This is a genomic window from Aurantiacibacter sp. KMU-128, assembly GCF_056933515.1.
On sequence record NZ_JBXORT010000001.1, the window covers coordinates 1,919,794 to 1,977,464 of the forward strand.

Below are 57,671 nucleotides of genomic sequence, written 5' to 3' on the forward strand. Positions count from 1 at the left end.
GAGGAAAAAGGCGCTGTCCTCGCCGCTGTCTTCCGGCGCGAACGGGATCAGGAAAGCGCCGCGCGGCGAAGCATCTTCGATGGCGCGGCTGTAATTCGGGCTGTCATTGTAGGGGATTCGGACAGTTTCCGCGCCTGCGACGGGCTCGCCCTGTTCGTCCAAAGGCTGGAATTCCACCCATGGCCGAGCAGCAAGGCCTTCGGGGCGCACGGAACGCTCGCCCGCCGCCAATGCAAGCAGAAAGCCCGCAATGACAGCGATCAGCACCAATCCGGCGCGAAGCGTGTTGCTCCCCAAACCTGCCCTCCGTAACGCGAGTCTAACACCCGACGCGTTTACCAGCCTATCCCACAACAAGGCGATAGCCCCGCACCCGCATTATTCCGGCACCGCGCGATAGGTCTGCAACCAATTGTTGGGCAGGATATCATGGCATGCGGGCATTTCGATGCTGTCGATCATTGCAAAGGCCTGCCCTGTCCACGCCCAGCGCCGCTGCCAGCCGCACATTCCGCCCGAATAGGTCACCAGCATCCCCGATTGCATATCGAAGCTGCTGTTGCGCAAGATTGGCGGATCAGCCTGCCTGCCGATATCGGGACGCGGCAAGGCGTGCAGCGACAATTCGCCCGCAGGCGTTTCCACCAGCCACAGGCTCGGCTCGACATATGGCCCAGCACCGCAGCCGATCGACCACAAGGCGTGCCCGTCTGCCAAAGCAAATCGCTCGACCGGAAGCACAGCATCATTTGCACCAGGCTCGCAAAGCCACTCCTGCCATTCTGCAAGGCGGGGAATGTCCGCTAGCACGAATTCTTCCCGTCCCACGGCGCGCATGACCTGCGCCAGCGGGCGTTGCGGCGGAGGCGGGACAGTGCGCGCGGGCGCTTCGCCATAGACCAGCATCGCCGTCACCGTTCCCGCGCGGTGTTGCGCATCGTCGATCCAGCGCAAAGAGGCGGCGAGACCGGCAGTGGTGACAATCCCGTGCTCCTCCCCGCCGGGAAGCGTGGTGATGGCACGGTGGCCATAGCGGTTTTCGATCAGAAAGGATGCGGTGAAGTCAGCGGGCAATTCGTATAGCCCCGGCTCCAGCTGCACCAACGGGAAGGAACGGGTGATGCAGGCCGCATCGCACACGATGCGGATATCCAGCCGCTCCGTGCCATCGCTGGGCGCCTCTCCCCAAATCCTGGTGTCGAGAATGATCCGCAAGGGCGCATCGGGGGCCGCATCCCGCCGCAGCCACAGCTTGGGACTGGCAAGATCGCCCGGTTCGGCGCGCTCGGCCCGCGTGACAAAGGCGCGGCTGACGCTGACGGCAACGCATTGTCGGGCATTGTCGCAGGCGACCGACCAGTCGGAAAATTCGCGCACGGCCAAGTCGGTCGATTGGGCGCGCAGCGGGCTCGCCATCACGCCGCTGAAAGCCAAACAAAGTGCGGCCAATCCGATCAGGCGCACCGCCATCAGCCTAACCCTGCGCCCGCCGCTTGCGCCAGCCAAGCAGCGTCATCGCCGCGCCTAAGATAAAAAGGCCCGCCACCCCCATCCACCACAAAAAGCGATAGGAGGCAGAGCCTTCGTACCGCACCTGTTCAGCCAATTGCAAACTTGTGTAGTCATCGGGTAAGCGGACTACAAACGTCTCCGTCCCCACCGGCATGGCGGCAAGGTCGCTAGCCGACACATCGATTTGCGAGGTGGTGATCGCAGGATAGGCGGTCGGAGCCAGCGTTCCGTCAGCTGCCCATTGCGCATAAGGCGTGGCGGCGTTGAAATCATGTTCGACTTCCAGCACACTTACTGTTGAAGTCCGAATGCGCCCCCGCCGCCCGCTAGAGGTTTCGCTCCGCTCCGAATGGCCGACCACGGTTGCAGCGGAAACCACGCCGGTATCGCGCAAAAAAGCGTTCTGCGTATCGGCTTCCCCCTGCAACAGCAGCAGGAACGGGGCCACCAGCATACACACAATTCCGATGCACAGCAGCAATTCGCCGGGCTTGCCGGGATTGCGGCGGGGAAGCTGGTAAGTCTGGCTCATGGCGCACTCGTGGGCAGCGGCCCCGCTGTGATCGCTCCGCGCAGCGCCGAAGCGCGGCTTATGCGCCAGCCGATCACTCCGAAGATCAACGTCATGAGAAGCGAAATTACAATGCCGGGATAGTAGCTAGACGGTTCGAAATAGCGGATGTCGTCGATAAACAGCGGCCCGTCACCGCTGTAGATCGTGTCAACCACAACCAACTGCTCTCCGATCCGCCGCGCCTCGTACACATCGGCCGGAACCGATATGATCTCGGCACTGTCGCTATCGATCAGCGCATCGCCTGTTTCCTCGGGCGGCGAAGGCAAATCCCCCGCAAATCCGGCGGCGGCAAAGTCGGTATAGCGGACAGTCGATTCAGGATCGAAACGCACCCATAGCATCCGCCATTGCTCGGTTCTGCTACGTCCGCGACGGCCTTCATAGACAATCGTATCGGTGTCCTTGCCGGTGATGACCGCGTGGCTGACCGTCCCTTCGGTACGATAGCGGTCCACCAGCGATTGTTCTTCCTGCATCCGCATGAAGAATATGAAGGCAAAGATCAGCGCCAGAACCGCGAGCATCTTGAAACAGAGGCCGATCCACGGCCGGGCGACAGCGTTCATATCAGTGTTCCCCCGAAAGCAAGTGGCCGGATGATACTGCGCTCCCCACCTGCCACGCACCCCCTTCGTTTGTGGGGGTCAATCAAGGCGCTCTGCAATCCAGACGCGCGGCCAGTCTGCGGGTGGCAATCCGGCGCAGGCGCGCATAACCCGCGTTTCGAGCAGACGGAAGCCGCCAGTCGTCCATTGCCACCGGTGCCAGGTGCCGCAATCGCGCTCCTCACGCTGGAACACGATGGCTTCAAGAATGCCCGTTTGCGGATCGAAGCGGCTGTTTTCCTGATAGCTTGTCCCGCTATCCTCACGGCGCATATATGGGAGCGGAAAGGCGGCGGGGGTGATGCTGCCATCCTCTCCCATTAACAGCCATGCGCGCCCCGGATTGATCCCCGATAGCCCGCAATCAATCGCAGCAATGCGCGTACCATCCGCCATGATGAATACCGCCGCATCATCGTCCCGCCGCGCGACGGCGCTGCCGCAGACCAACTGCTGAAGGGAGTCCGCTTCCTCGCTGCCCACCGCCTCGCCGCGACCCGCCACGGGATGCACCACCGGCGCAGGCGGCGGCATAATCGCGGCGAGCGGCACCAGAATATCCCCGCGCGAATAGACGCCGGTCACCGTGCCGTTGCGGGTCTGGATACGGTCGACATGATCCATCGCGGCGTCCAGTCCGCGTAACGGCACATTGCCCAGCTCTGTTCCCGTAGCGCCGCTTATGCTGGCCGAACGGGCTGCCCGCGCGGCGTGAAAAAACGCTTCGGCATCGCCCGTCGCCAGCACGAATTCGCCCGGTGCTGAGCGGTGAAAACGGAACAGCGTCCGCCGCCGCCGCTCCGGATCACTGGCGGGATCGAACATGGCGAGCCGCAAGGTCAGCGGGCCAGCGACATCCTGTCGCAGGCGCAGGTGGATCGCGGGCGGGTCAGTCCAGTCACCGGTGCGATCAATCCGCAGAACGGGCGGTGCATCATCCAGCAGATCGGCGCTGATCGCGGTGCAGGTGGCGAGATTGTCGCAAGTAACGCTCCAATCCTCGAACACACTGACCGGATCACTGGCGGCAGCAGGCGCTGTGAGCAGCACCAGCGCGGCAAGCGCGCTCATCGCACTATCCAGCCTTGCAATGTGAACGTCTCCGGCCAGGTTTCGGGGCGTATCGCGCGGCAGATCGGCATTCTGGCAGAACTCAACAAAACGAACCCCTCGCCATCCACCCAGCCCCAGCGGGTGCGCACGCCGCAATCGGTGCGGCCTTCGGGATGGTCAAGCAGCGTCAGAATGCCGCCATCGGTGTCAAAGCTGGCCTGCGTCTGCCGCGCGCCGCGCTGGCGTTCGCGCTCCAGTTGCAGCCGCTCAGGCTCGCCCCCGCCGGATGGATACCACAGATAGGCCCGATCACGCCCGCCGCACTGCACCAGCACCAGCAAAGTCGGCACCGTGGTGTGATCGAGTGCGTATCCATGCGCCTCCATCTCGGGCGCGCGACGGCAAGGACGGGTGAGCCGAGCGGGTAGCGGAGGCAATTCAACCTCGTCGCGCGGGAACAGCTCGTAAGCGGGTGCGGCGCTGGTGAAGGCATCTGGCTCCTCACCTGAGCGCGCTTCCCGCGCGGCGGCTTGCACACGGTCCATCGTGCGGAGCAAGGCGCGCAGATCACCCACCGGCATCGCCGCGAATGCACCGAACCCCGAACGCACATAAGCGGGCGCGCGGTCGGCAATCGCCTCTGCCATGGCGACGGATTCCGCCTCGGAGAAATAGTCGAAATTGGGTGGGCTAGTGACGGTGCTATCGACCCGCAACGGATGCACCGGCGCGGTCATCGGCCCGACGCTCAGCGACAGGAGATCGAGCGTATGCGCATCGGGATGCGCTTCGCCCTGTGCGTCTGCGAGGAAGGTGCTGGCGCGCAAAACCGCGCTCGCCTCCGCCCCGCGACGGAAGCGCATTTCCACGCGAGGATAGCCGGGTAAAAGCCCGGGGTCCGGCGCACCAATAATGGTGCAGTCGGCCTCTTCCGTGCAGACGAGCACCCAGTCGCCACTATGCTCCACCACTTGCGCGCGCAGCGGCAGGGCGAGGCAAGCGAACGAACAGGCGAAAGCGGCGGCAAGGATGCGCCAGCGTGTCACTTCATCACCTCCCGCCGCCATGTCACAAGCCAGTCACTCGCCATAATGCCTTGGCAGGCCAAGCTCACCCGCCGCTCGATGGCGACGAACCCGGTTCCGGTCCATCCCCAGATCACTCGCGTGCCGCAATCCTCGTGGTCGGGCCAGGCGTTGCTTTGCGCGTGGAGCACGCCGAAATCGGCGTGGAAAGTGGCGTTGGCAAGCGCAAACCCCGCATCCTCGGCAGCAAAACCGGGCGGACGCTCAAAGCGGATCGGCTCTGCTTCGCCACCGGGCTGGAAAAGGAACCAGCGCGACCAACGATTGCGCCCGTCATCAACCGGGCAGGCGTGCTGCCAAACCTGCGTTCCCCCCGCCATCACAAAAGCCTGCAAGTCGGCCGCGTCAATCCCGCTGCCGCACCAGTCCATCTGCTCTCCCACCACAGGAGGATGGCCGGAAACGATGGCCGCCACGCCTCGTTCTAGCGTCACCGGGCTATCATCGGGCTGCACCATGCGCCGCCATTGCGCAATATCGCTCTGCCGCTGCGCAATCTCCGCCATTGCCTCGGCAAACCCGACGTAAGGTAAGCGGAGTCGCAAGGCCCCTGTTGCCCGGTCATTGCCGGTGAGTGGTGCGCCGCTGAGCAAATGCGTTATCACCGCGTCGCGTTCCGTGGGGCCCAACTCGCTGCGGTTGAATGGCACCGCCACCGGCCAGCCGCGCAGGATATCAATCGCAAGCGGGAACGGCCCCGCCCAGTCGATTTCCTCGCCGCCTTCGCGGATCACTTGCAAATCGGGGATCAGCTCAAGCCGGTCTGCCTGCCCGTCCGGCCCGATCTCGATCCGCATTGCCAGGCTTCGCGTGGTATTCGCGACGACCTGATTGGGGTCGGCCATCCCGGCGTGGCCTAGAAGCGTGCAGCGCGCGGTATTGTCGCATGCCAATTGCCAGTCGCCGATGATGGCGACTTCGAACGCCTGCTCCCCATGGAACACCGCCTGCGCATAGGGAGAAAGCTCCGCAATTGGCTCGGAGTCCAATTCGATCGCTTCCTGCGCGGTGGCAGGCACCGGCATTCCCGCTGACAGCAAAGCAAGGCAGGCCCGGAGTGGGACGCCGCTGTAGCGCCATCCTCCAGACCTGCCTGCCCGCGACCCGATGCAGCCTTTTGCGGGGGACGAAAGGCTGCCCGGACCGATCATCTTCAGAAGGCGAACCCGATGGTTGCCTGCACCATGTGATTGTCGCGGTTGCCGATTTCAGCGCGGTAACCAAGATCCACGGTGATGTTGTTGCGTGTAGTGTAGTTGAGAGACACCCCGCCCACGGCCTGCACTTCGTCGCGTGTGTCGCCTTGCAGCACGATGGCGGCATTGCTGGCGGCGAAGCTGACCGGGATCTCGCGGTCGCCCAGCAGGCCGAGATAGCGCCCGCCCAGATCGAACCCCAAGTCGAGCCGTTCGGGCGATTCTTCGGCGCCCCGATTGCCGTCGAACAGGTTGACCCGGGCAGACAGCGTGGCCTCGCTCTCCAAGGCAGACGTCGTCAGCTCTTCCACAGTCAGGCGTAGCGGGCTGGTGCCGGTTTCGGTGAAGCCGTCCTGCGTTTGCGTGACGTAGGAACCGCGCGCATTGGCGGCGAGCGACCAATTGCCGGTTTCGAGCAGCGGGACGCCGAGTTCGGCAAAGCCACCCCAGATGTCCGAAGACGTGCTGCCTTCCACGCTTGCGGCAAAGCCGTTGAAGCTGACATTGCGCACCGTATCCTGTTCAATCTGGCCATAGAGCAGGCCGCCGCCCAGCGTGACTCCCTCGCCAGTATAGCGCAGGGTCAAGCTGCCGAGCACGCTGTCCTGCTGCCCGCTGCCGCCATTATCGCCCAGTACGATTTCGCCCGAAGCCATCCCGATGCTCGCACCGAAGGTGAGGTCTTCTCCCGCAGCGAGATTGACCCCGGCGCTCACCCCTTGGACATTGTGGTCATAGGCCAGTGTTGCGCCTGCCGCGCTGCGATTGCCCCATGCGCCAAAGCCGCTCGCCCACAACCGGTTGCCGTCGCCGTGACGCTGATCGACCACGCCAAGGCTATCGATGAAGGAAAGTGCGCTATCCGCGCCCGCCAGCGATTGCGCATTAAACGTGCTGGGCCGCGCGGTCAGCACCGAGGGAGCCATGATGCCCGCAGTCGGCTGGTAAATCACCGCCAGCGGCAGCTGCGCGCCCACGGTTTCGACATTGGCGAAGGTGCCGGTCAGCGTGCCCCCCGTTTGCAGGAAGGTGCCGCCCTGCCCCTCGGCCCCGCCGATAGAGACAAAGCGCAATGTGCCGCCATTGATTGTCGCATTGCCGGTCACATCGAGCAGGTCGATATTGCCCGCACCGTCAAATTCGATCTCCAGCACCGAGCCTGTGTTGTGCGTGTAATTGCCCTGCACCGTCAACGTGCCGATACTGTTGCCCGGAGCAACCGTACCGCCACTATTGGTCAGATTGCCGACAATCCGGCCCGTGCCGTCCAGCGTCGCCCCGGCATTCACGGTGACATTGGTGGTCGCCACCGTGTTGATGCGCGTGCGGCCCGCTTGCAGGCTTAGCGCGCCGACGGTGAAATTGTTGGCAAAGGTCAGCTGGCCAGCGCCCAGCTTGTTGAAAGTGCCCGTGCCGGCCAGCCCGTTGCTGAACGTCGCCGCGCCCGCATTGGTGTAGCGCAGGTTCGCGCCGCTCTCGATGGTCACCGTACCCGTGCCGAGCGCAGCATTGCCCGTCACATCCAGAATGCCGCCCTGGATGTTCACTCCGCCGGTATGGGTGTTGGTGCCCGACAGCGAAGTCACGCCCGCCGAGGTCTTGATGATCGAACCCGCCCCGCTGGTGTTGTTGGCATAGGCCACATCACCAAGTGCCAGCGAAGCCCCCGTGCCGATTACCACATTGCCCGTACCCAGCCCGGTGCCGAAGTTCAGGCCGAGTTGGCCGCCGTTGATCGTCGTCCCGCCACTATAGCTGTTGGCGTTGTTGACCACGACCGTACCCGTCCCGTCCTTGATCAGCGCGCCCACGCCGCTGACCACATTGTTCAAGGCAGCGTTGCTCGCCCCGCTATAGTCAAGCGTCAGCGTGGTGTTCGCACCGCTCAGCACAACCCCGCCCGTGCCCAAAGCCGCGGGGCTGTTGACCACGATGCCGCCCTGTTGGATGTCGATGCCACCGGTATGGGTGTTGGTGCCCGTCAGGGTGGCGGTGTTGTTCGCGGTTTTGATAATCTGGCCTGCGCCCGAGACATTATTGGCAAAGCTGACCCCGCCAAGCCCCAGAACGGCGCCCTGCAACACGATCACATCGCCCGTGCCAAGACCCATGCCGTCGTTGAGGCCGATCCGGCCGGAATTGATGATCGTGCCGCCGGTGTAGCTGTTGGCATTGTTGATCACCAGCAAGCCGGAGCCGTCCATCGTCACCGCGCCCGCGCCGCTGATCGGCGTGTTGCTGACTTCCGTGGTGCTGTTGGTGAAGACCAGTTGCGTATCCGCCGCCGTGGTGACCGGGCCGCTGCCCAAAGCTGCCACCGAGCCGACGAGCACCCGCCCGCCAGTAATGTCGACCCCGCCGGTGATGCCGTTGCTAAGCAAGGTCAGATCGCCTGTATCCGATTTGCGCAGGATGCCCGCGCCCGAAATCGTCTGCGCCAGCGTCTGCTGCCCGGCAATCGACAGATCGAGCGCCGCACCCTGCTGCACCGTGATCGCGCCGGTCCCGAGGAAGCTGGTATCCGTCACCCGGATCGCGCCCTGCTGTATATCGGTGCCGCCCGCGTAGGTGTTGGCTCCGGTCATGAATACCGTGCCAGTGCCCGTCTTCACCACACTGCCGTTGCCGACGACATTATTCGAAAGAGTATTGAGAGAAGCCGTCGACAGGTCGAGGACAGAGCCTGATCCGGCCAGCACGATATCGGCCGTGCCGATGTTCTGATCGCCTTCGATCTGGAGCGTTCCGCCGCTGACGAAAACCGTCCCCGTGAGGCTGTTGCTTGCCGCGAGGGTCAGGCGGTCGCTACCCAGTTTTTCAAAGTCGCCTGCACCGGAGAGAATGGCCGCAATCACCGTATCGCCAACCGTGCTATCGACAACAAGCGAGGTGCCGCCGCCGATGCTGACCGTGCCCGAACCGGCAGAGCGTCCATCTTGAAGAACGACGCTTCCGTTCTGGATTTCGAGCACGCCGCTAAAGCCGCTGTTATCGCCGGAAAGCGTAGCGACATTGTTGGCGGTTTTGACTATGTTACCGATGCCGGTAATCGCGTTTGCAAGGTTGATGCCGCCGATGCCGAGCGTAGCACCGCCTTCAACTTGGATCGCACCGGTGCCCAGCGCGTCGCCATTGTTCAGCCCGATCCGCCCCTCCCGAATGATCGTGCCGCCGGTGTAGGTGCTGGTCTGGCTCATCACGACATCGCCGGTTCCCTCTTTGATGAAGCCGCCGCCGCCGGTCATGAAGGGCGTGGTCTGGAGCAGTTGTCCTGCGCCATTGTAATCGAGGATCAGGCTTCCGCCTGCATTGGACAGCACCGGGCCGGTGCCCAGCCGCGCGAAATCGTCCACCCGGATCGCTCCGCTGTTGATCAGCGTACCTCCAGCGTAGGAATTGGTGCCGGTCAGATCGAGGATGCCTCCTCCGGCCTTGACCAGGGCCAGATTGCCGGTGAGATCATTCGCCAGCACTTCATCAGCGGTGTTACCAACCGCCAGAACACCACCCGCTGTGCTCGATGTGACAAAGCCGCTGCCGAGTGAATTGACGCTGGCAACATCCAGAATGCCACCCTGAATATCCAGCCCACCAAGGAAGGTATTCACCCCGCTTAGGCGGCTGTTACCGTTGCCGGTAACAACCACCTGTCCGGCGCCGGTGATATTGTTCGCAAGATTGATTCCGCCGAACTGAACCGTTCCGTCGTTGATGAAACTTGCCAGACCAAGCGCGTCGCTCGTGCCAATGATCGCTGTGTTACCCGATCCGATTATGAAGTCGCCAATAAAGGTGCTGCCGGTACCGCCGAAGGTGTAAGCGGCCCCGCCGGAATTGAGCACGAGTGTGCCCGCACCGCTCAGCACATGATTGAAAGTGCCACTTGTCGGCTGGATCAGGTTCAGCAGCGCACCAGAATCGATAAGCACATTGCTGTTGGCCTGCCCAAGCGCGGCCAGATTGCCGATGTTCGCCGTGCCAGTGTTCAGATTGAACTGCGTCACATCGGCATTGGCACCATTGAGCGTGACGTTACCGGCCGAACCAGCCGCAATCGTCAGTGTTTCGATACCCGCTGTGTTGAAGTCGAAGGTGCCGCTGGCAAAAATTCCCAGCAGATCATTACCGAGCCCGCCGTCGATCAGGATGTTGTTGCCCGTCCCGCCGACGAAATTGCCGTTTTGCTGAATGAAAATCTCGTCATCGCCATCGCGCGTGTTCAGCGCCAGACCATCAGACTGTACCGTCACAAAATTGCGCACGAACACACGCTGCTGGCCGTCACCGCCCTGGATCAGATAGCTGCCGGTCGAAACACTGCCGGTAAGAGTTCCTGCCAGAATGATGTTGTTCGTGCCGCTTGGGCTGGAAAAAACTCTCAGGTTGCCGGGTGCCAGAGTGACCGTACCCAATATGTCGATAGCAAAGTGGGAGCTGTCGCCGTCCACGGTGAACCCCGATCCGGTCGACGAGCCGTTTATCCCGACTAACCCCGACTGCCCCTGAAGATAGACCGTCGAGGCATCGAACGCAGTGCCTGCACGAATCTCGACAATGTTCATGTTGCCGATTGCGAAGATATTGGATCCGCCGTTCACGACGGTGCCCGCGCCGGTCACATTCACTTCCACCTCATTGGCGGAGACACCGACGCCCTGCGAGGTAACTGTGCCCGAGCAGTTGACGATCGTACCATCAACGGTGACGTTCGTGGCTGGCTGGGCATTATTGGTAACACATTGCTGCGCCTGCGCCTCGCCTGTCATCATCAGCGACATCACCGAGGCCGAGACCAGCAGGCCCAGATTGCGAACCAGCTTGTGATTTTTGCGCCCGCCCAGAACGGATCCAACACCAGACATCATATTCCCCTTCATGGATTGTTTCACCCTGCCCCAATCCCACCCGGCGCGGCGGGGCGATATCCCCTCAGAGGAGGGGGGGGGCAGTCGGGGAAGGAGAAGGCCCTAGGGCCGGTCGATGCGGATCAGCTTCGCCTGGATCGCTTCAAACACCGCTTCGCCGCGCGACTTAACCTGCAGCTTGCGGTAAATGCCCTGCACATATTCGGCGACGGTATAGGGCGAGAGATTCATGATCCGCGCCGCTTCCTTGCGGCTGAAACCGCGTGCCAGATATTCCAGCAATTCGCGTTCGCGCGGGGACAGATGCGGCGCATCGGGCGCGGCCTCCTCTGACACCGGCTCATCGCGGACAAGGCTGAGCAAGTGACTTGCCGCGCGCGCACTGATCGGGGTTTCACCCGCCAACGTGGCGCGGACATAGGCAAGGATCATCTCTGCTGAAGTGTCTTTCAAAATATATCCGTCCGCTCCGGCGCGCAGCGTGTTGAGCACGCTCGCCTTGTCCTCGAACACGGTGAACACCAGCACCCGGCAGTCCGGCACCGTAGCGCGGATCGCCTCGATCACCTGAATACCACTTCCGTCGGGCAGACCGAGATCAAGCAGCGCCAGATCGGGCAGCAGCTCGACCAGCGGCAAGCCGCTTGCCAGATCGCCTGCATCGCCCACCACTGCCAGGTCTGGCACCCCGTCCAGCGCGCCGAGCGCGTAATTGCGCAGACGCGCATCGTCCTCGACAATAATGACTCGCGCAGGAGTGGGCTCGCCAGAGCAAGCGGGATCGGTGTCGCTCATAATAGTCGTGGTGCCTTCAGCACGCCGCAATGTCCATCCCGGCACATGCCCGCGACTAACGCGCACTCTAGCACTGCCCTGAACGCAGCTCCGATAACGTCATGTGTGCAAGAAGCCATAGGTTCGCTCTCCGGTTGATGCGGTCCTGTTTCATCGAGCTGTTCATTGACCAGAAAGGAAGCGCGCAGGCATTCCCGCCAGATGAGGGGGTGGGTTCGAAGAACCATCGCGGCGCTGTCATGCTAACTGACACTTGCTTCTGGTCGATGGCGAAACGGGTCACGCGAGAGTTCTCTGCCAACAATCTTTCCGAAAAAAAGGGCAAGTCCCTCTTTCCGGTCCAAGCAGCGCGGGGAGGTGGGGAAGCAATTCCGCTTGGACCAGTGCTTCGGCTAAATGGCGGAGCAGTCGGTCTGCTGCGAACCGCTCTCTGCGCGCATTCCCTGCATAACAGGGATTATACACGGAAAGTGCTCGATATTCGTCGATCACGCTTTCAAACTCTCTGGCAGAATTGGCGCAAAACTGCCATTTTGACTGCACAAATCCCTGACGCTGGATGCAGGAGCCTAACAGGAGCCGAACACGGAATGCCGCTGGCCAAAGCAGACAACCCGTTCCTTGCCACCGTACGGCCCGAGGCTGCCGATAGCCGCTTCGACATTCGCGTCGACGCCCGGATGATCGAGCGCCGTCTTCAGCGATCTGAACCCGCAGCAGACGAGATGCTGCTCGAGGCCGTAGGTTGGTTCGACCCTCCGATCTTGGCGACAGAGATGGAAGAGCTGCTAGCGCGTGAACTCGATGGACGGACAAACCGCGCCGGCAGACCGAGATCGAAAAAAACTTCACTCGATGATATTGCCTCCTGCATTGAGCAGCTCGATCGGGAAGACATTCCGCCACTCTTCAGAGCGATTCTCGTAAAGAGACTGCGCTCGCGCGAACGATTTACGAGCTTCAATCTGGCCAAACCGTGCCACAAGCTATTAAGAGCGCGCAAAAGAGATGGGCTGATTACATTCCTATACCGCGAGTTTCGTTCCCTGATAGGACCGGACACGAAGACTATAAACTACGAACCGTTCGGCGTTCTTGTCGTACCACTGCCTGATTTCGCGCCAGCGCACAGAGCGGCAGAGCTGGTCAGCCTGGTCATGCACGATAGACTGCATCTGGACCCGCCCGCTCGAAGGAGGATCAGGAACATCGCAGCGCAAAATTCGGTGCGTTTTTCGTGATCGCCAATCTTCAAACCCTGCTCTAGCTGGACTGCTCCCTGTTAAAGAGGAGCAAGACAGTGAAGAGTATAAATCGGTTCGAGGTCGAGTATCTCGCGACCTCCGCCCTCACCCCAAATCCGCGCAACCCCAAAGAGCATCCGGACCGGCAGGTGCGGACGCTGGCGAGCGCAATCCGCGAAAGCGGGACGATTTCGCCGATTTTCATCGATACAGAAAGAATGATCCTGGCTGGTCATGGCAGATGGCTTGCAGCAAAGCTCCTGAAAATCGCGGAAGTGCCCACGATCACCGTTTCCTTTAAGACAGAAGCGGCAAAGCGGGCCTTCATCCTGGCCGACAATCGCGTGGCCGAGCTCGGCAGGTGGAATGACACGCTCGTACAGGAGGAGCTCGAGGCGCTCTTTGCGATCGACTTTCCACTTGAGGCTGCCGGCTTCTCAGCAGCTGATCTGGACTTCCAGATCGTAGAGAAGCCGGCACCAGACGACGTCCCGTTGCCTGACCCAGCGACCGATGCTGTCACCCGGGTGGGCGACCTCTGGGTAATAGGCGAGCACCGCGCCATTTGTGGTGACGCAAGGGACGCGCTGGTCTGGGAGCGATTGCTCGAAGGCAGGCTGGCCAGCGTTGCGTTCTGCGATTTACCCTACAACGTACGTGTCGACGGCTTTATCTCGGGGAAGGGTCAGAACCGCCACCGGGAGTTCGCATTCGCGTCAGGCGAGATGAGTACGCCCGAGTTCATCGCATTCATGCGAGCGATATTCAGGAACTGTGTCAGGTTCTCAAAGGACGGCTCGATCCACTACCAGTGCATGGACTGGAGGCATGCTCGCGAGATTCTCGATGCAGCAGACGGGGTCTATACAGAGTTCAAGCAGCTCGTTGTCTGGGACAAGCAGGTGGGTGCGATGGGCACCTTTTACCGTAACCAGCATGAGCTCGTTTTCGTGTTCAAGTCGGGCCGCGCCCGCCACATAAACAATTTCGGGCTGGGGGATAAGGGCCGATATCGAACGAACGTCGTCTCCTATCCCGGCGCCAATGTCTTTCGAAAGGGTCGCGACGAGGACCTCGCTGCCCACGCCACCGTCAAGCCGACTGCGCTTGTCGTCGACTTCCTGCTCGACTGCTCACACCGCGGCGATCTGGTCATCGATGCCTGTCTCGGGTCGGGGACGACCCTGCTGGCGGCCGAGCATACCGGCCGGGTTGGCGCAGGCATTGAGATCGATCCGATCTACGTCGACACCCTGCTAAGGCGCCTGTCGGCAGTCTCGGGCGAGACCCCGATCCTTGCAGGCGACGGCCGCTCTTTCGACGAGGTCGCCGCCGAACGGCTATCCGGGAAGGAGGGCTGAGCAATGTCGGACGACAATGAAGTCGGCTACGGCAAGCCGCCGAAACACAGCCGCTGGCAGAAAGGTCAGTCGGGCAATCCGCGGGGGCGTCCGAAAGGCGCACGCGGTCTCAAGAACGATCTCGACCGCGTCCTACGCAAGGTCCTCACCATCGAGGGCCGCGGCAAGACGCTCAAGGGCACAACCCAGCTGCTTGCACTGGAGATGCTGGCGCGCCGCGCCGCGACCGGTGACGTACGCTCTATCAAAGCGCTGGTCGATCTCGTCCTGACCGTGTTCGGGCCAGGCGACCGCGGCGGCGAACGCGAGCAGCTGTCGGACAGCGACCAGGCCCTCCTCGACACTTTCCTTGCAGATCTCGCTTCAGGAAGTGGCAGCCCCGCGCTTGCGGACGACGAGGAACCCCAGACAAGCGCCCCTTCGACAAATCACGACAATGACGCGGGAGACTTAGCATGAGCCGCCGCATCGACAATCCGCGACTGCTTCTTCGACAGGTACTACGAAGCGATCTGGGCCTATTTGCGCGTAAGGCCTGGCCGGGCGGTGGAATGGAATGGAATTGGCATCACGATGCTATCGTCCATCAGCTCATGCGCGTGCTGAATGGCGAGTGCCGCCGGCTCATCATCAACCTGCACCCGCGAAGCGGCAAGTCGAACCTTGCCAATGTCATTTTTCCGGCCTTCGCAATGGGCAGACGTCCCGATCTGAAGTTCATCGGAGTGAGCTATGCGATGGAGCTGGCTGCAAAGCACGCCCGCGACTGCCGGGCCATTCTCGACGAACCCTGGTATCGCGAGGTGTTCCCCCAAACGATGCTTTCAAGAAGCCGCAGTGCGGCGCATGACTTCGAGACCACAAGGGGCGGCGGCCGCCTGTCCACATCCGTCGGCGGGGCGCTTACCGGTCGCGGGGGCAACATACTTATCCTTGATGACGTGATCAAACCCAGCGAGGTAAACTCGGAACTGGCGCGCGAAAACCTCAACGAATGGTACCGTTCGACGTTTTCATCGCGGCTCGACGACAAGCGCCGGGGCGCGATTATCCTGCTGATGCAGCGCCTCCACCAATTTGACCTCACCGGAATGCTCACGGAGAGGGGTGGCTGGGATATCCTGTCGCTCCCGGCCATCTCGCAAGAAGACCAGTTGGTGCAATTGACCAAGGGACGGCACCGGCTGTTCCGGGCGGGTGAATTGCTCCACGCGGAGCGTGAGCCGCTCGAGGTTCTGGAGCAGCTCAAGGCTGAAATGGGGTCGGCGGCCTATGCGGCCCAGTTCCTGCAGAAGCCATTTCCGGCCGAGGGCAACCTGTTCCGGGCAAGCTGGCTGCGGACCTATGCTAGCAATGCGGATAGTGGCTACGGCCAGATCGTCCAGTCCTGGGATACCGGCATCAAGGTCGGCGAGCGCAACTCGTATTCGGTATGCATAACCGCTCGTGTCCTGCGCAATGACATACAGATCATCGATGTCTGGCGGGGAAGGCTGGAATTTCCCGATCTTGAGCGCCAGGTAACAAACCTTGCGCGTAGTCATCGCGCGAGCGTGCTGTTGATCGAGGACCGTGCATCCGGACAGGAACTGATCCAGAACCTGCGCGCCAAGGCTCCACCCGGCGTTCCCGCACCCATTGCACAGCTGCCTCGAGGCGAGAAGGCCGAACGTGCCGCGGGCATCTCCAGTATGGTCGAGGCTGGACAGGTATATCTTCCCGAAGAGGCGCACTGGCTCAGCGACTTCCTTGCCGAGCTACTGGCATTTCCAAGCTGTCGCTTCGACGACCAGGTCGATGCGTTCACGCAGCTGCTGGGTTGGGTTCGCCAGCGCGCGATGATTCCCGTCATATCGAATGCTGGTCCGGAGGAGATGGATGCATACGGGGTAGCTGACAGCGCAGATGACTTCCTGCTGCCGGATGCAGAGTATGATCCATGGGGCGCCTGACAAATGCCTAGCGGTCAGTTGGCATTCAATCCGGTGGTCCGTGTGTGCAGCCGTGCCTTCCAGCTTGCCTCAAGAGCAACAACCTCGCTTGCCGGCAGGTCAGGCGAGGTTCGCTCAAGGATGCTGAAGACAAGATCGTCCGGCTGGCTGTCCCTCAGTTCCCTGTTGCCGCCATGTCCGCTGCGGGCATAATCCTGCCACCGCCCGAGGATGTTCTCCGCGCCGCTGGCCGATCCGACATAGCCTGCATTGCGGGCCCGGTCGTGAATGAAATACACCCCGCGCCACTGCGCAAGCGCCGTCTTCCACGAGGCTGGCATGCTACCAAGCTCGGCCCATGACAGGACAATGTCGCGCCAGTCGGGAACAGCAACGGTGAAGAGATTGTCGGTGGCGATCGAGGATACTGGAATGGCGCCCCGCCCTCCCCAGCGCCACCACTGCTGATAGGGCGGCGGCCAGGTAACCGAGAGCCTGCCAATCCAGTCATCATGGAAAGGCTTTGGTTGCAGATCAAATGCGAGGCAGTCGGGCATGTCTTCGCGGCGCCCCGTCATTCCCAGTTTTTCGAGCTCGGCATTGCCAGGAAAAGTCCGGTACCCCTCATAATCGAGCACCTCCCAATCGCCGATGGTATAGAAGCCTGCAAATGTGGCCGATGCAGCTTCAAGGCCAATGAACGAAGCGATATGGCTTGCCCGCGCCATTACCTTCTCGAAACTTGCCCACTGGATCCGCTGATACGCCAGCCAGAGATCAGGGCGCTCCATCACCAGCCATGGGAGCACACGCGCCAGATCCTTCTCAACGGGAGCATGGCGGACGATCAGCGTGGTAACGGGATCGTAGCCAGCCAGTTCGAGCAGGCTATTGAGGTCGAGCGACCGGGTTCGATCATGCGCATACACACTATAGTTGATAAATAAGACCGCGGCACATCGCCAATGGTTTCTGGCATGGATATGCGGAAACTTGTTGGCGAAAACTGTGCCCGGCTCCGCAAGGCAAAAGGGTGGACACAGGAACAGCTCGCCGAGCGCTCGGGGTTCTCCCAGCAATATCTCTCCGATCTGGAACGCGGCGAGCGCAACCCTACCATCGTAACCATCTACGAGATCGCGCAGGCACTGGACGTGTCACATATCGAGCTCGTGGCGCCGGCCGACGAACGGTAGCGCCGACACCGCCAATTTCCGCTTGCCGTTGACTTTTCGTCGCCGCACCTTGTGATCGCATCAGGTTGGGCTGTGAGCTCTCCTGTTGTCCTAGCAACGATCAGCTCTAGGTGGTTTCACCTTCTGGACACAGAACCGGGTTTACGAGCGCCTCGCGCGCCACGTCCATGAGCGACCATTGTCGCGAAGGCCGATGGCGTGTGTTCGGACCTACTGAGCATTGTGAGATGGCAAAGCGATGACTCCTGTGTGCGCTACTTACTCCGGCGGTCGGCGGCGCATGGAGGCTCTGGTGGTGTCGGCGTCCGCTTCGGGAAGTGGTGGGCGGGGTTGGGCTTCGTAGACTATCGTAGGCGCGGGATTGGGGCGGGCGGTGTCTGCGGGGGAGGCCCAGTCCATCATGGCGGCGGCGATGGCGGGGGCGGCGAGGAGGAGGGCGCAGCCGAGGATGACTTGTGCGCCGCGGCGTAAGGGGAGGCGTCCGGTGAGCATGGAAAAGCCGACCAGCGCGACGGCTATTATGCAGAGTGTGATGGCGACCTCGCTGAGGAGTGTGCCCTCTATCCATCTTAGCGAAGCTTGGACGGGTTGGCTGGTGGTTGGGGCGTTAAACATGGTAGGAGCCATACTGAGTAGATGATTGAAAAAGAGAGACTAATTGGTGATATCTCGCGTACCACCGTCAAAGTAAATTGGCTTGAATCTGAACCCTAGCGCGACCAATAATCATCAAATCAAACCAACCAGACTACACGCCCGACGCTCGCTCAGCCCGTGCTGTTCACGGGCATGGGCGACGGCTTCCCGCTTAGCGCCGGGCGTTACCATTTTTTTGATGCCAGATCCTTCAGCACGACATTGTCGAGCATCGCCTCGGCCAGCAGCTTCTTCAGCCGACTGTTCTCCTGTTCGAGCGTCCGCAGCCGACGGGCATCGGACACCTCCAGCCCGCCAAACTTCGACTTCCACTTATAGAAGGTCGCCGAGCTGATCCCGTGACGGCGGCACACCTCCGCCGTCGGCATACCAGCCTCCTGCTCCTTCAATACCGCGATGATCTGCTCTTCGCTGAACCTGCTTCGCTTCATTGTCGTCCGACTCCTTTGCGTCGGACTCTACCAAAAACCGGTCACATTCCAGGGGAGCACGTCATATACGCTGTCCCTGATATCTCCGAACAGCTTTGTCGAGAGCAAACTGTCAACTCTGTGAAGCTCTGGCATACTCGCAACACAAAATCTCACTCCGAGGTAGCGAATCCGGTAAAATGGTAGTGAGATAGACCGTTTTCTTGCAGGATTTATCTGCCCTCTGATACTTCTCATTGGACTGCGTTTTCTGCTTTATCCTCCGCGAAAGCTTCCAACTCAGGACAAATCACTTCGCCGTTTACGCGGGAAGGCCTGATATTAGAGACGAAAACGTGTATATATTCGCTATAATCCTCACTTGATAGATCCGACGAATAAGTTAGCTCTTTTGCATTGCAGATATCGATTTCGATAGAATACGGAGAATCCCAAGAGACTCGTGCACCGCTGCCGCCTTTCGCCTCGAAAAAACGCTGATTCAAACCATCAAAAATGCTGTCTTGGCCACCTGATATCTCGGCGTATGTTAATGATGTGCAACAGGCACCAAGATCATTGCCGTAGAGGGTAATAACGTAGTCTCCATTGGGAGAAGTCAACTCTTCAAGGGGTTGTTGCTTCGAACTACAGCCAAAGAGCAGCGCCGTAGAAAGTGCCACAAGTGTGATTGGTTTCATAAGATTCATTCTCTGAAGCATCCCGCGTTGTAGTAGTCATGTCCATTGTTAATCATTGCCATCTGGGACTCGAAGGTTCTGTTTTCCAATACGGAATAGCCGTGAGCCCCGACTGCCGCCTGAAACTCACTAAATCCGACGGCGAGCGAAGTGGCTCCAAACGCGAAGTTTCCAAAATCTTGGTTTCCGCGAGTGCCAGGCTGATTCTTAAAGTCCCAAGGCCCTCCGGTTCTAACTTGGTCAATATACCATGCTCTTCTCGCATCATGAATTCTCGCTATACGGAGATAGCGTTCCTCTCGGTCAAACACAGTACGTCTTATCTCTTGGACTTGTCGCATATCACTTGCGTATCTGGCGTGAGCCTCTGCTATCGCACGATCAAGCGTGTCGCGTGGTCCAGGTACATCACACGGATCATTTTTTTTGTCTGAACCGGGCCCTCCGCCGCCCGGTCTACCGTTGTCTCCGCCCGGCCCGTTAGGACTGACATCAGGTCCTGGGGGATCAATCAGAGTACATTCCCTACCAATCTTTCTTGGTATGCCGGGGACCTCTCGACTGCCATTCCAGTATATAGTCACACTATAGATGTCTTGGCAGATTTCGTTACCGACCAACCCAGTCGGATCCACGCCATTCACCGGATCATTCCCGACATAGGCATAAATGTTCATGCCATCGGCGTATCCGATGGGGTCTGTCTGCATGAACCTGCCGACATATGGTGAGTAGAACCGTGCTTTGTAATAGTAGAGATCAAGCTCGGGCACATATTGCTGTCCGGTATACTGGAACCTGCCGCCATTGGTGGCAGCGGGGGTGCCGAACTCGTCATAGGTGTTGGTCTGGATGGTGGTCCCGGCGCGGTTGTAGATAGCAGTGACCGAGCCGAGGCGGTCGGTGTAGAGGAACTGCGCAGCACCGATGGAAGTGCCACTGCCGACGTACTGCACCAGCGGATCATCGCCGCCTGACACGCCGTGTACATAACGGTGCATCATCGTGCCATTGCCGCCATATTCGAGGACGAGATCGTGGCCATCGTAATAGAGGCGCCGCAAGCTGCCTGCCACACCGTCGGTGGTATTGGCATCATAGGATACCTCGTACATCCGCCCCAACGGATCGTAGCGGATGATGGTCACCTCGGTGCCCGGGCCTGCGCCGCCCGAGACATTGGCGGCCTGTACCAGGCGGTTGCCATTGTCATAGGTCCACACCGTCTCGCTGTCCGAGGTGAGGTTGCCATTGGGATCGTAGCTGTAGGGATCGGTGCTCTGCGCGCCGGTATCGGTCACCTGCGTATACTGGTTCAGCCCGTTCGCCTGATAGGCGAGGCTGGCATCGGTCTGTTCGTTAAAGTCGAACAGCGCGTTGTTGCTGCTTTCCTGCGTTACCTGCCCTGCCGGGTTAAAGGTGAAGTCATGCGTGACGTCATAGGCGTTGTTGGTCGGGTGATCGATCAGCAGCTGGTCTAGCCGCCCTGCGTCATCGAACCCGTAGGTGATATCGGGCGCGCTGGCATTGGCGATGCTCGACGCCATCCGGCCTTCGGTGGTGTAGGTCCAGCTCCACAGATCGGCCTGCCCGCTGCGATTGATGCTGGTGAGGCGGCCCAGCGGATCGAAGTCGTAGATGAACTGGATATTATCGGGATGCGTGATGCTGGTGCGCCGACCCGCCGTGTCATAGCCGTAAGTCAGCGTGCGGCTTACCCCGTCCATATTGTTGGTGGTGGAGATAAGCTGACCGAGCGCGTTCCAGCTATTGGTGATGCCCTGCCCGCCATGGCTGTCGAACCGGGCATAGCTCAGATTGCCGAACAGGTCGTAGCCATAATAGATGTCGCGCGAGTGCGTGGCGGCGAGATCGGCGCGCCCGGTATCGTCTGCAAGAGTGATCCGGCCCAAATTGTCGCGGGTAAAATATGTCCAGCGGCCATTGCGCCCCTGATAGCCATCGACCCTGCCAAAGGCATCGAAGCGAACACGGTCTGTATCGTTCGGGTTGGCGGTATGCTCGGCGTTCGGGCCTGTCGCAGGATACTGTGTCTGATAATGCCGACCGAACGTATCATAGACATACTGCGTACGGTTACCCTCGGCATCCTCCACCCAGTCAAGCTGGCCGTTCTGGTTTGCACCCGTGCGATAGCTGAACCGCTGGGTTACCTGTTGCAGCGAGGTGCCTTCGGCCGAGCGGCGCTCGAGCACCCGTCCGTAATCGTCATACACCGTCCGGCTGATCCGGTCGGTGCCGTTGAGCCCCGCTGCTGAGACCACACAGGGCGATGGCAGACTGGTGGTGGTGAGCGGTGCGTCCATGCGCTGGGCGATGCATTCGACAAGGCCCATCGGATTGTAGCTGGCTTGCACCACGCTGTGCTGCGTTGTGCCCGTCACATCGCGGTGGCGCTGAACGATAGGGCGGCCCAGATCGTCATATTCGATATCCTGCCGCTGATCGGCAACAAAGCCGGAGAGGTCAGCGGTCGTCGTACTTGTTCCGCTTTCCTGGCGGGTGACCAGACCATTGACGATGGTGATGCGCGAGGCAAGCCGCGGCAGCGGTCCCGACCCGTCGGGATCGCCGCTGACCGAGCCGATCTGGCGGTTGAACGCGTCGTAGATCGCATAGGATGTGTCATCGGTGCCGGGCACCGGGCCATCGACGCTACGGGGTTGGCCGAGCGGTGTGTAGGTAAAGGTGCTGGTCGCGGCCAAAGTACCATCACCAAGGCTGGTAGTGACTGAGACAGGTTGCAGATTGTTGGGCGTGGTCGCGGACGGATAGGCCAGCGTTGTGCGCGCCTCGTTCACAGTGCCCTCGCAGGTCGCCGCCGTACGGCAGGCCCTGCTGCGAAGTGGTACCGTAATGGGGGCAGAGGTTGTCCAACTGCTCGGCCCGCTGCGGTAGTGCGCCTGCGCGGTAGTGTATTCGATGATCGTTGTCGGCCGGGGCTGTCCCGAGGCTGCCGCCGGAGCCTGCACGTGCGTCACCCCGCCATGGGTCTGGTCATAGGTGTAATTGGTGACCTGGCCTGCCGCATTGGTCGTCGTCAGCGGCAAATTGCAGGTGACAGGATTGGTGCAGGTGGCAGAGTATGTCGCACTGGTGACGATCGGGTTCGCGCCCCCGCTGTCGGTTGTGGTTACCCTGTAGAGATTGCCACGCGAGTTATACCGGTATTCGGTCGTCTGGCCCTCAGGCGTCACAAGCGTTTGCAGCAGCCCGTCGCGGCACACCAGATTGTTGGTCGTGCAATAGGTATAACTGGTCGTCTGACCGTCAACGGTACGGCTTGCCAGTTGATCTTCCGCATTGAAGTTTGCGACCGTTATCCCGCCTTCGGGATTGGTCGTCGTGGTCGATGTGGCAGTGTAAAGATAGTTCCAGGTTCCGCCGCCCGTCTGCACGCTCTGCACCCGGTTCTGGCCGTCATAGGTAAACTGGACGGTATCGTTTGCCCCGCCAGGGCGCGTAATCGCCGATATCCGGCCACCAGGGCCAGCGTAATCGTAATCGACTGTCTCGCCTGCGTGGTTGGTCACATCGCCATTGGCATAGGTCGCCCGCGGCCAGTTACCGGTGAGCGCTGTGCAGTCTCCTGTCGGATTGCAGTATTCAACAGCATTGTTGATGGCATCCACACGGGTAATCGTGTGCCAGCCTGTCGCAAGCTGGTTGCTGATTGTGTCGGTCTGATAATCGAGTTTGATCTGGTAACCGGTATTGCTGGTGATCGATTCCAACCGGCGGTAATTGTAAGTGACGGTGCCGCCTCCGGGCAGGCACTCAGGGTCGGGGTTGCCACCGCCGCAGTCCGGCACGGTAACCGTCCAAGTGCCTGTTCTGAAGTGATACTGCCAGGTCACCCCATCTGGGAACTGCACGAGCGTCGGGGAAGCCAGTCCCGAAACTGCTGGCAGGTACAATTCAGAGTTTGGCCCTTGCGGCGCTTCGACGAAAGTAATCTGGGTCCCATCGGGCCCTCGGTAACTATACGTTCCACCGGAATAGGTTAGCGTCGCACCATTCGCGTAGGTAGGAGTGTAGGTGCCCGATCCGCCATTCTCGAAGCTGCTCGTCGATCCCATGAAGGAGATGACAACCGTTTGCGAACTACCGCTGATGGTCGGCAGTTCAGAGACACGCCAACCAGTTCCTACCCATGTCTCGGAATAGCTGAGCCCATGGTGCCCGCCCGAACCAATAGCGACGCCGGGCCGCTGCATGATCACTTCGCCTGTCGGCAGATTGACCTGATGCCGATCAATCGTGGCGTTTTCTGGCGGTGCCGCCACCTGCGCCTGCACAGGCAACGAGACCGCCATAATGATGCTGGCCAATAGCAATCCGAACCACAGCACAACCTTTCGGTTGCTCACCTCTGCCGCGCCTGCCCCTGCTGCCCCCTTTGCTCTCATTGGGCGGCCTCCGCAGTTTGGATCGCGTCCTGTCGCCCGCGTGTAAGCCGGCGCTCCAGCGAAACCTCCGCCGCTCGCGCAGGTCGCGCGCCTCTCCTCGTCATCTCGGCAGGTTCGCGGTCGGGCTCAGCTCCGATCACGCCGGTCGCCCGGAACCGCGCAAGATTAATGCGCACATCTGCAAGTCCCCCGGTCGGCGAACGGCCCACAGCCCGGGCAAACTCATAGGTCAGATCCTCGAGCAAAACCGTGCCATCCTCGCGGCGCGAGAACAGCCAAACTGTCCGGTCGTTCTCACGACCCACGACCACTGCTACAGCGCCGGTATCGCGGTGCGGCATCATCACAAACCCGTCTGCCTCACCCAGCGCATAGCCGCGCCCATCGCAGATAGCAGTGACTAGACCGCCGTTAGCCTGCGCGCGTTCAACGTCCAGGACATTGCCCTGATCATCACGCATCTGGACCTGGCAGATTGGCGCTACACCGCGGTCAGGCGAGGGCTGGCTTGCCTGCAAGGTCTCTTGTGCCGCGACGGACGGACACGCCAGAACCCCGCCGATTGCCGCAATCCCTGATAGAAAAAAATATCTGCCCATACCGTCACACCGCCAAACAATTCTGAAAGCCTCAAACGCAGATTGAACGCAAAAATCAGGGAGGCGGGCCGCCGCCGCCAAGGCAACTTGTGATAGTCGTTACCTCCAGGGTTCCGGTCGAACTGTTTCCGAAAGTATCTGCGACCGTGTATTGAAAGACCGAGTAATCGTAATCGCCCGCAAACATCACACTGATCTCGCCGTTCAGCATCAAGGTTGCAGTAGCATTGCCGCTTAATTGGCTGACCCCTGTCACGGTCAGAGGTACGTTACCTTCTGGATCGGTGTCGTTTGCCTTCACGTTGACCATGACGTCGCTCAGGCACTCGCCCGAGACCATATCGGGATTGGCCGTCGGCGGATTATTGGAAGGAGGTGGTGTTGGCGTTGGCGTGGGCGTAGGGCTCGGTGTTGGCGCCACCCCTGTCCCGTCATCGCAATGATTTGAAACGCCAGCAGAATTGGTAACATTGGACGTACGGTTGCCGACTGCGTCATAGCATAACGACATCACCTCGCCATTGTTCGCACCGCCTGTCGTCTCGCGCTCAATCAACCGCCCCAAAGCGTCATACGTGAAGGTCTCTGGATCCTGCGCCAAAGCGCCCGTTGCCACGCCGCTCAGGAGCAACGCAACGAACACAGGAAAAGATGGTCGCCTCATTATGGCCAGCGCTCCCTGTACTTGAAAACAGGAGCAGATTTTCAGCAGATCGACGTCTGGTCAATACACCGACCAAGTCGGGACCGCACGAACACTTGTAGAATTGCGACATTTACGGATGGCCAGACCACCAAAAATTTTTTTCAGCTACAAATGTAGTTTCCTCCTATATTTCAGTGATGTTACAGAATCTTAATACAGGAAAGCATGTGCGACTCGGATAGCTTGCGGTCTTCGGATCCGCTTTTTTTGGTGAACCAGGATAACGGGGAAAACATGATGACGGGGAATGCAAAGCAGGCATGGACTGCGGTTACTTTGGCAGTGACGGCGGCCGCTATTCACGCTCCTGCGCTCGCGCAGGAAACCGCAACCGAAACACGCGAGGAACCGAAACTGTTCGAGATCGTCGCCGAGGTGGCGCCGCAATGGACGAGCCCCGATGTGCTCGATCTTGACGATGTCACCGATGCGACGACGATTTCGACGGCACTGTCATTCAGACTTCCGCTTGGCGACACGACGTCTGCCAGCGTATTTGTGAAACCTACCGCGCGCCTCGACAGCGATGGCGATGATCCTACTGGTGCCAGCTCGTCCCTTGGCTTCGGTGCAGAGTTCTCGCATGGACTGGTCGGCCCGCTGTCTGTTTTCGCCGCGACGGGCTACAGCGACAACTATGCAGATTTCTTCGGTGACGCCGCCGCTGACGAGTGGACTGTGTCGGGTGGATTGCGCCTTGGATACAATCGATCCACATTCCTCCCTTACGGCTGCGATCCCTATGGCTGCAGCGACCCGCGAACCACGCGAGTTACCGGTCAGCGTCTTAGCGGCAGCCTTCAATACGCCTATGTGGATTCAGACGCGCCGCTCGATGACCGCGAGGTCGTGTCAGCCTCTGCAGGGTTTCGTACGCCAGTCTCCTGGTGGGGTATATTCGATATTGAAGGCACAGCCGCCAATCGCTGGTACTCGAATGTCGATCCCGTCTTTCTCGACAATCAGGAGCGGCTCGATCTGGGTCTTTCTGTTGGCATCGATTTCGCGCCTGCACTCATCTATCTTCTCGAGGACGACTGGTCGAACCCATGGATCAGCAGGGTGAAACTGGGATATACCGTGTTCGATCGCAATTCCAGCTTCGACGCGAACGACCGGAGCGGCGGTTCGCCGTCTCTCACTCTCCAGTTGGGCAGAAAGTTCTGAGGAGGCGCTGCGGCGGGCCTTATAGGACTGACTGTCGATCAGGTGTCGTTCAAAGCCAAAGTGGTTTGGACGTTGGCGTGAGCCGACGATAGCTTGAGCAAGCTATTCATTTGTTAGGACCTGAACACTGCGCATTCCCTTTTGTCTGTTAGGTCCCTTAGGCATCGCGCTTCACTTCCTGTTCGTTGTAATACCATCCGATGGCTAAGGCGGCGATAAAGACAGCCCAGCTTGGCGGCTGTAGCCAAGCGGTGATCGCAAATGTGGCGATTATCCAAAGGAAAATATGATTGCCGAAACGCGCCACACTGACTCCAAGTTTGTGCGGAAAATATAGGCATGGCGCTCGGCTGGCGCAAACGGCAGTCAACAGCCGCTATTTTCAAGCTGAGACACTTCCATCTCTTGCGATTAGGCGTTGCCGCGCTCGGTCATTGCGGCCCAGTAGAAACGCAGCCCATCGGTAGTGATAGCCTCCGGACAGCCGTGGCGGTTCGGTGCATTCTTCATGAATCTGAGAGCTGTCTGCTTGTCCCTTGTCTTGGTGACGTAGCTCTCCAGCACCTCGCCCTCCTGGTCGACCGCGCGCCACAGGTGATGCATCTCGCCATTGATCTTTACGTAGATCTCGTCGAGGTGCCAGCGCCACTGGCGGAAGCCCTTCATACGGCTGACCCGCTGGCGCTGGACATCTGCACCGAACAGCGGGCCAAAGCGGATCCACCAATGCCGCACGGTTTCGTTGTAAATATCGATCCCGCGTTCGAAAAGAATGTCCTCAACGTTCCGCAGGGTCAGCGGGAAACGGCAATAAATCATAGTGACGCGCCAGATCACCTTAAGCGACGAATTGAAAGGGCGGAACGGGCTGCAAAGCTTTCTTGATGGTGGCGTGGCGCCCCACTACCCGGCTCGGCTCAATTTGCGAGCGGTGCATTTGGTTTGTCACAAACTGTATGAGCTCTAAGGCGGGGCGGTGGGCGTGTAGCGGGTTTGCTTAAAGCAGCGAGGTACAACTCCCACGACACACTGCTGCTGCGCTATCTGCACGGCAGCAACGTGAGGGCTGATGATCCGCTGGCGTGCTACGAAAGCATTGCGGTCAGCGATGCAGGGCAGCTAACCGATCGGCAGACTGAACCCGCTTGCGGAAACGGTCAGGCCCCGAGCCTCTGCAGCGGCCGTAAAGCCGTCGATTTCCTTGCAGTAATCCGCGTTGCGATCGGTGTTGATCAGCATCGTCAAGCCATCGAATGCAGCGGGCCTGGCCAGTGCGCACGCTTCTACAGCGGACAGTATGCAAGCCGCCGCCGCTTGCGCGAAGGGTGGCAAGGGCGCGCCGCCGCGGTAGATTCCTGACGAGAGCAGGGTCAGACGGAATCCGCCATAGCGCGTTTCGCTGCCTGCAAGGGCGTTCATCGCGTCGACGTAAACCTGCGTGTAGAGCGGTGTAATTGTCTCGGTCAGCCCAGCGCTGGTGAGCTGCGGCCCAGCCGAGTACATCATCGCTTGCGCAGAGCCTATCATCCGGTCCAGCAGTGGCACCAGCAGCGAGGTGAGCGGCACTGGCGAAGGCGGATGGCGGTTGTCGGCGTCCCACTGCCCTTCGCCGAATTTCCCATCGTAGGCTGCCTTTAGTGCCGTGTTCACTGCATCGCAGGAGGTACCCAGAGCACTGGCGAACGCTCCATTGAGACCACCTCCGCCAACTTGGTAATAGATACCTGGATTTGTGCTCCCGGCATTCTGAGTGACGACAGGGCCATCCACCAAAGAACTCCCGTCAAGAACCCCGACGTATCCGCCAGTGTGGCTCGACTCAAACATGAAGGTAATACTGGTCATCGTATCTATGCTCCTGTGCGCCTTACTTTATTCAATGCATCGAAGGCCGCGTGGCTCACGCGGCGACCCCGGTTATGACCTTATTATCTTCGTGCCAGTTTACGACGCCCCAGCCTGTCTGCCGAAGTAGCTCGCGCAGGCTCTTGGCGTCGAGCCGGTCTGGATTGGTATCAACGGGCAATCCTGCACTCAGCGAGAATAGCAAGGACCGGCCAAACGGGCGCAACCGCTCAAGCAGCGCGCGCGACTTTGCGCTGGCGTCAAGGCTTTTGTGCACCACGATTGCGTCGAACATGCCGGGTGGGAGCACGGAATCGAGTGGTCGCAGGCGGCTGGCAAAGCCGAGCCGAGCAAGGCGCTGGTGACACCTTTCTGAGATAGTATCGAGGACGACCTCGCACTCTTTCTCCTCGCGCAGATACAGCGGCAACGCGCCTCCGCCATATCCCGCCAGGTAGACCCGCGCTCCCTGCTCGATGTGCTGGACCATATGGCGCATCGGACTGAGTCGGCGGCCAGTATCGGCCCGGAACCAGGCGGGCTCTCGCGCACCGCCATGCGATGGGACAGCCGTCTCACCGCCGGCTGTACTGAGGCCCCCAGCGAGGTGCACCAGAGTCTTGACCAATGGCGAGGCAGCATGGGTCTCTGCCGCGAGCTGGATAGAGTCGCGCATATCAGCCAAGGTTTGAGGAAAGGATCCGCAGTGCCCGCTCAGATAGACAGTCGCACCTCGGCGCGCGCGGAGATTAAGCGCAATGTGCCTTAGCCGCAGCGACGCATGGCGTTCAAGCGCGGCCGGCGCAACCCCGATCAAGGTGAGCGCGTCACGATGATCTCCCAGCCGTGGATGCTGCGGAAACAGCAGCGACACCTGCTCGGGATGGTCAGGATCGCCTCGCACCCAAACCCCAGACATGGCCTGAAGTACTGGATCTTCAACCAACTGCCGGAAGCAGTCCCTCAAACCGATGTCGATACGCGCGGCCAGCGCGCCTTGCACACTCGAACCGTCCCCCGGAGCGTATGAAAGATAGGAGAAGCGATAGTCCCGGCGGCGTTGACCGGAATAGGCGCGGTAGCGCGGCGGCCCACTCTGTTGCAGCGTCGAATGGATGTAGCAGTCAGTGCAGGTGCCCATTGTGAAGCCCAAGCCCAGGCGCACGATCCGTTCGCCTTCATGCTGGGCAAGCGCGGCAAGTGGCTCATGCAACTCCTCGGATTTTGCCAAGTTATGAAGTTGCTGCGGGTCTGGTCCGACCAGCCAACAAGTCCATTTGCGGCGCGGGGTTACCCCTTTCGGATCGATCGACAGCGACCACTCGAATATTGTCGAAGTCTTGGGATCGATCAGGTGGCGCAGACGCCCAAGTGCCAAATCGTCGAGCGACGGCGTCATCACATCGTCGCGAACCATTGATGCATGATGCTGCCCTGTTCCAGGTTTCCGCGTTCAACCGCGCTGCGAACGCTGCTTTGCAACTCGTCCGGCGTCACCCGAAAACCCAGCGTGGCAAGCGCAGCGCATGCTTCGTCCCACGCGCCGTGTTCAATCCGCAAGAGATGACCCGCCAGGCGGCGTGGCAATTCGCTGTCGCTGCGCAGGCTTTCAATCAGACGTTCGACATCGCTCATGTGATGTTCCTCGTTGCTCTACCAGTTTGTGGGATTGATTGCGTGAGTGACAGTTTCGACTGCACCTGACAGCCAGTCACCGACGGCGGCAAACGGTCCGCCAATGGCCTTGAAAACATCGGCAATTACATCGACCGGATACCCTACGCCTTTGAGCACATCGCTGATCGTGTTGGGCGAAAGCGTGAAGATGTCGTTGAGCACCGTGGTGATCTGTTCGAGCGGAAAGCCGACGTCCTTGAGAACCTGCGCCGTTGCATTGGCGTCCAGTCCGAACACCGACGCCAGCGCTTGCCCGACCTGATCTGCGCCAAAGTCGAGCCCTTGCAAGATTGTAGCAGCGGCTTGGCTTTCCAGATTGAACCCGAACTTGAGCGCACCGGCGAGATCGTTGGCTGAGGCATCGAAGGCAGATTGTAATTGCCTCGCCGCCTCCTCCACCGCCATCCCGATATTGTTCAGCGTTTGTGCGGCGTCATCGATCGCATGGTTGAAATAGCTGCGCAGGCCATTGGCAATATTCTCGACTTCGCTGATTACGCCCTTGAAGGCCATCTCCGCCCATTTTTCGGCGTCTTCCAAAATGTGAACAAATATTTCAGCGGCATGCTGCACCAGGTAGTCACCGCAAGCGGCGATCACCGCATCGATGCTCCTCATATCGAGGTCCAGATCAACTGGGCCGAAATCAAGTTCCATGTCTTCGAAAGTGAAGCCACCTCCTACAGAGAAATCGACTACACTTTCGGTCACTGTGATACCAAGAGCCGCTGCAATCACGGCCTGCAAGTGGATCGTGCCGAGCGGGCTTGGCAAAGGTATCCTGAAGTCGGGTCCAAAGCTGAATGCACCCGAAAAGCTGCCACTGGTGCGCAATGTGCAAGCCATGTGCTCCCGGATGACGCTGCCGAAATCGAGCGAAAAAGTCAGTCCGCTATGATCGACCAGTGCTGTGATCTCTTGTTCGAGCAGGCCTAGCAGGCTCGCTTTAGCATCCAGCGAGAAATAGGGCTCGGATGAGGTCGAAATACGCATCGCCGGCCCCCCAGCCGGGACCAGCACCTTGGATGCTGCGCCGGCGATCGCAGCGCGCTCAGCCTCGGTCTTAGGGATAAAATTGTTCTTGATCGGATTGCCGCTGGCATCCACCTTGATGGTGACTTCGCTTCCATTCCCGGTCAATGACAACACTTCTCCGAGTTTGACTGGCGACATGACCGCTGTGCCCTCAAAGCCGGTCATGCTGATTTCAATATCGGCATAAAAGTCGAGTCCGAAAACATCCATTGCCGCACTGAAGCCGTAGCCAGGCTTGCTCATTGTACCATCAGGCAAAGCGAGCGGCTCAAGCGGATTTTCGTTCCAGCGGAACGAGATGTCGCTGAAATGGATGGGCAGGTCGATGGACGGGCTACTGTCTGTAAACACCGCGATCAACGTCGGCAAATCGAACCTCGGCACATAAAACGACAGGTACAGAGGATTGGGAATGTCGCCTTCCAGATCGAGTACCAGCGCAAAAGTATCATCGTCGAGCGAAACCACGGTATCGCCTGCCCCGACGTGAAATTTCCCGCTCAAGCCAATGGCATAGCCCGGTGGCTCGAAGATGATGCCCATGCCAATCCCGAACTCGTCGAAATGGAAGCCGCGCAGCTGCGGTGGGGCAGGCAGCGAGGAGTGATCACCCCGTATGTCGATCGCGGCCTCAATCTCGACATTATCCAGCAGTGCTGACAGCTTTGTGTCGAGTGGCGTGTCAAAGATGGTGAACGGAAAATCAGCCTCGATTTCAAGAATGACGAACTTGAACAGCGGATTGATCGACAGCGATAGGGTGGGCTTTACGATCCGCAGCTTGGCGTCGCCACCCAGAGCCATATCAACTTCGGCCAAGAAGAACTCGATTTTTGTCCCGCCGATGCCTACCCCAAGCTGAAGGTCAAACACCAGGCGCACGTTTAGAGGGCCGGTGGTCGGCACCAGATCGTTCGCGACCTTCTGCATCACCTCGTTCTGGAACGTCATGTCCCGGATATCGACCTTGCCGCCGAACGAGAGGATGTCATCATCGTCACGGTAGAAAAAGTCGCTGATAATGATGTCGGGCAAGCCGTCGGGATAGGTTTGACCCGAGAGCAGACTGACAAGGGCCGAAAGTGAGTAGGTGCGCTCTTCGGGCGGCTTGGCGACCGTGTCGGGGTGCGTCGCCCTGTCGGTGAGTGCCAGCATGTAGAGCGGGGTCGTAACCTCGCTGTAATCAGGCATCGTGGCAAAGTAGGCGTCGATATCCTTCGCGCCCTTCAGCGACTTGACCTTGGTAGCCACCGGATCGGCCGGATTGGCGGTAATGTAATCGACAAAGGCCTTGGCCTGACCCATCGCATGGACGGTGGATTCATCGATGCTTGCATCGGTGTGGGCCACTCGGCATGAAATCCGGGTTAGCGGACGTTGCTGGTCATCGAACAGAATCAGGACATTGAGCACCTCGTGAGCAAGGGTCAGTGTGCCAGACGAACCTCCTGGAACCGAACCAAGTACCGCAAGCTTGCCATAGTAATTGCCCTGATCGTCCTTGTCCTGCGTCGAATCGTAAACCGTCAGAGGTGCCGCAAGGTCATTCTTGATAGTTATATCGGCCATGGTCGGATCCATTCGGCAAATTGAGATCAATGATCGGTAATGACGGGGTCAACGGCTTCTTCGGGTGGGTCTTCAATGTCCGGATCTTCGAGATCAGGATCGAGCTCGGGATTGGCGACCCGCTCAGCGGCAGCTTCAATTGCCCGTGTTATTTCGGCGAGCGACTTCGAAACGCTGCCTGAAACCCTCAAGGTTTCCTGCTCGATCGCTTGCAGCCCTTCGACACCGCTCGCTTGAATTGAATCGATATGTGATTGCAGTTGACCCAAAGATTCCACCATTTGTGCCAGATCTCCGCTGCCGATGGCATCTTTGGTGGCGGCGACCTGTTCCGCCATGGCATTGAGCATGGGTGTCGAACCAAAGTCCTCCAGCGTAATTTCAATCTGCCTATTCAACGCTTCAATGCTGTGGCTCGCAACGCCATTGAGCATTTCGACGAATTGCTTGGGCGGCGGCAACTTGCCCGGGTCTAGAGCCGGATCTTCGAAGGTCGCGTTGTAAAGCATGTCCGAGATAGTAAAGACGCCTTTGCCGACCGTGCCATCGCTCGCGAAAAAGGTGCCTCGCCCAAGCGGGACAAGCCCTTCGACCGGCATGGCTCGCCCGCCTTCTGGGGTCGGGCCGCGCCCGCGCAGGATCACATTCGTGCTCAGCAGATCGCGTACTGAGGTTGTGTCGAAATAGTGCGCGTCGGTGACATCGAGGCAGGCGTTGCCGACCGCGCGGCAGAAACTGGCGTCTTGCGGGTCGCGGTAAAGCGACTCGACGGTGTCACTCTCGGCGATAACCTCCGGCGCGGTCGCGCGCGCATCGGCGAGGATTGCATCAAGTAGCGGGTTCGTCGCGGTCCCCCCAAACCGAAGGCGCAGGTCGAAACCAGTTAGTTCATTTGCCACGCTGAACTGGAACATGGACCGCAGCTTGCTGACCGGTGCCGTGCTAAGCTCTGGTGGTGAGGCCGGTTCGCCTGGCTCGGGCGGGTGATATTCGATATATGTAATATCGCCCTCAACCGGTGCGGGCCCGCTTGTGGCCTGATAATGTTCGAGTTCAGGGAAAGGGCTTCCTTCGTTGACGAAATCAGCCGAAAGATAAAGCCCTTGATCGCTCCCCATGCGTGCTTCGGGTGCCCTGTCCGCTGGATCGTTGTCACCAACGTTAGCACCAGTCCAACGGTTGTCGAGATCAAAGGCCAATGGCCGGAAAACCGTGCGGCCGGAACCTTCTGCCTGCGCCATGTTCCGATAATAATCGACATAGCGATAGAGCGTCGAGCCGGCAGGTCGGGTGGTCCGATAAGCGCTGACGTCACCGCGAAATCGGTTGACCGCACTGCGGTAGATGGCGTCGTAAAACAGACCGCGCAAAATCCTCGGCATACCTTCCCCCTTCTTTTAACTTTCTGTACTGAGCCAGCACCATTCCGAAGACTGGGCAGCTGCGAAGCCGCGCTACTCGCCTGCGGCAAAGTCAATCGGATCGGGCTCTGATGCGTCGAGATCCTCGTCGCCCATTTCCTCGTAGGCATCGCGAGCATCACGGTCTGCTTGGTCTTTTGCAGCTTCTCTTTCGGCTTCGGCTTTGGCCTGTGCTTCTTCAATCGAGTTGTCGAGCGAGGCCTGTTCCTCGACCAGGTTCATTCTTGCGCTTTCAGACAAAGCCTCGAGATTTGTGCCAACTTCGGAAAAGCTCTCTAACGCCGCGTCCACATCACCACTTTCCAAATTATTCTGGGCCTCGGCAAGAGATGTTGCCAAAGCCTCGGCCTCGGGACCTGGAGGCGCTTCCTCCAGAACTTCGTTCAGCGCGTCGGATTGCTCATTGATCTGTTCCTGCAGATCGAGTCGCTGCTCCGCGCTACGCACTGCCTGTTCCTGTGCCGGAAGATTAGCCACTTCGAAGTCGATCTGGCGGGCCTGCTCAGGAAGGTTTTCGGCGGCCAACTCTGCATCTGCTGCCTCAGCGTAATTGGCCTGCGCGGCTTCGATCGCCGCTTGATCAGCGACAGGATCAGGATCGTTGTTAACGATTTCGCGCGCGCGCTCTTCTTTCGATTGCTGCCATTGCTTGTACATTATAAAAAGCATCCCAGCCGAAATTAGCATCGACACATTGAGGTTCTTTTTAATCCACGTGCCGACATCGGTCACCACTGAACCAGATGAACTACCGTTGCCCGGCGCGGTCATCTGCTGGCTGTTGCCCATAACCTTCTTGCCATTGATGGTGCCAGAAAGCGCCGGGCCGAGCAGGTAGCGAATTTTGCCATCGCTCTTGTCGACAACGTTCATCCAAAGGGGCGCCAGGCTAACACTAACCCCGCCAGCGCCGACATCGGCCTCGGTTATGGTCCCGCCGTTCATTGCCAACGCGACCTTCTCCGACGCGCCTGACCACTGGCCACTCGCATCGGCCATGCAAAGTTCGGCAGTCGTTGTCCCCGCCTTCGTGACAATATTCACCCCAGCCACAAGTGTAATCGCAGACACCCCCTCCGTCGCATCGTAGAGGTAATATCCACCCTGCCAGGGCGTTAGGAACTGATTCATCCACGTCATCACGGCCGACCAGCGACTCATCGTGCACAGCTTGAAACTGGCAGACGCGGCAAAGAAAGCATTGACCGCATCGACCGAGTTCTTTTGCGTCATCGCATCGCGGAATTGACCGGCGATCTTAGATGCCGGGTTGGCCGAGATGTAGCGGATGAACTTGAACGTTTGCACCATCGCAGCGGCGTCACCTGCATTGATCGTAAAGGCGCGCTCCCTTGAAGAAATAAGGACGGCGAATACCGAAACCGGGAAGTTATCATACTCAGCAGCACCCAGATCAGGCAGCCCACCCTGCATCACGGCCAAAAGCTGGCTAGCAGCACGCAGAGTAGTGACCGATGTGGTCTGTGTAGGTCCGATCTTGCCAAGGCTCGTATATTCGAATGGATCAGTTGTCTTGCCCGTAGGTCGATATACATCAAAAATCTCGACTTCACCTGCCGATTTATTTGTTATCGATACAGAAGGATAGTCCATTAACATCTCTCCCATCACCACACAGATCGAATTTATTGACAATCAAATTCTGAAACACCAGCTGCATAAAATACCGAAGCACGTACGCAAAGTGCGCCTAAATGATCCCAAAAAATGACAAATATATAGATATCTGCCGATAATTTTAATTGATTTCGATTCGTGTTCTTCTGGCGCAAAGATGACGTAATTTTGCGCTCGTGCCAACAGAAAATTTTACGTAATAATGATGCTTGTTTTGTGCCAGAAATACCCGATCCCAAGGCATGTTACGCTGAGATTGAGAAACCTTTGGAAGCAAACAATGTGCTTGTCTTGGCAGGGACGACGCAGCGCTATTGTTTCAGCCTGCTGAACATGCGCTCGACGCGGCCGCGGCTTTGGAAGCGGAAATATTCGGGACGCACTGGTACCTTGCTGTATAAGGGGGAGATGATCGGCAGGATGCTTCAGATCAACATGCTTTCCTGAAAGCGATTACCCTCGCAGCCGCCTGCCGTCCGTAGAGCCTTGGCGTGGCTCCGGATATCTTGAACAGCAGCTTGGCTACGGTGTAACCACATGTCTCGCCGCTGGTCAGGACAAAGCCAAGAGGCAGTACGTGATTTTAAATGAGGATGGATTTTGCTTATAAAGCTGCGGCGCGGTCGACCAAAACCCTCCGGACAAGCGACCATTTTCCGGCAGCTGCCGAAACATGGCGGCGAACGCTGCTGCATTTGAGCATGTGCGGCCAGTCGTCGGCTAACCTCAGGTCAACCAGTGTTTCCAGCGTGGCATCCCAAACTCCCTGCTCGGCCCATCGCTGGAACCTGACATAGTTCGAATTCCACTCGCCGTATCGCTCGTGTATTTCGCGCCAAGGTAAGCCGATCCACAGCAAACTTAGGTTTGCTAATAGGCCCGCCTCGATCAAGAATGCCGTATAAACAGTGTGAGCGTCGCCTCGAGGCCACAACGGCAATTGATCGATCAGGCGTCCGCCATGATCTCGTAGAGCCCCACAAAGCCGGTCAAATAGGGCAGCCCCACCGGTATGCCGTGCTCGGATGCTGTAGCCCGGCTAATGCTCCAGCCCATCCAGCGGACAATTGCGGCGTCGATCGCCTCATCGATGGGAAGACCTGATTTAAAGGCATTGTGAACATCGTCAGCAAAGTGCCGGCCGTGGCGGCTGTCGAGAAAGTCTCTGACTCCATCCTTACTTGCGCATGCAGCATTTGCGATCTTCGCAGTGGCTATAGACCAGGCTGCGTCGGCATCGGTGAACTCAGCTGTAGTACCAAAGAAGCCCCAGGCTTCGTTGCGGGTTGGCAGGACTGGGTCAATCATCTCGGTCTCCTTATTTGGCACAGGTGAACAGTACTCTTCTTGTGCGCACTATCCACTTATACCGACGGATTTTGCTTCATTTTCAGGACCCACCGGGTGGCAAAGGGCAATAACCTGATGTGGCGACTGCTCTGCCTCGCACCTCTTGCTCGAATTGAGGTTGATGCGAGTTTTGAGAATGCCTGCTCTAATTGCGAACGGCTTCGCGCGCTGACCACAGCAATCTGCCTAGCTGCTCCGAATGGGCGTAGGCTGTGACACCTTCAGTGCTAACGAAGTGTTCCCAAGCCACAGCTGTCTTCTGGCCATAGACGCCGTCGAGAGGCCCCGGAGGATAGCCAGCGAGACGCAGGGCAAGCTGGAGGTTGCATACTCTTTCTCGTCGATCACTGTCGCTCAGCCCGTCTGCCTCCCAGTCAAGCGACCGTTCGGCGAGCTCGCTGAACTCCCCGAAGTTGATCGAGAACCCCAAATCGCTCTCACAGGTTGACCCTGAAATCGATCGTTCCAGCGTCGCATTGTAGCGCCACTGGACAACCAACTTGCTTGCACCGACACCCGCGCCTGCGCCTGCAAAGGCGACCAGGAATGGGAGAGAGAACCTCACGAGGCCGGATTTGGCCTTTCGAAGCGAGCCTTCTTCAAGAAGCGTGTGATCGACGAGGAAATCGATCGTTCCATTGCCCATGCGCAAGCGCATCAAGCGAAGCGGCAGAAACTGATTTCGATGCTCACCCAGTCGGGAATCGACGCTCGCTGAACGGAAGGAGAGCTCGACCCTGCTCCCGCGGTTCGGCATACCAATTGCGCGGCCTGCCAATCGCCTGTCGTCAAAATCCAGGAACTTCGAGGATAGCAAAAATGCGGTTCGGCTCATCTCCCGAGCAATTGCGTAAAGCGCCTCTTGCTCCAGTTCGATCAGGGATGCCGAAAGGTAATCGAACGCTGCGGGTTTCGGGATCGCTTCCTGCTCATAGGGAGGAGAGATCAGCTGAGCATAGCCTTCGATCAGGAACGTCCCGGGTTCGATCGATACTGCCTGAGTAAGTTCCATCATTCCCCCTCCCTATCGTCACGCATAGCTAACCCAATTTGCAGCGCTTGCCACTAGGGCATTAGCAAACCAGACTGGCCTGCCCGGCTGTTGCGGCCGACGGCGCTTGTACTGGGACAGAGCTGCTATGATCGCTGGCGCGTGACGATCAGGTCTTCAATGCCCTCTATGATCATTTGCTTTTGCTTGGAGCCCGCTGATCTTCACGCTATTCTCGCTCGGATGTTCGATCTTCTGCTTGCCGTCACCATTGCTGTTTGCCCCGCCAGCGGCGTGCGCATCACCTGTGTGCATGACGGGGACTCTATTGTGATCGAACGCGAGCGCATCCGCATATCCGATATCGATACGCCCGAGCTCGATGGCGAATGTCCGCGCGAGCGCGCATTGGCGATCGAGGCCCGTGACACGCTGGTGAGCCTCCTTAATGCCGGCCCTTACCGGATTATCCGCGAGGGCGAGGACCGCTATGGCCGGACATTGGCCATCATTACCAACGATGCGGGGTCTATTGGCGATCAAATGGTGGCTGCAGGGGTAGCCCGAACCTGGAGCGGGCGCAGGGAGCCCTGGTGCTGATGAGGGAGTGGGATGATCCCAACAAGCACCGGGCGCCGACCCCGCGGCAGCGCATCCTCGAAACGGTCCTCGGGCTGATATCGGTCCTCATCATGCTGGCGATCGCGATATCGGCGTTCTTTCTCCTCACAGCCTCTGCCTATGGCCATCCCGGCACGCTGGCGGCCACCGAGGACGGCACCATCTCATTACCGGCAGAGCGAACAAGCTCGCTTATGTTTCCGCAGCAAACTGGCGCAGACACTGGTGACAGTACCATGGCCGCGGCGACAGAACCTTGTGCGGCGCATGACGCGTGACAAGGAAATTCTGGGCATGGCGCTGTGGGTAGAAAAGCACCACGGTGCGGATGGATGGTTCCACATTGCGCAGCAGCAGGACCGGCTTCTCGAAGCCGGAGACTTCGCCGGGGTCGCCCTATGGCGCAAGGTCGCGTGCCGGTTCGAAGAGCTTATGGCAGCTAAGTCACCTGCGCAGTTGCATTAGGATTGATTGCCGAGCGTTAGCCGGCTGCTCTCGCTTCAGGCTTCTTGATTAGCTGTTGCTGGCCCAACTGGGGAACCGGAACACGAGAGGGTGATGCCAGGCCAACCGCAAGTGTCGCGGATCGACGCAGACCTCCCTTAATGCGAATTTCTTGGGGTTCGTGACCTGTCGAAACTTCAGCGATGCGCACACTTGTCGTCACGACGAGAAAAAACTTTTCACGAGCAAATGTAAAACAGTAGCTCAATTCTTTCAATGCGTTCTCATATCAATCCGCTTTTCTAATTGGACAAATCTGCCTATGCTCGCGCAAATATAGAGGGCCAGCCCGAAATATTGGGTCTGGAAAATGGGGGTCGTAATGAAGAAGCTATATTTTGCAATAAGGGATCGGGCACGCCAGCCTGTTAAAGGCATACAGGTCGAAATAGGCTATTTCATTCCACAATGTGCTCCTGATGACGCAAAGCCAGACGATGATAAGGCCTTCGTGTCGATCGCATTGCTAATCACAGGCGAGAGGGGTCTGGTCGGCTTTGAAACCGACCAAATAAAGCGCAAACTTAAGGGTCCTGGTGCTCGTGATCTCAGCGTCCGAGTGGGCGGCGCAAGCAATAGCACCTCCACATTTGACGCAGAGTTCCTGTTCGCGCTTTCAGGTCCTTTGGAAATCATAACTGAAAGCTCTGCGCCGGCTGATGCCATCGGTGTTTCAACTGCCAGCGAAAGCGATACGTCTTCAATCCAGGGAGGGATCGGCATCGACGATATCGACCTTCTTCCGTCACTCATTCAGAACTTTGACGACCTACAGTTTGGGAATGACCGATGCAGTCGTCTGGTCCCGATGGATCAAACGCGCAGGCTGTTCAATCACAAGCAGGTTGTTCTGACGGAGCGCAATGCCTTGCAGTGCACCGACGCTACTGGCGTTACGCACGCAATCCACCGCGGCGAGGCACTCCTCTTCTCTGTGCAGTGGGATCGTCTTGGATATTCCTACGGTGATCTGCTTTATAGCCTCGCATTAGCTCCCGGTGAAAGCGTTACGCTGGCAATCTCTTCATGGGAGCAGCGGCAATTTGCGCGAGCGTCGCGAGACACCGAGACAAGAGAACTTGCCTCGACATCGCTCTCTCGCGCCAACGCCCTGTCTGAAACCATGAGCGCGCTTGGCCAGTCATTCGGGATTAGCAGGGCCGCAAGTGCGGAAATACCGATTCCCAGCGCCGGGATTTCGGTTGGTTTGGCAGCTGGCGCGTCGTACAATAGGAACAGTTTTTCGGCTCAATCAGCAAGAAACTTTACCGAAAGCATCCGCAGCTCGGCAGAGCGGTGGCGGAGGGACCACCAGACCATTGTTGCAGAGCAGTCCGCATCCCAGAATCAGCAGCTCTCGTATCGTGCGATTTGCAACAAGAACTACTGTCATGTTCTCAACATATTTTATCACGAAGTTCTTGAAAATCATGCTGTTAATACCAGCCTTCTTGGACATCAGGATGTTTATTTCGTTCCACATGAAATTAAGCCATTCGATTCCCGTCGCGCGAGATGCGTTTATCCGCTCCTCAAGGATTTCCTCATTGACGATTGTCTGCCGGATCTGTGCGACGCGCTTCGCCTTACCGAAAAGGGTGATGAAGACGCCCCTTCTCCCGGCCTTCCAGCTCAGGACGACAACAAGCTGACGAGCCAGTTCCAGCTGTCAGTTCGCATCGGCAATAATGGGTTGGACAAGAATCGTCCCTTTTACCTTGTTCTGCACTTGCGTGACGGAAGCGTCAGGAAGTTGGCAGTTTCTAGAAGCGACAGATGGAAGAAGAGAAGTAGCTATACCCACACGGTTACAGGCATCTCGGTTGATCCAGCTCAGATCCAGTTTGTGGGCCTCGAAAATGGCAGCTCCTGGGCCGTAACGATCGACTCCTATGACGTCAGCTACAGTGACCCGAATGGCCAAGGTTACAAGCCGCTGGGATCAGGGACGCCCGGAGAAATTCGCGGAAAATCAAGCACCAAAACTCCGTCAATCGTTCCAGCACCGCCGCCCGCTGCTCCGCAGCCCGACCTGACTGCTGACGTTGACAAGGACGCCGAGGCCAAGTCGCTGGTCAACGCCTATGTCAATCACCTCAATTGCAACAGTCACTATTACAATATGCTCCTGTGGCTGCTTGAAGACGTAAATTCCCGAATTACTCGGTTCGAGGGCATTGCTTGCGGCGCCTCACCGCTTAGTGAGCTTGTTAACCCTCTGCCAATTGGAATATTCGGGCACTATCTGGTCTTTACCGTTGCAGGAAGTGGCGAGGAGCTCCTCGATGACCCCGAGCTGCTTTCAAGAGAACTGGTCGTATTGCCGACCTCAGGTGTTTTTGCAGACGCAGCTCTCGGGCAATGCGATGCCTGCGAAGAATTTCCCGACCTTGAGGATCCGTTCTGGAAATGGGTCGACAAACCCAACGAGTGTAAAGGCAATACTGGCATAAAGCCCGCAGACCCTTCGGTGTCCAGCTTGCTCGGTGCCAACGGCCTGACATTTGCGACGCCGGTCACGACCGGCTTTGCGACGTTGCCGACCTTACCTTCGTCTGACCCCGCAAACTCGCTGGTTACTGCTTTCGGAGCGAAGCTGGCCGAAGCCATTCTTTCCGAAAACAGCTCGCAGTCACTTGCTCAGCTCGCCGCGATCTTGGAAAAACTTAAAGATGCGGTGAAGGAGGCAGAAAAGCCGAAGGAAACGCCACCGCCCGGAGACAACCCCGGCTCTGATCCGGATGTGGAGCCACCAGGCGGGGATCCTGACACACCTGTCGACCCCTCGGACCCCAATGCGGGTGGTGGCCCGATTTTGGTCTGAAGCTGATCACAAAAGTCCAGGCGCTCTTCTCCACCAGCTTGACTGGCTATTTTACAAAGGAAAATGTCGGCTTCACTTTCATTCCTTGGCCACGACGAGGAGACCCAAATCCTCTTGTAGGTGTTGTCAGAGCAAATGCACTTTGCCCATTCAGATTGCCGTTCTTAGACTCGCGATGAAACGCTTCTGGTAAAAGAATAGCGTTTTTGCGATGTGACCAGAATTAGGTGGACGACGCGAAAAAGTTGCATTCGGGCAGGATCGCCACCTCCGGGATTAATCAGCAGATACGCGCGTCTGGGTGCTGTCGGTCCGGCCGCAACTTATATCCGCTCAACTCAGCTAGCCCTCACCCATTTTTAGCTCGGGCCGCGAGGATCTGCCACTCAGCCAGAACGGCTGAGCGGCGGGTCTTGTAGGTCACTCTTATGTTCTGCGCGCGCAGATCGATTGATCCGCGAGCGCAGCCTGGCGATCGGTCAACTCACCGGCCCGGCCGTCGGCACGGCGGGCGCTTCGGCATAAGTCAGCGCCGCGGCGCATTCACCGTCGCGATATGCGATGCCGACTACATCGCTCACCAGGCGGCCTTCGGGCAGGCGGCTCATCAGGATGTCGTACATCCCCGATCCGCAGATGGCTTCCACGATCTGCGTGATCCTGTCTTTCAGTGTCGTCCCGGCTTGGCCTTGGTTAAGCGCTGCATACTCGTGCCAGCCAAGGAAGATCTGATCGAGCTGGGCCTGCGAGCCGTCATCGATGTCGAAGTAGAACGAATCCCGCCCGTCCATCGCCACCAGGTAGACGGTGCTGGGTCGCGGAAGGTTCGCCATGCGGTAGACGACCGTGCCGATCGGCCAGCTGTAATTCTCGATCAGCGCGTTGCAGCGGGCATCGCCGGTCAGGTCTTCAGAAATCGGTCGCACAAGCGGCCAATGAACAGGTGCGACCTGGTCTCCCATGCCGATCTGTTCGTAAAGCCCGGCGTCGGGAAGGCGTTCGAAGGCCCTGCAGATCTTGCGGTTGCGGCCGAGATCGTCGTTGTCGAGCAGGATGAACGCGCGGATTCCCTCATCGGTCAGCGCGGCGGCGTGTTGCGATGGCAGCAGGTAGTTTCTGGCCGAAACCATTCCCTCCGCCCCAGCAAACGGACCTCCCACATTTGCTGATGGCGCTATGGAGGCGCAGCCGGACAGCGTTGCCGCGGCGGCTATGGCAGTAAGCATTCTCTTCATTTCAATTGCCCCTCTTGAAAATCTCATGACGCGCCCTTCGTCGCCTGCGCTTCCCCGGTTATTCCACCTCCGCCGAGACTTCGACAGCGGTTTCAGCTCCTGTGGAACCGTCAGTTTCCAGCACCGCCGGCTGCGCCGCGACAATACTTACCGTGCCCGCCGCCTGCGCGCGCGCATCGGCAATCGCCGCGTCGCGCATCTGTCGTGCCTGCATCACGCGCGCCGAGGGTGTAAGGCTTGGGTCGGTGTACGGGTAATAGGTGTGCCAGTTCGCATCGGCTTCGCTGATCTGGGAACTCTGCTCGGAAATCTCACTGGCGAGCACATCGAGCTCGAGCGGGTGTTCAGTCGTCACCACCAATTCGCGGCCGTTCGGGATGGTCGCGCTCTCACCGGTGACGAAGCCCGCGAAGATCCCCGCGACCAGCACCCCGCCGAGCGTCTCCAGCGTGGCGCCTTCGCCTTCCTGCCGGAAGGTGCCGTTTACCGCGATCTGCTGGCCCTGCACGACGATATGCTCGATCTCGACATCCATTTTGCCCGAGCGCCCAAATGCGCCGCGGCTCGACAGATCGGTGATGCGGCCCTGCACCGGCGATCCGGCCGGAATTACGATGTACTGCCCCAACATGATGTCGTGCGCGACCACGAGTCGGAACGTGTCGCCCGCCTCCCAGTCATCGCCGCTGGTGGTGACATTCTCGATGAGCCGGACGGTGACCTGTGTGCCCTGCGGCAGCACGGCGTATCCTTGAGGCCCAGCGGCGACGGACAGGCGCACCGGCACGGGTGAGGACGTTGGCGCGGCAGCCTCTTGCGCAAGAGCGGGCGAAGCCGCGACAGTCAAGGCGGCAGCACAAAGCATCGGAAATTTCATTTTACGTCCCCTGTCTGCGACGATCCCCCGATCGCCGTTTCGCAAAGACTGGCACCGCACGCAGAAAAATTCCACTTTTATTTCAGATACACGCGAGCGCAGCGCTGTAGTCCCCGAGGTCGGCTTCGAGCGCGTCGGTGGCCCAGCGTCAGGAAAGGCGGCGCATCGTGCCCCTGGAGACACTGCTAGCGGCGCATGGCGCGGGTAACGGCATCGAGCTATATGGCGCTATTAAAGCTTATGCACTGTGCCAATCCAAGCCGCAGTTCTTGGACTTGTGCTGGGATGCTTTTGACAAAAGCGCAGGTTTTTGGGCCGTGATCAGCGACAGGAGCGAAACTGACAGCGACGCACCATTGGAGGTGTGTTTGCTTTGACAATGCCACTCTCGGCATTCTGATCGCTGGTTTCTCTCAGAGCAACGTGCCTGAGACAACTGTTCGAGACGCATTAGGCCGCACCTTCGACACAGCCGTTGTCCGGTCGGTTCGCGTCGACGAGATTGATGAGATAGCCTCAAGTTCACTTGCTGTCGTAAATAAATCCATAGCGACAACCAGCAGTCGCCTGTGCGTATTCTCCATCATCAAACCGTGCGCGGATTACCCCCAAGCCAGTCATCGATATCATCAGAAGAGACTTTGCAAATTCCGCGAGACTACCGAACCAAGTCCCGGGCGCTTGGGAGAAATACAGAACTCTTGCAGAATGCCATGAACGGCAGTTTCTTTTGAGGCGCAGCTCCGATGCTGACCTGCTCACGCGGGATTGGAAAGCTTGCCACGCCGCGGACGCCCGAAGAGCAGCTTCGAGCACACCTCCCTTGATGGCGCAGAAAAGCCGAACAGCTTGCGCTGCACGGCCCAGTCGAGCGGTACGTTCGCCTTGAAAAGCCCGTCCGCTGTCAGCGATTCAGGCTGGGTTCCGTCGAGAATGGCTGTAACAATGTCTGGTGCGAGATAATTCAGGCGGACGAGGCGCGAGAAATGCGCTGACCTGCACCTCAGCACTTTGGCCAGCTCATCGGGTGACTTCTCGCGGTTCTCCTCGACGAGCCGCATCGCCTTTCGGGCCTTCTGGATAAGTTGAACGAGTGTTGGATCGGGAGTGGTTGCCGGACTGGCTGGGCGGGCAGAAAGATTGAGAACTGCGCTGCGTTCATCAGATATCGCCCTCGCGGCAATACTAAGCTCGTATCGCGCATCGCTGCAGGACCAGTCCGCCTGCCTTCCGTGAAAGGTCGCAGTGCCCTGCCAGGTGAGGAAGCGGCGCAGTTCGAGCGAGCGAAAGATGATCGACACATGCTCGGCTCCGAGCTCGATCGCGATGACCAGTGCCGTGAAAAGGTCTTTGAAGGCGCTCGAAGGAGTATTCGAAAGGCGATCCGCTGCATCGCGGCCACGGGTGACAAGCCCGTCGAGCTCGGCGCCGAAAACGCCAAGGGTTTTGAGAGCCGCGCGAAGCTTCCGTCGGTCGCACAGGAACTCGCACACACTTGCCAGGATCAGTTTGTCCAGCTTGCCGGCATTGGTCCTGTAGGCCTTGACGCGTTCGCGCTGCGCCCAGAAGGCGTTGCTCGAATTGTAATAGTAGTACGGCTTCCCCTTCCACCAGTCGACCGACAGGAGCATGTGGCGGCCGTAATCGTCCCATAGCAGACCTGCGAGGAAGTGATCGGTCTGACGGCAATGCGGTTTTGCCATGGTTCGCGACGCGCACAGGGCAACCGCCGCATCCCAGACTTCGCGCGAGATGATCGGCTGGTGCCGCCCTTCATGCATCCCGTCATGCCCGGCAATGTCGCCCACATAGACCGGATTGCGCAGGATGTTGTATACCGTTCCCGCCGACAGGATGTTGCCGCCCCTCTGCTTGCCACCTTTGGTGAACTTTATCGTGTGCCGGAATTCGCGGTCGTATACTGTCCTCGAGACCGCCGTATATGTCCCGGAGCGCAGAAACTCGTCAAAAATGAAGCGGACGATTGCCGCCTCCTCATCGACGATCTCGAGGCCGTTATCTTCAAGGACGTAGCCGAACGGCGGCAGGCCGCCATGCCAGAGCCCATGTCGCTTGCGGGTGCGCATGCTGTCGCGGATCCGCTCCGAGATCAGCTCATGCTCGAACTGCGAGAATGTGAGCAGGACATTCATAATCATCCTGCCCATGCTGTCGGAAGTATCGAACCTCTGCGAGATCGAGATAAAGGCGATGCCATGGCGATCGAAAATCTCGATCAGCCGCACGAAATCCATCAGACTGCGGGTAAGCCGGTCGATCCGGTAGACAACGACGGTATCAATCTCGCCCGCCTCGATCGCGTGCATGAGACCGGACATCGCCGGGCGATCGATGGTGGTGCCCGGCTGCCCGCCATCATCGAAATGCGCCGGGAGTTCGACCCACCCGCGATATTTCTGGCTGGTGATATAGGCCGAGCAGATTTCCCGCTGGGTCTCGAGCGAGTTCGCCTCGCGATCGAGACCGCGCCCCGAACTCTTCCTTGTGTAGATAGCGCAGCGGTTGAGGGATTGGGCGGGCTCTTGTGGCATCGGAAGGACTCCTGGTTCTTACTGCCCCTGTCCATTACGACACATACCGCCCGGAGCAGACCAGCGACCGGCTTGGCAGAAGTTCAGAACCCGCATTGCTTAGGGTCACACCAACCAACTTCTGCGTATTTGAATTCAGTCTTGGCCTGCACTTCATTGAGCGGGTCATATTGGCTGATGATTGAGTGAACTGGTGTTGTCGGACAAAATTCTTATGCAAATTCGACCAACCCACTTGCATGATTCCTTCCCACTGATAGCTTGACAATTATGGAGGAGTAACAGGGGTATGACTGCATCGGGAGCGCTGTCAGTCCGAGTAAGAGAACGCCGCGATTTGGCGGTCGATTCGCTCGAGATTGACCAAGCCGGGCGCTTTGGTCTGCGTTCGGCCCCTGCAGTTGAAAGCGAAGCAGACACACGATCCTCTCCTACACTTGCGAAGTCGCCGTTGTCGCGTCTTGAAAGCTTTTCTACCCGGTCGCTTGAACTACGACGCAGGGCCAAGCCTCAGGAACTCGATTTTCTCATTCTGGTGCCTACGCTTCGCTGCAATCTAAGCTGCGAGTATTGCCAGGTCTCAAGAGCGTCCCTGAACGCGACCGGCCACGATTGGTCGGAAGAAACCGTTGATGCAATTATCTCACTTGTTGGCGGCCTGACCGCGAACTCCGTCAAGATCGAGTTTCAAGGCGGAGAGCCGACACTTCGCCCGGATCTCATCACAAGAGTGATTGAGGCGGTGCCAGCGCGCGTGAAGGCCCAGTTCGTCATCTGCACCAATCTCGAAGTTCTCACCGACGAGATTACCGATATTTTCGATAGGCCCAATGTCGCCATTAGTACCTCGCTCGATGGACCTTCTTCGCTTCATTCAGCGCAGCGCAGCGGCACTTATAGAGAGCCAAGCAGGTTTCTTCAAAACCTGCACTTCGTGGTTGATCGCTACGGCCCCAGCAAGGTTTCAGCGCTTCCCACGATCAATCCACAGGCGCCGCCTGAGCCCGATGCACTTATCGATGCCTATCTCGAGTTCGGCCTGACCGAAATCTATCTCAGACCGATCAACTTTATGGGCTTTGCGCGCAAGAAGCATCCGGGATCGCGGGAAACCAACTCGCAATGGACGGCGTACTACGAGCAGTTCCTCAGACGGATCATCGAGAGAAACTATCAGGATCGCGCCCAAGTCCTGTCTGAAAGCTACTTTACGCTTATCCTGAAACGCATTTTCCGGCCGGGCCTCGACCGTCACGTCGATTTGCGCAATCCAAATCCGGTCGGGGTGGACTATGTGGTCATTGATCACGATGGGACGGCCTATCCAACTGACGAAGCCCGAATGCTAACACGCGCAGGTGTAATCGATCTTAGCATCGGCGATGTTCTCACTGGCTGGCAGACTGAAGCTCGGGACGCATTGGATCGAGCGTCAACCAATGACGGCGATCCCGCCTGTGAAGCATGTGCGTACAAACCCTATTGTGGGCGAGACATCGTGGACGATATCTCTCGCTATGGCCGGATCGATTTGCCGCGCCACGAAACCGCTTTCTGCAAGAGGCATCTGCATCTCTTCGATCTCGCCTTTGAACTTCTCTATTCGTCGGATGAAAAGGTCCGCTACTCGCTGGCGCGATGGCTAGAACTTCCCGGGGAGCTTCCCGGATTGGAAACCTTCCAGTGATCCCGCTTGCCTTCGAGGCCACCAGCGAAGCAAGCACGCCCTTTGTAACCCGGCTGTCGGCTGGCCAGGGAGTATTGCCAACAGATAGCGTTCAGATCGGGCGGAGCGACACAACAACGCTCTGGAGCGGGCAACACGGGCTTTTCGAAATCCGCTCCCGAGGGCAGAAAATCGAGAATGATGTTGTTCTGGTCGATCCTGCCAGGGGAAGCGCCGAGCGGCTGATCAGGGCAGCTTCCGATCACAATACGCTTCTTGTGACCGAGCGATGCGATCAGCTCTGCGTCATGTGCTCCCAGCCACCCAAGAAATCCCATGTCGACCGGTTCGCTCACTTCGAGGAGGCTTGCCTGCTTGCCCCAATCGGCAAGACAATTGGCTTCTCAGGCGGCGAACCAACGCTTTATCTCGAACAGCTTGTTGCGCTCATTGAAGGGGTATCTGCTAAACGACCGGATCTATCCTTCCATATTTTGACGAATGCGCAGCACTTTGAACAGGAGCATCTCGATCGGCTTTTGGCCCTCCCGCGCGAGAAGGTCGTATGGGGCATTCCCCTCTATTCGTCGAAGCCTGAGCATCACGACATTGCAGTTGGAAAACCCGGTGCCTTCGAACGGCTAATGGAGTCTTTCTCGACACTGCTGCTTGCAGGCGCGCGCATCGAACTCAGAACCGTTATGATGCAGCAGAACATCGCAGGCTTGCCCACCCTCGCGCGCTTCATCACGCGCTATCTCTCTCATATCGACCAATGGTCGATCATGGGTCTTGAGAATATCGGTTTTGCAAAGGGGCGGTGGGATGAGCTCTATTGCGATCCGCGAGAGAACTTCGAGCACATAGCAGAGGCAATCAATTTTGCTGTCCTGTTTGGCGTCGAGCCAAGACTGTTCAATGTTCCGCTTTGCCAGATCGAGGAGGCCTATCGCGGCTATGCCGTAGCCTCGATCTCCGACTGGAAGCAGCGATTTGGCAAGGCGTGCAACGCGTGCGCGGCAAAGCCGCGCTGCGCCGGTTTTTTCGAGTGGCATCCAGACCACCTTGTTGAACGCGTAGAACCGATATGAAGAAGCGAAAATACCTCATCAGTGGACTCGTGATGGCCGGTATCGTGCCGACTACGGCGTGCCAGCCACTCGAAAGCGACCTGGGTGGCACAGCTACGGGTGGTATTGGGCCAGACGAAGACGAGCTGCTTGGTCGCTTCGCGCAGGACCATCTCTTCAGCCTGGCGCAGCACCGTTCGCACCAGAGCCATTCTTCTCATAGCAGCCACCGCTCAGGCACCAGTAGCCGGCCAAGAGCGCCCGCTCCTCCCCCGCCGCCGCGGATACCTAGAGCAACTCCAGCGCCCGCCCCTGCCCCGGCCCCTGTTCCCACTGGAAGCTCTACAAGGAACGAGAGCAGCACGCCCGCCTCCTCCATTCTGCCTGCCTCTCCCGCGACCGCCCCACAAACGCTCCTCTCACAGGAAGCATCGCAATCCGAACCCTCTCCCTCGCAGATCACCGAAACCATAATGCGGGTGCAAATCTCGCTTATGGCCGCGGGCTATTATGACGGCGAAATTGACGGAATGAGCGGGCCGATGACGCGCGATGCGCTAGAGCGGTACCAACGCGACAATGGACTGACCGTCACCGGAACCATAACACCTGAGGTGCTCGATGCTTTCAGGATTACGCTCGAATAGGTTTGCTTCGCACGGCGCTGCGCTTGTTGCCGGACTGATTCTGGCATGGGTAGCGCTCCCGCTTTGGCGGGCGGGGCTCATGTGGCTTCACCAGGGCGAATACGGGCTACTGGTCCAACAATGCGATGTTGCGATGCGGGATCATTACCAGGCCGAGCGGTCAAGCGAGTCCGAGACCACTGCATCCAACGCGGCGGCTCTCGAGGCTGCTGAGATCGGCCTGCTCATTTGCCAGGACTATGACCTTTACCAAAAATGGCTCATGCAATGGGGGCTGCGCGAGAATGAACTTGCGCTTATGCGCCTTCGAGCAATCGAAGCGCGGTCCTCCGACCTGCAGGAGGTGATCGATATCCATGAAATCCGCTACTAGGAATCTGATAGCGCTTTGCGCCGCCTCGCTTCTGTTCACGATTGCGGCATGCAGCAATGAGAGCGGTACGACACACCGATGGTCAGATGAATCGGACACATCGCCCCTTGCGGACCCTTCTTTCGAGGGCTTGCGCATCTCGGCATTGCGCGAGGCCGCTATCAGCAACGGCTTTGTCCGAGCTGCCGAGCTTGCAGTACCCGTCGATCCCGCTCAGAGCGAAGTCGGCGGGCTCATATTTGAATCCGATCTGATGAGCCTCAATGCAGAGATAAGCTGCCGCGATTGTCATCTCGACGAGTTTGGCTCGGCTGACGGATTGCCCAATGCCGTGGGAGTCGGTGGCGAGGGCTCGGGAGCGCAGCGGCTGAACTCAGGAGGTCAAATCTTGCCTCGTAACGTCCTGCCCCTATGGGGCCGCGGCGCGCCGGGTTTCGAGACGTTTTTTTGGGACGGCAAAGTCGAATCCAGAGATGGCGACATCGTCAGTCAGTTCGGCAGCGAAGCGCCTTCTCCCGATCCCTTTATCGTGGCTATTCATCTCCCGTCCGTCGAGCTTGATGAGATGGTCTCTCACACCGAAGAAGTTCGAGACAATTTCGTAAATGAAGCCGTGGGCGGCGCAGCAGCCATACAGGATGAGATTGCCAGCAGGTTTGCCAATGATGAAACAATCGGACCGCGCCTGACATCGGTGCTTGGAGTGGAGCCGCGCGATATTGAGTTCGCCCATATCGCCGAAGCTCTCGCAGCTTTCATACGAGACGATTTCCGTATTCGAGCGACGCCGCTTGAGGCCTTCGTATTCGATGAAGCTCCCATCTCGCAAAGCGCCTTGAACGGAGGTCTGCTCTTTTACGGGCGAGGCCGCTGCGCAATCTGTCATTCCGGTCCGCACTTTTCCGATTTCGACTTTCACGCCGTGCCCTTCCCCCAAGCAGGCTTTGGACGAAACGGTTTCGGGATCGATGAAGGCCGATACAACGTCACGCACAACACCGCCGACAGGTTCCTGTTCAGGACTGCGCCGCTCTTTAATGTAACAAGGACTGCGCCCTACTCGCATTCAGGCTCTGTCCCGACGCTCGGCGAGGCGATCATCTGGCATTTCGATCCGCTGCGCCTTGCTGGCTCAGATGCGATGGAACGAACCGAGCGCGTGGATTTCTACGAGCGCCTTGGCCAGTCTTCGCGCGAGACTCTGCCATCGGAACTGACCGATGAGGAGGTGCGGGATTTGATCGCCTTCTTGGGACTGCTTGAATTTGACGCTGAGGAGTAACAGCGCCAAAGCAAAAACGCCCTCAATTGATCGCGTAAACGATAGTTGTGCTCCAGCTACCGGAGACAGGAGCACCCGATGCATCGAGAGCAGGTTCGAAGCGGGCGTAGCGCTGGATGTCCGCGCAAGCCGAACTGTCGAGGATCGAAGAGCCGCTGGAAGATGTAACCGTGCATCTCGAAACGCGGCCTACTGGGTCGACCGTAACGCTCAGGCCGACCGTGCCCTCGATTTCTCGGCGCAATGCTGTGGATGGATAGTTCTCGATCACGCGCCGGGTCCAAGATGCCTGCCCTGACGGCCTCGCCGGTCGCGATAGATCCCGTTCGATTGGCGCAGCCTCACTCTCAACCTGTTGCTCGGCCAATGGCTCGGCAGCAGCGTCGGCAAGCGAAATCTCTTCCGCAGACTCAGCCGCGGCAGGGCCAGCCTCGCTTTGCGGTGTCTCGCGCTGACCAAGCGGCGCTTCTTGCGCCATGTCTGCGCTCGTTTCCAGAGTGATCGTTTCGCTTCCGAAAGGTGTTGCAAGTATCGCCAGGCGCCGGCGGTCAAGTTCGCTACCACTGAGCCCCATACGATCGAGAGCCGACTGCCAGCGCTGGTTGGCTGCATCTTCACCGAACCAAATCGCATTGGGCTCAGTCAACCCCGATCCTTCGATCCTCGCCGAGACAATCCTGTCGAACGCGTAGCAGCGATCAAGGTCCTGGATCTGCGCTGCTTCCTGCACCGCCTCGTAGCACACTAGGCTATACTGCTGCGCGCCTTCCAGACCTGCCGCGGAGATGACCTTTTCAGCATGCTGCTCGGCTTCCACTAAAGCTTGCTGTGAAGGCGCATCAATTGCGTCACCCTCGGGGAATTCCGAAAACCCATCGCCTGGGAAAACCGACCGCACGACAAGGACGATCAGAACGAGGCCGATCGCCAAACCCCATCTATTTGGCCGCTTATCCATAGCAGTTCTTGGCGACAGGCGCATAATCCCAACGCTTGCATACCCTGGTCCGAGACCGCCGTTTTGCAGACAAGCTAGGTTTGGGCTGGCGCGGACGCGAACATCCCTGAAGATCAGCAACGCACGCGGAATAACTCTGAGAAAAGCGACCCAAAGATCGGACACAAGAGGTACAGCAAAGTGCGAGCGCCCGGCGCCTCACCAACGTTGCATACATATTTCCACTGCTTTGGATTCCGGGTTTCATTGTAACAGGTTATTCTGTTAGTCTCGCAAATACAATGTGAAGCAACGAGCATAGGGGCACACAAGCAGATGACGGAACTTGAGCAGACACCGTTCGGCGGCGCCGAATTCGCTGAGAACCCTGAGCCGCGCTGCCCCTGTATATTGCTGCTCGACACCTCGAGTTCGATGTCAGGCAAGCCGATCGATGAGCTCAATGCAGGCCTGGCTGCCTTTCGCGATGAGCTGCAGTCGGACAGCCTTGCTGCAAAGCGTGTCGAGGTGGCGATCGTCACTTTCGGTCCCGTCGAGATCGTCAACAATTTCACGTCCGCCACCGATTTCTATCCGCCAGTTCTCGAGGCCAACGGGCTCACGCCTATCGGTGAAGCAATCGAGCATGGCATCGAATTGTTGCGGGCGCGCAAGAACGAATACCGCGCGAACGGCATCGCTTACTACAGGCCGTGGATATTCATTATGACCGACGGCGCGCCGACCGACACATGGGCCAATGCCGCTCGGCTCGTGAAGTCTGGCGAAGACGCAAAGGAGTTCATGTTTTACGCCGTCGGTGTTGAAAACGCAGACCTCCAAACGCTGGGAGAAATCGCAGTGCGCGCGCCGCTCAAGCTAAAGGGTCTCGCCTTCCGCGAGCTCTTTGCCTGGCTTTCAAGTTCACTTGGCTCGGTCTCCCGGTCCAATCCTGGTGACAGCGTTCCGCTGCAAAATCCTGCTGCTCCCGATGGCTGGGCGACAGCTGACTAACGGTGTGGAGCTGGATCGCGGCCTCGGTTCGAGGCACATCACATGACAAATCTGGGCAGCGGTTGCAGGACGCACATCGCTGTTTCAGCACTGGGTCTCCGGACACGCTCGTAGCGGTCATTTGTGATGGGGCTGGAAGCGCCAGCTTTGGCGGTGAGGGCGCCTCGCTTGCCGCCAGGTTTATCTCCTCACGCGCACTGGAATTCGCTCGCGCGGAAGGCACGCTTCCGGACGAAGATAGAATCGAAGAATGGATTGACGACCTTCGCGAGCTTATTACGGAGGCGGCCCGGCTTCGCGAGCTGACCCCTCGCGACTTTGCAACCACCCTGGTCGCAGCGATCGTTACCCCGGTAGAGGCAATCGCATTCCAGATCGGCGACGGAGCGATCGTCGCACGAAGTGAAGGTAGCGACAACTGGACCATAGTTTCCTGGCCCGAGCACGGGGAATATGCATCGACGACCTATTTCGTGACCGACGATGCGGGAGCAAGATTACGAACAGCGAGGCTCGATCAGCCGATCCGCGAAATGGCTCTCTTCAGCGATGGGATCGAGCGATTGGCGCTCGATTTCCAAGAGGTGGCGGCGCACGAACCGTTTCTTTCGCCTCTTGTTGCTGCTCTCAGACCGATCGAAAGAGGAAAACAGCTCGAACTGTCGCGGCAGCTCGCCGCATTTCTGGGCTCTGACCGGGTCAATCAAAGAACCGATGATGACAAATCGCTTATTATCGCTGCGCGTGCATGAGCCGGCGCGATCTCGTAGCTAATGGAAAACCAATCCGGCTGGGACGGATGATTGGTCGCGGCGGCGAAGGAACCGTCTATGAGATTGCTGATACTCCCGACCTTGCGGTCAAACTTTACACGAAACCGGACCGAGAACGCGAGACCAAGATCGAGGCCATGGTCGCAGCCAAGCTGCACGAGCGATCCGGGCTGATCGCCTTCCCGGTTGCGACAGTCAGAGGCCAAAATGGGGCTTTTGCGGGCTTCACCATGCGGCTGGTCAAGGGCTATCAGCCGCTCTTTGAACTCTACGCGCCAGGCGCCCGAAAGAAGTCCTTCCCCAACGCAGATTACCGGTTCCTGATTCATGCTGCGCGCAATATCGCGATCGCTGTCTCACATGTTCATGATGCAGGCTGCATCATCGGTGACATAAACCACTCAGGCATACTCATCTCGGACAAAGCCATGGCGGCAGTGATCGATGCTGACAGTTTCCAGTTTGGAGACAAATATCGATGCCGCGTAGGCGTCCCCGAATACACCCCGCCTGAACTTCAGGGGATGAGCCTTGCTGGCATCCACCGGACCCCTACCCATGACGCGTTTGGCCTTGCTGTAGTTATCTTCCAAATGTTGTTTATGGGCCGGCATCCCTATGTCGGTAAGTTCGCTAGAGGCGACGTAACTATCCAGGAAGCCATCGCCAGTGGCCAGTTTATCTATGCCAGATCTGGCTCTGTCGCCGGCAAACCGCCTCCAGCCAGCGCAAGCCTCGGGGATTTTCCTTCCGATCTGGGCTCGCTCTTCGAGCGGGCATTCGATCGCAATTTTTCAGATCGGCCAAACGCTAAGGCCTGGGTCGGTGCCCTGGCGGCGTTGGAGCAATCGCTTTCGCGCTGCACCGAGAATGAACTGCACTATTTCCCGAGCGCGGCGCGCACTTGCCTCTGGTGCCGCCTAGATAAGGCAGCCGGTATCTCCCTCTTCGAGAAGCCGCTACCGCAAGGCTCGCCTGCGCGAGATCCAGGCGCTGCCAATTTTGATCTTGAACAGGTCTGGCGCGCAATTGCGGCCGTGCGCATACCGCGTGAAGACGATCTCCAGCCTAACATCACGCTAACTGCTCTGGAGCCCGGTGAAGAAGTCCGCGAAATACTCAAGAGCAGACGTTTGAGGGTGAACAGCGGGATCATGTTAATGATCGCAGCGGCAATTGTCGGCGGCTTCGATTTAGCTCTCTGGTTTCTTTACGTGCCGCTTGGCCTTTGGGGTTACCACCGCATTTACAACCGGACACCCGACCCAAAGATCACTGATCGCTACCGGAGGTCCTTCGAAAGCTATCACAGGGCGCTTGATGATTGGCACCGACGCATTGGCTTGCACGAATTGCACACGCGGCGCCGCGAGCTAGAGGCCGCGCGGACCAGATTTGGTAACCTTGCCGAGGCGCGAAAACGCGAACTTGCAAGCCTGCATTCGCAAAGACAACAGATACAGCTGCGCCGTCATCTCGAACGCTACCGCATCCAGCCTGGTTGCGTGAACGGCGTTGGCCGCGGAAAAATCGCTACCCTTGCATCCTATGGCATCGATACAGCTGCTGATATCGACCGCGGTCGTATTCTCTCTCTACAAGGTTTTGGTCCGGCCACGGCGCAAGCACTCATTGACTGGAAAACGCAGCTCACATCCCTATTCCGCTACAACAGGAACGCGACGCCGCAGGACAAGGAAGACGAGCAGCGTATCGAGCGCAAATTTGCAGACGAGGCACGAAAGCTCCGACAAATGTTATCGGGCGGAGCTGCAGAATTGCAGCGGGCAGCTTCTCACGTCATCAGCCAAGCTGCGCGCCCTGATCCCACTTTTCAGAGGCATGCCAATGAGCTGGAACAGGCGAAAGTTGATGCCGAGGCTTTGGGAATGCCCCTGCCTGATGTCGCAATTCCTGCGAAGCAGCAACTGCGCGCCGTGCCACCTCCTGCCTCGGGACTTCGGGTGGCGCGCAGCGCAACTCCCGCTGCTTCGAACTTTGCTCCGCCTTCATGTCCAAAATGCCAGAGACCGATGGTGAAGCGCCTCGCCCGGCGCGGCCGAAACCGCGGCAACCAATTCTGGGGCTGTTCTCGCTACCCTGCTTGCAATGGCACACGGCCAATATGAGGAGGGGCTTGGAGGCCATGGCAGGAAGGCATGCTAGTTATCTGGGTCTCAATCGAACCCGCTGATAGCAGCATGAGCACGCGTCAGGGCGAACTCACATCAGGCAGGGAGGTGGTCCCTAATGAACCTCAGTGCGTTAAGGGTTCGGCCATTTGCTGATGGAGAACAGCCGGCAGTTGAACCGGGAGGCGATTACCAAACGATCCACTCATCGATGGAGAAGATTGGTCTGGTTTGCGCCCTAACCCAAGACATTGCCGTCTGAGAATTTTGCTCCTGAAAGCGGACATTTTACGCGGCCATTTTGCCTTAGGGGGAATGAAAATGACTTACTCACAATTCGAACCCGCTGCGCAAAACAGAGTGCCTTGGAACTCTGGTGCGAAGATCGATCTCAAGCGTCCCTTCACCTAGATGCAGATTCGAACGATTCGCGTCTCCCTTGATCGCGAACGACGTCTCCGAGACCGGGTGCTGTTCGACTTTGCAATCGACAGCAAGCTACGCGGATGCGATCTCGTCGAACTGCAAATCGCGATCTGGTAAGCGGTCCAGATATCAAAGAACGAGCGGCGCTTACCCCGCCAAGACAGGCAGACCCGTCCAGCTTGAAATTGCGGCGGATGCACAAGCCAGCCTGTTTGCATCGCTCGAGATTCGAGGTGGCTCGCGTGTTTCCAAGCCCCGTATACCACTCGCGTCATCTCAGCACTCGGCAGTATGCGAGGCTCGTGAATGAATGGGTTGAGGGAATTGTCTTTGCAACCTGAAGAACACGGCGCTCATTCGCTTCGTCGAACCAAGGCTTCGATTATCTACAAGGCGACAGGCAACATCCGGGCAATCCAGATCTTGCTCGGTCATTTATAGATCGAAAACACAGAACGGTAGCTTGGCGTTGACATTGAAGACGCTCTCACACTTGACGAGAAGACCGAAACCCGACTGCTACTGGGCGCCAGCCTCGATGGGGCTGGGGTCCGCTATGGGGGTTGACAAGCGGACAGAAGGCCACTCGCTTTGATTTGGCTAATACTCGGCGGTTCGAGGCCGAGCCGCGCAGGAGTGCCCTTCACTCCGGCAGTTTGGCCAACTCCTTCAAGAATTCCTCGAATTTCGGTTTGAGCAGATCCCTTGCCAGATCCATTCCCGAATACTTGTTGGAAAAACTTCCATCATGGTGTTTGGCATAAGCCTGCCAGATATCCAGCCCTCGCGTCTTCGCCGAAGCGATGTTCACCGATGTATGCTCCGCAAGGGTCGCGGCTTGATACCAGATACTCCAGCGATTATAATCGTTTACGTGATACAGCTCCGCCGTCGCGTTGACGAATTGCCCCAATCCGTGGGCGGATGTCGTGCCGGCGGCCGCATCCGGATTGAAGCCGGATTCCACATAGGCGATGGCCAGCAGAAGTGCGGTTTCCTCAAAGCTGAAGCCGATATCGAGCGCGGCGCCACGTAGGGCCTTGATCGCTGCGATCTGGGTCTCCTCGGGGGCATCTCCCCAGATTCGCGAGCGCCCCCTGTTCTCGGTGCCGACGATCGGGT

General features: G+C 58.7%; 49 protein-coding genes and 3 pseudogenes (2 of these 52 only partly in view). 20 read left to right on the forward strand and 32 right to left on the reverse strand.

Translation table 11 applies throughout. The features are described 5' to 3' along the window. The 9 genes from ACS0VV_RS09415 to ACS0VV_RS09455 form a co-directional block, all read right to left on the reverse strand. Positions 1 to 297 carry the beginning of an ATP-binding protein gene (locus ACS0VV_RS09415; RefSeq protein WP_483532457.1) on the reverse strand. The gene continues 1,602 nt to the left of window position 1, outside the view, so only the first 297 of its 1,899 coding nucleotides appear in the window; it begins with the start codon at positions 295 to 297; the stop codon falls past the left edge of the window. An 81-nt stretch (positions 298 to 378) separates the two neighbouring features. Beyond that, positions 379 to 1,470, reverse strand: coding sequence for a DUF1176 domain-containing protein (locus ACS0VV_RS09420; protein WP_483532458.1), 1,092 nt, complete (start codon positions 1,468 to 1,470; stop codon positions 379 to 381). Positions 1,471 to 1,474: 4 nt separating this feature from the next. Then, positions 1,475 to 2,044: a hypothetical protein gene (locus ACS0VV_RS09425; RefSeq protein ID WP_483532459.1), complete on the reverse strand. Its 570-nt coding sequence runs from the start codon at positions 2,042 to 2,044 to the stop codon at positions 1,475 to 1,477. Further along, positions 2,041 to 2,655, reverse strand: a complete 615-nt coding sequence (locus ACS0VV_RS09430) for a hypothetical protein (protein WP_483532460.1) — start codon at positions 2,653 to 2,655, stop codon at positions 2,041 to 2,043. The genes ACS0VV_RS09425 and ACS0VV_RS09430 overlap by 4 nt, the downstream gene beginning before the upstream one ends. Positions 2,656 to 2,733: 78 nt before the next feature. Further along, entirely contained in the window at positions 2,734 to 3,765 is a 1,032-nt protein-coding gene (locus tag ACS0VV_RS09435; RefSeq protein WP_483532461.1) for a DUF1176 domain-containing protein, read from the reverse strand. Continuing rightward, positions 3,762 to 4,793, reverse strand: a complete 1,032-nt coding sequence (locus ACS0VV_RS09440) for a DUF1176 domain-containing protein (protein ID WP_483532462.1) — start codon at positions 4,791 to 4,793, stop codon at positions 3,762 to 3,764. Before ACS0VV_RS09440 ends, ACS0VV_RS09435 begins: the two co-directional genes overlap by 4 nt. Beyond that, a complete protein-coding gene (locus tag ACS0VV_RS09445; protein WP_483532463.1) occupies positions 4,790 to 5,857 on the reverse strand; it encodes a DUF1176 domain-containing protein in 1,068 nt (355 codons plus the stop codon). Before ACS0VV_RS09445 ends, ACS0VV_RS09440 begins: the two co-directional genes overlap by 4 nt. A 128-nt stretch (positions 5,858 to 5,985) precedes the next feature. Further along, on the reverse strand, positions 5,986 to 10,890 hold the full coding sequence (locus tag ACS0VV_RS09450) for a beta strand repeat-containing protein (protein WP_483532464.1): 4,905 nt from the start codon (positions 10,888 to 10,890) through the stop codon (positions 5,986 to 5,988). A gap of 105 nt (positions 10,891 to 10,995) precedes the next feature. Then, on the reverse strand, positions 10,996 to 11,688 hold the full coding sequence (locus tag ACS0VV_RS09455; RefSeq protein WP_483532465.1) for a response regulator: 693 nt from the start codon (positions 11,686 to 11,688) through the stop codon (positions 10,996 to 10,998). 137 nt (positions 11,689 to 11,825) lie between these two features. Here ACS0VV_RS09455 and ACS0VV_RS09460 point away from each other — a divergent pair, with 137 nt between their 5' ends. From ACS0VV_RS09460 to terL, 4 genes are read left to right on the forward strand one after another with little or no spacing between them, the layout of a single operon-like run. Beyond that, the gene (locus ACS0VV_RS09460) at positions 11,826 to 12,929 is read left to right on the forward strand and encodes a hypothetical protein (protein WP_483532466.1); all 1,104 of its coding nucleotides are present in this window, start codon (positions 11,826 to 11,828) and stop codon (positions 12,927 to 12,929) included. 59 nt (positions 12,930 to 12,988) lie between these two features. Continuing rightward, positions 12,989 to 14,293 (forward strand): site-specific DNA-methyltransferase, encoded by a 1,305-nt coding sequence (locus tag ACS0VV_RS09465; protein WP_483532467.1) that lies wholly within the window; start codon positions 12,989 to 12,991, stop codon positions 14,291 to 14,293. Between the two features lie 3 nt (positions 14,294 to 14,296). Continuing rightward, complete coding sequence (locus ACS0VV_RS09470) at positions 14,297 to 14,752, forward strand: DUF5681 domain-containing protein (protein WP_483532468.1); 456 nt, start codon at positions 14,297 to 14,299, stop codon at positions 14,750 to 14,752. Then, entirely contained in the window at positions 14,749 to 16,245 is a 1,497-nt protein-coding gene (terL, locus tag ACS0VV_RS09475) for a phage terminase large subunit (protein WP_483532469.1), read from the forward strand. The genes ACS0VV_RS09470 and terL overlap by 4 nt, the downstream gene beginning before the upstream one ends. Before the next feature lie 14 nt (positions 16,246 to 16,259). Here the strand turns inward: terL and ACS0VV_RS09480 are convergent, their stop codons facing one another. Further along, positions 16,260 to 17,153, reverse strand: coding sequence for a GIY-YIG nuclease family protein (locus tag ACS0VV_RS09480; RefSeq protein ID WP_483532470.1), 894 nt, complete (start codon positions 17,151 to 17,153; stop codon positions 16,260 to 16,262). A gap of 48 nt (positions 17,154 to 17,201) precedes the next feature. On the opposite strand from ACS0VV_RS09480, the gene ACS0VV_RS09485 reads away from it, so the two are divergent. Beyond that, positions 17,202 to 17,420, forward strand: coding sequence for a helix-turn-helix domain-containing protein (locus tag ACS0VV_RS09485; RefSeq protein WP_483532471.1), 219 nt, complete (start codon positions 17,202 to 17,204; stop codon positions 17,418 to 17,420). 258 nt (positions 17,421 to 17,678) lie between these two features. On the opposite strand, the gene ACS0VV_RS09490 is transcribed toward ACS0VV_RS09485, so the two are convergent. The 6 genes and pseudogenes from ACS0VV_RS09490 to ACS0VV_RS09515 all read right to left on the reverse strand — a co-directional run bounded on the left by ACS0VV_RS09490 (position 17,679) and on the right by ACS0VV_RS09515 (position 24,881). After that, positions 17,679 to 18,035: a TrbC/VirB2 family protein gene (locus ACS0VV_RS09490; protein WP_483532472.1), complete on the reverse strand. Its 357-nt coding sequence runs from the start codon at positions 18,033 to 18,035 to the stop codon at positions 17,679 to 17,681. A 123-nt stretch (positions 18,036 to 18,158) separates the two neighbouring features. Then, positions 18,159 to 18,508: pseudogene (locus ACS0VV_RS09495) on the reverse strand (transposase); the annotation flags it as partial. A 233-nt stretch (positions 18,509 to 18,741) separates the two neighbouring features. After that, entirely contained in the window at positions 18,742 to 19,197 is a 456-nt protein-coding gene (locus ACS0VV_RS09500) for a hypothetical protein (RefSeq protein ID WP_483532473.1), read from the reverse strand. Then, positions 19,194 to 23,579 carry an RHS repeat-associated core domain-containing protein gene (locus ACS0VV_RS09505; protein WP_483532474.1) on the reverse strand — a complete coding sequence of 1,462 codons (4,386 nt, stop codon included), beginning with the start codon at positions 23,577 to 23,579 and terminating at the stop codon, positions 19,194 to 19,196. Before ACS0VV_RS09505 ends, ACS0VV_RS09500 begins: the two co-directional genes overlap by 4 nt. A gap of 35 nt (positions 23,580 to 23,614) precedes the next feature. Then, the gene (locus tag ACS0VV_RS09510; protein ID WP_483532475.1) at positions 23,615 to 24,217 is read right to left on the reverse strand and encodes a hypothetical protein; all 603 of its coding nucleotides are present in this window, start codon (positions 24,215 to 24,217) and stop codon (positions 23,615 to 23,617) included. A gap of 55 nt (positions 24,218 to 24,272) precedes the next feature. Beyond that, complete coding sequence (locus ACS0VV_RS09515) at positions 24,273 to 24,881, reverse strand: Ig-like domain-containing protein (RefSeq protein ID WP_483532476.1); 609 nt, start codon at positions 24,879 to 24,881, stop codon at positions 24,273 to 24,275. A 276-nt stretch (positions 24,882 to 25,157) separates the two neighbouring features. On the opposite strand from ACS0VV_RS09515, the gene ACS0VV_RS09520 reads away from it, so the two are divergent. After that, a complete protein-coding gene (locus tag ACS0VV_RS09520) occupies positions 25,158 to 26,090 on the forward strand; it encodes a hypothetical protein (RefSeq protein WP_483532477.1) in 933 nt (310 codons plus the stop codon). Positions 26,091 to 26,247: 157 nt separating this feature from the next. Here the strand turns inward: ACS0VV_RS09520 and ACS0VV_RS09525 are convergent, their stop codons facing one another. The 8 genes and pseudogenes from ACS0VV_RS09525 to ACS0VV_RS09560 all read right to left on the reverse strand — a co-directional run bounded on the left by ACS0VV_RS09525 (position 26,248) and on the right by ACS0VV_RS09560 (position 35,251). Then, on the reverse strand, positions 26,248 to 26,397 hold the full coding sequence (locus ACS0VV_RS09525; RefSeq protein ID WP_483532478.1) for a hypothetical protein: 150 nt from the start codon (positions 26,395 to 26,397) through the stop codon (positions 26,248 to 26,250). Between the two features lie 110 nt (positions 26,398 to 26,507). After that, positions 26,508 to 26,927: pseudogene (locus ACS0VV_RS09530) on the reverse strand (IS6 family transposase); the annotation flags it as partial. A 282-nt stretch (positions 26,928 to 27,209) separates the two neighbouring features. Next, on the reverse strand, positions 27,210 to 27,935 hold the full coding sequence (locus ACS0VV_RS09535; protein WP_483532479.1) for a hypothetical protein: 726 nt from the start codon (positions 27,933 to 27,935) through the stop codon (positions 27,210 to 27,212). A gap of 55 nt (positions 27,936 to 27,990) precedes the next feature. Beyond that, entirely contained in the window at positions 27,991 to 29,352 is a 1,362-nt protein-coding gene (locus ACS0VV_RS09540; RefSeq protein WP_483532480.1) for a hypothetical protein, read from the reverse strand. Then, the gene (locus ACS0VV_RS09545; protein ID WP_483532481.1) at positions 29,334 to 29,570 is read right to left on the reverse strand and encodes a hypothetical protein; all 237 of its coding nucleotides are present in this window, start codon (positions 29,568 to 29,570) and stop codon (positions 29,334 to 29,336) included. Before ACS0VV_RS09545 ends, ACS0VV_RS09540 begins: the two co-directional genes overlap by 19 nt. Positions 29,571 to 29,588: 18 nt before the next feature. Then, positions 29,589 to 32,216, reverse strand: coding sequence for a hypothetical protein (locus ACS0VV_RS09550; protein WP_483532482.1), 2,628 nt, complete (start codon positions 32,214 to 32,216; stop codon positions 29,589 to 29,591). 26 nt (positions 32,217 to 32,242) lie between these two features. After that, entirely contained in the window at positions 32,243 to 33,598 is a 1,356-nt protein-coding gene (locus ACS0VV_RS09555; RefSeq protein ID WP_483532483.1) for a hypothetical protein, read from the reverse strand. 72 nt (positions 33,599 to 33,670) lie between these two features. Next, positions 33,671 to 35,251: a hypothetical protein gene (locus ACS0VV_RS09560; RefSeq protein WP_483532484.1), complete on the reverse strand. Its 1,581-nt coding sequence runs from the start codon at positions 35,249 to 35,251 to the stop codon at positions 33,671 to 33,673. Positions 35,252 to 35,413: 162 nt separating this feature from the next. Here ACS0VV_RS09560 and ACS0VV_RS09565 point away from each other — a divergent pair, with 162 nt between their 5' ends. Next, positions 35,414 to 35,722 (forward strand): hypothetical protein, encoded by a 309-nt coding sequence (locus tag ACS0VV_RS09565; protein ID WP_483532485.1) that lies wholly within the window; start codon positions 35,414 to 35,416, stop codon positions 35,720 to 35,722. Between the two features lie 157 nt (positions 35,723 to 35,879). Here the strand turns inward: ACS0VV_RS09565 and ACS0VV_RS09570 are convergent, their stop codons facing one another. The 3 genes from ACS0VV_RS09570 to ACS0VV_RS09580 all read right to left on the reverse strand — a co-directional run bounded on the left by ACS0VV_RS09570 (position 35,880) and on the right by ACS0VV_RS09580 (position 37,640). Next, positions 35,880 to 36,215 carry a transposase gene (locus tag ACS0VV_RS09570; protein ID WP_483532486.1) on the reverse strand — a complete coding sequence of 112 codons (336 nt, stop codon included), beginning with the start codon at positions 36,213 to 36,215 and terminating at the stop codon, positions 35,880 to 35,882. Positions 36,216 to 36,223: 8 nt separating this feature from the next. Further along, positions 36,224 to 36,583, reverse strand: coding sequence for a hypothetical protein (locus tag ACS0VV_RS09575; RefSeq protein ID WP_483532487.1), 360 nt, complete (start codon positions 36,581 to 36,583; stop codon positions 36,224 to 36,226). 187 nt (positions 36,584 to 36,770) lie between these two features. Then, entirely contained in the window at positions 36,771 to 37,640 is an 870-nt protein-coding gene (locus ACS0VV_RS09580) for a peptidoglycan-binding domain-containing protein (protein ID WP_483532488.1), read from the reverse strand. Positions 37,641 to 37,859: 219 nt separating this feature from the next. On the opposite strand from ACS0VV_RS09580, the gene ACS0VV_RS09585 reads away from it, so the two are divergent. From ACS0VV_RS09585 to ACS0VV_RS09600, 4 genes are all read left to right on the forward strand, one after another. Continuing rightward, the gene (locus tag ACS0VV_RS09585; RefSeq protein WP_483532489.1) at positions 37,860 to 38,216 is read left to right on the forward strand and encodes a thermonuclease family protein; all 357 of its coding nucleotides are present in this window, start codon (positions 37,860 to 37,862) and stop codon (positions 38,214 to 38,216) included. Beyond that, a complete protein-coding gene (locus ACS0VV_RS09590; protein ID WP_483532490.1) occupies positions 38,216 to 38,515 on the forward strand; it encodes a hypothetical protein in 300 nt (99 codons plus the stop codon). Before ACS0VV_RS09585 ends, ACS0VV_RS09590 begins: the two co-directional genes overlap by 1 nt. Then, entirely contained in the window at positions 38,505 to 38,702 is a 198-nt protein-coding gene (locus ACS0VV_RS09595; RefSeq protein WP_483532491.1) for a DUF6961 family protein, read from the forward strand. The genes ACS0VV_RS09590 and ACS0VV_RS09595 overlap by 11 nt, the downstream gene beginning before the upstream one ends. A 361-nt stretch (positions 38,703 to 39,063) precedes the next feature. Next, on the forward strand, positions 39,064 to 41,565 hold the full coding sequence (locus ACS0VV_RS09600; protein ID WP_483532492.1) for a hypothetical protein: 2,502 nt from the start codon (positions 39,064 to 39,066) through the stop codon (positions 41,563 to 41,565). 479 nt (positions 41,566 to 42,044) lie between these two features. Here the strand turns inward: ACS0VV_RS09600 and ACS0VV_RS09605 are convergent, their stop codons facing one another. The 3 genes from ACS0VV_RS09605 to ACS0VV_RS09615 all read right to left on the reverse strand — a co-directional run bounded on the left by ACS0VV_RS09605 (position 42,045) and on the right by ACS0VV_RS09615 (position 46,229). After that, positions 42,045 to 42,695, reverse strand: coding sequence for a hypothetical protein (locus ACS0VV_RS09605; protein WP_483532493.1), 651 nt, complete (start codon positions 42,693 to 42,695; stop codon positions 42,045 to 42,047). Positions 42,696 to 42,858: 163 nt separating this feature from the next. After that, on the reverse strand, positions 42,859 to 43,677 hold the full coding sequence (locus ACS0VV_RS09610) for an SH3 domain-containing protein (protein ID WP_483532494.1): 819 nt from the start codon (positions 43,675 to 43,677) through the stop codon (positions 42,859 to 42,861). A 758-nt stretch (positions 43,678 to 44,435) separates the two neighbouring features. After that, positions 44,436 to 46,229, reverse strand: a complete 1,794-nt coding sequence (locus ACS0VV_RS09615; RefSeq protein ID WP_483532495.1) for a recombinase family protein — start codon at positions 46,227 to 46,229, stop codon at positions 44,436 to 44,438. 289 nt (positions 46,230 to 46,518) lie between these two features. Between ACS0VV_RS09615 and hxsB the strand changes: the two genes are divergently transcribed. The 5 genes from hxsB (at position 46,519) to ACS0VV_RS09640 (ending at position 51,267) form a co-directional block, all read left to right on the forward strand. Then, positions 46,519 to 47,916, forward strand: coding sequence for a His-Xaa-Ser system radical SAM maturase HxsB (gene hxsB, locus ACS0VV_RS09620; protein ID WP_483532496.1), 1,398 nt, complete (start codon positions 46,519 to 46,521; stop codon positions 47,914 to 47,916). After that, a complete protein-coding gene (gene hxsC, locus ACS0VV_RS09625) occupies positions 47,913 to 48,986 on the forward strand; it encodes a His-Xaa-Ser system radical SAM maturase HxsC (RefSeq protein ID WP_483532497.1) in 1,074 nt (357 codons plus the stop codon). Before hxsB ends, hxsC begins: the two co-directional genes overlap by 4 nt. Before the next feature lie 32 nt (positions 48,987 to 49,018). Continuing rightward, the gene (gene hxsA / locus ACS0VV_RS09630; protein WP_483533522.1) at positions 49,019 to 49,612 is read left to right on the forward strand and encodes a His-Xaa-Ser repeat protein HxsA; all 594 of its coding nucleotides are present in this window, start codon (positions 49,019 to 49,021) and stop codon (positions 49,610 to 49,612) included. Then, positions 49,587 to 49,985 (forward strand): TIGR03982 family His-Xaa-Ser system protein, encoded by a 399-nt coding sequence (locus tag ACS0VV_RS09635; RefSeq protein ID WP_483532498.1) that lies wholly within the window; start codon positions 49,587 to 49,589, stop codon positions 49,983 to 49,985. The genes hxsA and ACS0VV_RS09635 overlap by 26 nt, the downstream gene beginning before the upstream one ends. A gap of 145 nt (positions 49,986 to 50,130) precedes the next feature. After that, complete coding sequence (locus ACS0VV_RS09640) at positions 50,131 to 51,267, forward strand: His-Xaa-Ser system-associated MauG-like protein (RefSeq protein WP_483532499.1); 1,137 nt, start codon at positions 50,131 to 50,133, stop codon at positions 51,265 to 51,267. Between the two features lie 22 nt (positions 51,268 to 51,289). Here ACS0VV_RS09640 and ACS0VV_RS09645 read toward each other — a convergent pair whose 3' ends face one another. Then, complete coding sequence (locus ACS0VV_RS09645) at positions 51,290 to 52,198, reverse strand: TonB family protein (RefSeq protein WP_483532500.1); 909 nt, start codon at positions 52,196 to 52,198, stop codon at positions 51,290 to 51,292. A 342-nt stretch (positions 52,199 to 52,540) separates the two neighbouring features. Here ACS0VV_RS09645 and ACS0VV_RS09650 point away from each other — a divergent pair, with 342 nt between their 5' ends. The 4 genes and pseudogenes from ACS0VV_RS09650 (at position 52,541) to ACS0VV_RS09665 (ending at position 57,011) form a co-directional block, all read left to right on the forward strand. Then, positions 52,541 to 53,218, forward strand: a complete 678-nt coding sequence (locus ACS0VV_RS09650; RefSeq protein WP_483532501.1) for a vWA domain-containing protein — start codon at positions 52,541 to 52,543, stop codon at positions 53,216 to 53,218. Between the two features lie 2 nt (positions 53,219 to 53,220). Then, positions 53,221 to 53,970, forward strand: coding sequence for a PP2C family serine/threonine-protein phosphatase (locus ACS0VV_RS09655; protein WP_483532502.1), 750 nt, complete (start codon positions 53,221 to 53,223; stop codon positions 53,968 to 53,970). Further along, complete coding sequence (locus ACS0VV_RS09660; RefSeq protein WP_483532503.1) at positions 53,967 to 56,120, forward strand: protein kinase domain-containing protein; 2,154 nt, start codon at positions 53,967 to 53,969, stop codon at positions 56,118 to 56,120. The genes ACS0VV_RS09655 and ACS0VV_RS09660 overlap by 4 nt, the downstream gene beginning before the upstream one ends. Positions 56,121 to 56,444: 324 nt before the next feature. Further along, a pseudogene (locus ACS0VV_RS09665) lies at positions 56,445 to 57,011 on the forward strand (tyrosine-type recombinase/integrase). Positions 57,012 to 57,192: 181 nt separating this feature from the next. On the opposite strand, the gene ACS0VV_RS09670 reads toward ACS0VV_RS09665, so the two are convergent. Further along, positions 57,193 to 57,671 carry the final stretch of a transglycosylase SLT domain-containing protein gene (locus ACS0VV_RS09670; RefSeq protein ID WP_483532504.1) on the reverse strand. Its footprint extends 1,288 nt past the window's final position, so the window shows 479 of its 1,767 coding nt (coding positions 1,289–1,767); its start codon lies beyond the right edge, outside the window; it ends in the stop codon at positions 57,193 to 57,195.

What these genes read in the sequence shown, in the direction of transcription:
- ACS0VV_RS09500 (WP_483532473.1), bottom strand. Translation starts at nt 19,197, where the DNA reads ATGAATCTTATGAAACCAATCACACTTGTGGCACTTTCTACGGCGCTG.
- ACS0VV_RS09635 (WP_483532498.1), top strand. Translation starts at nt 49,587, where the DNA reads ATGCTTTCAGGATTACGCTCGAATAGGTTTGCTTCGCACGGCGCTGCG.
- hxsB (WP_483532496.1), top strand. Translation starts at nt 46,519, where the DNA reads ATGACTGCATCGGGAGCGCTGTCAGTCCGAGTAAGAGAACGCCGCGAT.
- ACS0VV_RS09595 (WP_483532491.1), top strand. Translation starts at nt 38,505, where the DNA reads ATGACGCGTGACAAGGAAATTCTGGGCATGGCGCTGTGGGTAGAAAAG.
- ACS0VV_RS09545 (WP_483532481.1), bottom strand. Translation starts at nt 29,570, where the DNA reads ATGAGCGATGTCGAACGTCTGATTGAAAGCCTGCGCAGCGACAGCGAA.
- ACS0VV_RS09535 (WP_483532479.1), bottom strand. Translation starts at nt 27,935, where the DNA reads ATGACCAGTATTACCTTCATGTTTGAGTCGAGCCACACTGGCGGATAC.
- ACS0VV_RS09520 (WP_483532477.1), top strand. Translation starts at nt 25,158, where the DNA reads ATGATGACGGGGAATGCAAAGCAGGCATGGACTGCGGTTACTTTGGCA.
- ACS0VV_RS09585 (WP_483532489.1), top strand. Translation starts at nt 37,860, where the DNA reads ATGTTCGATCTTCTGCTTGCCGTCACCATTGCTGTTTGCCCCGCCAGC.
- ACS0VV_RS09470 (WP_483532468.1), top strand. Translation starts at nt 14,297, where the DNA reads ATGTCGGACGACAATGAAGTCGGCTACGGCAAGCCGCCGAAACACAGC.
- ACS0VV_RS09540 (WP_483532480.1), bottom strand. Translation starts at nt 29,352, where the DNA reads ATGGTTCGCGACGATGTGATGACGCCGTCGCTCGACGATTTGGCACTT.
- ACS0VV_RS09510 (WP_483532475.1), bottom strand. Translation starts at nt 24,217, where the DNA reads ATGGGCAGATATTTTTTTCTATCAGGGATTGCGGCAATCGGCGGGGTT.
- hxsA (WP_483533522.1), top strand. Translation starts at nt 49,019, where the DNA reads ATGGCCGGTATCGTGCCGACTACGGCGTGCCAGCCACTCGAAAGCGAC.
- ACS0VV_RS09450 (WP_483532464.1), bottom strand. Translation starts at nt 10,890, where the DNA reads ATGTCTGGTGTTGGATCCGTTCTGGGCGGGCGCAAAAATCACAAGCTG.
- ACS0VV_RS09610 (WP_483532494.1), bottom strand. Translation starts at nt 43,677, where the DNA reads ATGAAATTTCCGATGCTTTGTGCTGCCGCCTTGACTGTCGCGGCTTCG.
- ACS0VV_RS09575 (WP_483532487.1), bottom strand. Translation starts at nt 36,583, where the DNA reads ATGATTGACCCAGTCCTGCCAACCCGCAACGAAGCCTGGGGCTTCTTT.
- terL (WP_483532469.1), top strand. Translation starts at nt 14,749, where the DNA reads ATGAGCCGCCGCATCGACAATCCGCGACTGCTTCTTCGACAGGTACTA.
- ACS0VV_RS09430 (WP_483532460.1), bottom strand. Translation starts at nt 2,655, where the DNA reads ATGAACGCTGTCGCCCGGCCGTGGATCGGCCTCTGTTTCAAGATGCTC.
- ACS0VV_RS09555 (WP_483532483.1), bottom strand. Translation starts at nt 33,598, where the DNA reads ATGCCGAGGATTTTGCGCGGTCTGTTTTACGACGCCATCTACCGCAGT.
- ACS0VV_RS09560 (WP_483532484.1), bottom strand. Translation starts at nt 35,251, where the DNA reads ATGGACTATCCTTCTGTATCGATAACAAATAAATCGGCAGGTGAAGTC.
- ACS0VV_RS09590 (WP_483532490.1), top strand. Translation starts at nt 38,216, where the DNA reads ATGAGGGAGTGGGATGATCCCAACAAGCACCGGGCGCCGACCCCGCGG.
- ACS0VV_RS09600 (WP_483532492.1), top strand. Translation starts at nt 39,064, where the DNA reads ATGAAGAAGCTATATTTTGCAATAAGGGATCGGGCACGCCAGCCTGTT.
- ACS0VV_RS09460 (WP_483532466.1), top strand. Translation starts at nt 11,826, where the DNA reads ATGCGGTCCTGTTTCATCGAGCTGTTCATTGACCAGAAAGGAAGCGCG.
- ACS0VV_RS09435 (WP_483532461.1), bottom strand. Translation starts at nt 3,765, where the DNA reads ATGAGCGCGCTTGCCGCGCTGGTGCTGCTCACAGCGCCTGCTGCCGCC.
- ACS0VV_RS09490 (WP_483532472.1), bottom strand. Translation starts at nt 18,035, where the DNA reads ATGTTTAACGCCCCAACCACCAGCCAACCCGTCCAAGCTTCGCTAAGA.
- ACS0VV_RS09425 (WP_483532459.1), bottom strand. Translation starts at nt 2,044, where the DNA reads ATGAGCCAGACTTACCAGCTTCCCCGCCGCAATCCCGGCAAGCCCGGC.
- ACS0VV_RS09660 (WP_483532503.1), top strand. Translation starts at nt 53,967, where the DNA reads ATGAGCCGGCGCGATCTCGTAGCTAATGGAAAACCAATCCGGCTGGGA.
- ACS0VV_RS09455 (WP_483532465.1), bottom strand. Translation starts at nt 11,688, where the DNA reads ATGAGCGACACCGATCCCGCTTGCTCTGGCGAGCCCACTCCTGCGCGA.
- ACS0VV_RS09650 (WP_483532501.1), top strand. Translation starts at nt 52,541, where the DNA reads ATGACGGAACTTGAGCAGACACCGTTCGGCGGCGCCGAATTCGCTGAG.
- ACS0VV_RS09580 (WP_483532488.1), bottom strand. Translation starts at nt 37,640, where the DNA reads ATGATGGAACTTACTCAGGCAGTATCGATCGAACCCGGGACGTTCCTG.
- ACS0VV_RS09445 (WP_483532463.1), bottom strand. Translation starts at nt 5,857, where the DNA reads ATGCCGGTGCCTGCCACCGCGCAGGAAGCGATCGAATTGGACTCCGAG.
- ACS0VV_RS09550 (WP_483532482.1), bottom strand. Translation starts at nt 32,216, where the DNA reads ATGGCCGATATAACTATCAAGAATGACCTTGCGGCACCTCTGACGGTT.
- ACS0VV_RS09605 (WP_483532493.1), bottom strand. Translation starts at nt 42,695, where the DNA reads ATGGTTTCGGCCAGAAACTACCTGCTGCCATCGCAACACGCCGCCGCG.
- ACS0VV_RS09420 (WP_483532458.1), bottom strand. Translation starts at nt 1,470, where the DNA reads ATGGCGGTGCGCCTGATCGGATTGGCCGCACTTTGTTTGGCTTTCAGC.
- ACS0VV_RS09615 (WP_483532495.1), bottom strand. Translation starts at nt 46,229, where the DNA reads ATGCCACAAGAGCCCGCCCAATCCCTCAACCGCTGCGCTATCTACACA.
- ACS0VV_RS09485 (WP_483532471.1), top strand. Translation starts at nt 17,202, where the DNA reads ATGGATATGCGGAAACTTGTTGGCGAAAACTGTGCCCGGCTCCGCAAG.
- ACS0VV_RS09515 (WP_483532476.1), bottom strand. Translation starts at nt 24,881, where the DNA reads ATGAGGCGACCATCTTTTCCTGTGTTCGTTGCGTTGCTCCTGAGCGGC.